Genomic DNA, 57,671 nt, shown 5'->3' with positions numbered 1-57,671 from the left:
TACATTGCTTGCGCAGCTTTTGCGAAAGGGTTTGTGCTTGAATCAACACCAAAATGGTTTTGGCAATCAGCGAACGTCAAACCTGCGTTAACAGCGACCTTGAGTAGGTCCAACGGCGATGGCGCTGCTGACTTCAGAAGGTCCAACCGTTCGTTTCCGATCAGGGTGGTTTGATTATTCATGTCGTGCTCCAAAAGGAACCGGGCATGTCCCCAGCGCGGGGTCATGTACCCGGCGGGGTTTGATTGAGAATTTAAGCCTCAAGGCCGAAGCCTCTCAGCGTAGTCATTGAATCAACCACCCGGGGCTTAGCCCCGAGTGGTGATCAGCCCTCACCGTATAGTGAGGGGCCGCGACCACCAACTGATGCGATGGTCGCTAGATGGAACAGGAAGGCTACCGGTCTCGCTTCGTTACATCGCCGGTTATTTTTTCCGTGGTGGTACTTAGCAAATCCCATAACGCTATAGCGGGTGCCCAAAAGCCTTGAAGGGTTTCTTGTACGCCGCGCTTGAAGCCACGAATGAAGGCATTCATAGCCATCTCCAATAGTTTTTCCTGTTTGCAAAAGGGGATGCTCCAGGCCGCCCCGTTAGTGACGGTTCAGGCCAGAAGAGCCTTGCTGGCGTGGTAGGTCGAATAGATCGTCCACCAGCCCAAGAACACGCAGTCGCTGTACAAGATCACATGTTCCAAGAGTTTCAGAACGGGGACCAGGTCCTTACCGGCCTCGAAGCCCCCCACCCAACTGGTAAGGGTCGAGATCAAAAGGCTCGCGAACACGAGCAGGGAAAAGAAAATGACTCCCATGACCAAGTGGCCAAGGAACTCACCAATGATGCCAAGATTTTTTTTCATAGGTTTAACTCCGGGTTGAGGCGGAGCTAACCCCCGACAGGGAGCTAAACCCCGCCGGTTTGGTTTTAATGCTGCAGTAGTGCAGCTGCTTTCAAATCGAACCAACATTGGTTCGAGTGAAACCGCTTGAGCAATGCTCTTGCCAAAGCGGTCTCTACACCGCCCCAGGACTTCCCAGGGCGGTGCGAGACGAATCAGGCAGCCAGCCGGTAGGTACCAGGCGAAACACGCTCAAAGAAGCGCGCGTCCTGGACTACCTGACGAACTTTTGCCTCCCAGTGCTGATTTGACCGTGAACCTGCGTACGGCGCGATCAGCTGGTTTATCTCTTTGAGATGGAGGACCTTGCCACCTTGAAGGATGCGACGTATCGCGGCCCGCCATGTGGTGCCAACCCATGACGCAGCACGCTTGTCGACCTGCGCAAGAAAGAACAGAGAGTCCTTGTTCTTCTTGAAAATCAACAGCTTCTCGTGGGCAATTTTGACGATATTGCCTCGATACTCCCGACGATCAGAAACGCAGTTGTGCTGGATCTTGATAATTTCATCAACAAGCCGACCCGGTGCCACCCGTTCGACGAGCGATGACAAATTAAAGTACTGACCTTGCCGACGGAGATTGCCCATGAGGATTCCGTAGTGCCCGTTTTTTTCGACGGCGTCATGAATGTTCATGATGGAAAGCTCGAGCGCCTCCGTGAACTCGGCCAGTGCCATTCGGCTCATGTCCCATTTGTTTGGCTCCCCCCAGACCTCCCCGCTGTAGACCAGCATTGAAGCATAGGGTGCATGCCACCAACAGGTGTGGGCCTCTTCTCCAAGGTAGGTCCGCATGTCGTCCAGCAACAGGTTTGTGCCTTGGTGCAGGTCGGTACCCTTGAACCGGATACCGAGCTCGTTTGCGACGTCGACAGAGGTTCCGCCACCGATACTGGGGTCAAACGCAAGACCATCCTTTCGGGTGTGATACGTCCCAAAGAAATCCCGTACGATCGCGCCTGTGCAGTTACCGCGGTAGCGGCTATCCCCCCAATGACCACGGTCCGGATAGCTAACAACTGAGGAATTAAATTTCATGGTACGTCTCCGATGAGGTGGCGCACCACAACCCTACCGGGATGTGATACGCCCGATGGGTAGAATTCAGATCTGACCGTTGTCGCACAGGCTGTAGCACTGCTTGCCAACGATAATGTGGTCTATGAGCGTCACCTCCACAAGCATCAAAGCCTGCTTCAGAGATGCCGTCATGGAGAGGTCCTCCGGCGATGGGCTGCAATCACCACTGGGGTGGTTATGCGCCAGAATCACCTTTGGCGCATTGTGCTGCAGTGCGCGCTTGGCAACCACGCCAGGATGGACACTTACATGCTGATGGCCGCCGGCGAATACCTCCTCAAACGCGATAAGCCGATGCTGGGCATCTAGGTAGGCCACGCCAAACACCTCCCGGTCTTTCTCGCCCAGCTTGAATTTGAAGAAGTGCCGAGCACGATCCGGACTATCAAAGCGAGCACCCTTTGCAAATCGCTTGTTGATGATTTCGTTCGCGGCCTCGATGATTTCATCGGCCGTGACGGTCTCACCGAGCAATTGAAAAACGTTTGAGTTATCGGATGTTTCGATAAACATGGTGGTGCCTCCAGAGATTGAGGAGGCTCTCACCCCAGCAGGGGCAAGAAGCCCCTTTAGGGATTGTGATTGCTGGTAAACCACCAACTGGGCATCTCACCACCTGACATCAGGGGGTGAAGAATCAATTGCTTTCGCAAACTTAGCTTGGGAAAGCAGTCGAGAATCGGGAGGGAGTCAAAAAGAGGTGCTGAAGGGTCAGCTGTATGACGGAGCATTCGGTGGAGATGCACGGTGAATATACGACAAATTATTCCAACCTGGTAGAGCGAGAACTTCGACCGCCCCAGTTTTGGGACGATCGAAGAATCGCTGTGTTAGGCCGCCATATAGCGGTCTGGGCTGAAAACTTTGGCGTGCCGTTCGTAGTACTGAAGCAGGTCGTTAAACCTTTCCGTCCTCTCCCTGACACTGACAAAGTGCGCAGTCGCCGTGGGTGCCTCATTGCGCAGAAGCTCAAGTGAATTTCCATCATCGAGCTCCCACAGAAAAATCGTACATTCAGAGGTCTTCGCAGTCCCCTTTCGCACGATTTTACGACTACCCATCATCCGCGCTGCCTGGCAAATTACATTCATCACATGGCACCTCCGATCGAGGCGAACACGTGCCCCTGACGGGGAACCTGCCCGCCAGGGTTGATAAATAATTACAGCGATATCCGTTCAAGCGAGACTTACGATCTCGCATCAGCGGTGACCACCAACACTGAAACGGCCAAGCATTGCCTTAGTGCCGTACGCCGTCCCCAAGAGGCATGTCGCCCCCTGGGGAAAGTTTTGGACACCTTGCCTACACCAACATCGCAAGCTCGGTCTGCTGACCACTGATGTACTTCGGTGGAAGGTGGGTTGAGGCATCGATTCCCATATGACATACCGGACCGATTCCACAGATTCCGCCCCCACAGACCTGCATGCAGTAGCTGTCGATCCCCTCCTCCTGGAGAGCTGTGTAAACAGGATTGATGACCTGATTAGTCAATGCCATACCCAGCGCCCAACCAACCGCCTGAAACACGGGATAAACGACCGACTGACCGAGGACTTCATGGGCAGTCGTTTCTGACAACCCTTCCACCATAGATGGCGGAATCCCTTTCAAACGTGCGTGCTCGGTAGCGGTGAACAACCTGCTGAGCTCTGACTTGGACGGGTCAGGATGCTGCAGAAATGGCTCTGTACTCCGTCCTTTGAAATAGCCACGCCCGACAGTCCCAACCGAGGTGCTGTCGGCTGTGACTAACTGACGCTTGAAACCCTTGCCAGCCGCAATATCTCGCTCCTCTTTTGCCGCGAGATACTCGTAGCTTTTCCACCGGGGTGAGTCATCAGGTATTTCCTCGAGGATATCGCCGACTTTTACTGGCTTAACGTCAGTGGGCGTCGGAAAGGTAAAGCCCTCCCCAAAGCCTTTTGTTATCGCAACAACCACCATCCGCTTCCGGTCTTCTAGCACTCCGAAATCAGCACCCCTGAACACCGTTTCATGCAACACATATCCCAACGAAGTCAGGACACTGCGAATGACGGTCATTGATACCGAGTCCAAGTATTCAGGCACGTTTTCGATGATGCAGATCGCAGGGTTAGAGGCCTTTACGAAGTCCAGAAAGTCGATGAACAAGGTACCTGCCGAGGAATGCTCCTCCGCGTTCTGTATCTTGTTCTTCGAGCGGCCTGAGCGGCTGGCCCCGGTGCAGGGGATCCCGGCGACCACGCAATCTAATTGCGGCACGTCGCCCGACAAGGTGAGGTCACGAATGTCAGTATTGATCGCGATAGATTCTTCGGTCCAAAGCTCTGGATTGTTACGTAGCGACGCATCCAGGTAATTTGAATCGACCTCAACGCCGACTTGTATGAAAGACGCAACACCCGCGACCAACAGGCCTGAGTGCAGCGCTTTATCAATGATGCCGCTCCCGTGATAAAGCGAGCCCTTCGCCAGCGCCACCTTCTCAGTGAGCTTGCGTTTAATACGCTCTACTCGCTCCTTGATCTTGAGGTCGATCTGCAGAGCAGTTACGACAATGCGACCACTTCGAATGGCAACACGAACCTTCTCGCAGCCTTCAAAGAACTTCTTTAGCAAATCGGTGCGCACCTCCAACAGAGGCGTGACGACACCGTTGCGTTCACGTTTAGAAACAGTGAAGGAACCCGCTTCCATCGTCTCGCCGGAGACCGGTACCAACTCGAGGCGCTTGGATGCTTCATTGCTTCGAAGCAGGTACTTAGCACCAACCTTTACGCCGGCATGAACGAGTTTCTGGCCTTCAAGCCAGAGGCGCGCTACACCGCCCTTTGCCTCGCCAATCGTTGTGTTGATTACTGTAGTCATGGTGGAACTCCAAGTGATTGGAAGCACCACCCCCACTGGGGATGAATGCCCCCAGGTGGGTTTTAAGTTTGAGTGCTGGTGACCACCAGCTGGGTATCTTGGCTACTCACATGAGAGGCCAAAGAATGCTTGTGACTGAGTCTTGAACAGTGTCACTCAAAAGCATTCTGAGGATGGCCGACCCATATGGGCCGGCACCTCACAATCAAACGATTGCCTTAATGTCCTCCAAGAAATCCTTGGGGTTCATCTCGACGTTAAGTCTCATGACCAGGTCGTCGACGTCGTCGTCACAGTACGACTCAAGCTCATCGTTGTTTGTACACAATGAATGCATTTCATCCGACCGTTTGAAGGGGTCACACATACCCATCTGCTGCCAGTACCGCAGAGCTGCAATGATGGTGTGCAAGTCTTCATCTTGTTGAATGAACAAAAGACCGTCGCTGGCAGACGGCGCCATGGCCGGTTCAGAAACAACAGTCTCCTGCTTAAGTATTTTCAATCGCCCGTTGGTATCTCTCACGATTTCAAGCGTGTGCTTTTCATCGTCGCCGACCCATTCGGTGTGTGAGTTGTATTGGGATCCGTTCTGGGTATCGATGACATAGTCACCGACGTTTACCGTTCCGAACCGCAAGGTCTCGATGTCACGCAAGTCTGTGGGGGTGAGATCGGCCGGAACCAAAACCACCTCTGAGTGACTTCCAATGAACATACAATCAAGGTTGACGAGAAGCTTGGATTTATTAGTCATGTCGTACTCCAGGATGAGGTACGGGGCACGCCCCATCGGGACATGGCCCCGAGTGGGTTAGATCAATTTGGCAAGCTGCGAAAAGCTGTTCAGGCGCTGCACCACTGGGGTGACATTCCGAACATTCTTTTTGACGTCGCCGTGTTCATAGACAAGATCACCGAGGTATTCGTCTCTGTAGCAATGAACGCTATCTGGGTGGATCACATCCAGGACGGAGATCACCGTTGACGGCGGCAGCCCGAAAAGTTGAACTCCAACCGGGTTTCCGTCGTTCATGAGCACCAAAACCTGAGGTCGCAGATGTTCAATCGGCGAGTAGTTGGTGACCACGGCGGCGATGTGTTCATCGCTGACCGTGCTTAGGACACAAGTAGCAGTCCCGAGGTAGGACTGCAGAGTGGACTCAAGGTCACTCAATGTCGCAAGTTGTCCATTTTTGTTGGCCAGCCAATAGAGCTCATCGGCCGTCACAAGGAACATACGGTGTTGACCAATGGCAACATCGTCATCGACCACCTCACCTAATTGCGTGACGTGGATGCTGTCCAGGTTCACAAACTCGCGTTGGCCTGCCTCGAACTTATCTAATGCCAGCCTGAAACCTTCGAACAGGTTTTTGGTGTTTGGCGCAACGGCAGTCAGCCAACGCTCATTGGAGTGAACCTTATTCGTTACGAAAACGTTATAGAGTTCATTTTCAACGGCTTGAACGTATGCAAAAACTTTCATCATGGAGCTCCGGTTAAATGCGAAGCCATGACCCCAATGCGGGGTCATGAAGCCCCGCTATGGGTTGAGTTGTGCTGGCGTGACCAGCTTGTTTTCTCGAAGACCTCAAGGCCTTCGAAGAATGGAAAGATTCTTTTCTAAAGGCCTGGGCCTTCGTAAAAAAACCAGTTATTAGGCGACAGTCACCATTTCCCGGGTTACGCCTTGAAGTCGAGGATTCCAGCAGCGCTCTACCGGCAGGCCGGCAAGCTTCACCAAATCATCGAACGCCTGCAGGGCGCACCAGCCAGTTGCAGCGTCGTACCTCCCGCCCACAAAGACAGGACAGAGGCTCGGAACATCAGTGCCGTAAACCTCAGGGCTGCCGATGATCTTGGCTACGTCTCGCTCCCACTCATCAAACAACCATCGGTTAAAGGTGGCCACGAGCTCATCGGTCAGCATTTCTGATGGGTAGGTGCTAACCATCCCAACTTTTCCGTTGACCTGTTTTACCCACTCCTCACGAGAAAGCGTGCAAGGCTGTTCGTACGAATCAGCTGCTACTCGGCATGAGAGCCGTAATGTCTGGCCAACAATTCCGTTCTCGATCAACTTGGCTTCATAGGAATGCGTCCCACGATAGCTGCTGACAAAGATGAAAATGTATTTCTGGGTGGTTTTACAATTCATGGTCATCTCCAGATTGAGCGGGACCATGCTCCCGCAGGGAACACACCCCCGCAGGTTGAGTTTTTGAATGGTCAGCTGCTGATGTTCAACCGCGACGAGGTGTTCTCGCCACGAACGCAAAAGTCAGCTGGCTGAAAATCATCGAGTTCGCACCATGGGTAACGAGCTTTTGACTCCTAGCGAACGAGTACCGCCGGAGTTGAGAGAAATGCTGGGATACCAGCTTCATTTTTACCTAGTTGCACAAGCAACTGGGTAACTGAACTGGATTTTGCCTGGGCAAAGCGCAGCATGCAACCGGGGCGTTTTAGCGCCCCGGTTCCATGATTTCACAGGTTGTTCCAACGCTCCCTATCGCAAGGAGGACCGGACCTCACGCGGCCATAAATTGACCGGCAAGTAGTACCTTGGATGTATCGATCGACATCAGTTGGCCGCAGTATTCACCGCTGCCAAAACGCACTGCGACACCGAACTCCTTAATCAGCCTTTCGTAGTGCTCAACTTGGACAGGAACAATTTCCCCATCCATGCATCGCTGCACGACGTCAGCCTGGCACGTGGACGGCAACTCAATTCGCTGGTCGTCACGTTCGTACTCAAGATCACGAAGGACCAGCGTCTCTTGATCCGGGGCACAGGCAATGATCTGCTTGCATGCGGAAGAAAGATCGGCGCTGCCTACACTCCTGCCATACCACTCGGTCAAATATTGCTTCGAGTGATAGACAACCGTGCGCCCTTGATCCCCGTAGTGGGCAATCTGACGGCAACCGCTTCCAGCCTGGCCGTTGAAAAGCCAATGAGCGTTTCGGCCCGTCTGGTCCAGGATCCCCAGAATTCTGAAGCTGTCTGTGACCTGGATGAAAGGCACAATGACTTTCTTGCCCATTCGGCCGCGGCCAACAACAGAAAAACTCCAGTAATCCGCCCCTACATGTGAAACCAATCGTAGCTTCAACCGAGACCCTGCATGGAAGAGCAGGCGTTGAACAACGATCAGAGCTTGGTTGGCATTCATGGTGTATCTCCAGGTTGGAGCCGGACCATGTCCCACAGCGGGGACATTGGCCCGGCGGAGGGTTTTAGTGAAGAACAGTTGGGTCGATTGCAATATGCTCCGGAATCCCGGCCAGAGCCCGAATGAACTCGAATTCATGCATCCGAACCCAGCCTTCTGTCTTGTCGTAGCATGCACCGACGTACACAGGGAAATGCTTGGGTGTGTAGTCAGCGTACTTCTCGGGTTGCCTCAGCATGATTTGCACCTGCTGTTGCCATTCCTCGAAGCGCAATCGATTGAACGTGGCCACGAACTCAGCCGTGAGTTTTGAAGGATCACTGTGGGTCACATAGCCGGATTGACCGTTTTCCCACCGCTCAAACTCGACCTCACTCATGTTGCAGAAAACCGGATAGCGCTCTCTGGCAACCCGGACTGATACGCGAAACTCACTGCCCAAGAATGAGCAGTCGTATTCATGCTTACCTTGATAAGACAGGCGCCAGGAGACACGTGCCCGGGAAGGCTGCGTACCGTGATTGCAAATTAAAGTCATGGGTCATCTCCGAGAGTACAGACCCATCCCCAAACGGGGACGGTGCCCGCACGGGTTATGAAAGGCCGAAGCCTATGCTGCGAATGCAGCTGGTTTTCCGCTCCAGCACATGCTGGATTGGGAAATCACATTCGACAGGTAGTCCTGTTGGATGTGATCTGGAAAAACCCATCCTTGGCATGACCAAGGATGGTTGATGCGGAAAGGTTGGCGCTAGGGTTTCGTAGCTCGGTGAAGAGAAATTGCCTCCAGCGCAACTGGATCTTCTGGAAGCAGAGCCACCCAAACCAGTCGGTTATATCGGTTGTACTCTGCACGATCGACGAGCAGTACATTGTCCGAATGAGGGCTCTCGAAGACTGAAAGCTGCCCCACAAACTTGATCGGGTGTGTCGAGTTGGTTCCAGATTTCATAGGCACTCCTATGCCTCGAGGTGCACCACATGCGTGATGCACTTGAAGGTTGTGAGATTGAATTAGGCTTGAGATCAGGCCGCAGACAGCGACACTGCGGTTGTTTTCACCCAACCCTGACCCGGCTCGTAACGAGCCGCGACCACATCCGGATATGGTTGTATGAAAGGATCATCCTCGCTGATCGTGCCGTAGCGCTCTGGCTGGCTACGTAGGCGCTCAACGCGTTCATCGTGCAGTTCCTTGCGCCATTGATTGAACGCAGTCACCAATGGCTCAGGAGGAGCTGAGCGATCCATCATGGTGACGGTGTTGATACGATCAACAACATCCCGCTCAAACTCAACATCGGACATCCCGCTGAAGAGCTCTCGCCGGCCCTTGAATGAATCGTCGCCAATTTCAATCTGGAAATACTGACCGTCGACCCAGACGTCGTGCACCCATACGCCGTTGAATCTAAGACGCTGGGCAAACTTAATATGAGAGCTATCGGTGATTTTCAATTTCATTTTCTGACTCCTGGAATTAGCAGGGCCAGCCCCAAGCGGGACTGCACCCCGCAAGGGTTTGTTAAAACGTCTATGGAGCTGCGTGTAACGCTGTGAACATGACCCTAGCGGTCAGCACACACCGTGCGGACCATGCGATCCACGACTTCACTCTGCTCCGCTGGGTGCAGCGATCGGAATCGCAGATCCCAATGCTCGGCGGCGTATTTCATTACATCGCTGATTTCCCCGACCAGAACCGCATTCCCCGGCAAACTAACCGTCAGACAGCCCCCTGGGAGTGTGTCGGGACCTAGCTCCTGTGTTTCCACGACCAGGTTCATTGGAACCATGCCCAGCTCACGAATCAAACGCTCCGCACCATCACGGGTAGCTTCCGGCGGAATGCCGAACTTGCCACCACCCGGGTAGGCAACGCACATGTGGTGTACAGGTGCACCGCGAAGCATGCTTCGATCCACCAATGCACGTTTACCGCTCGCGGCAGTAGCCCCGCCATAGACAGGCCCTGTCGCGATATCAATCGACTCAAGGTCGATCCTCACGTTGGCAGTGCTGCCGGATAGGGGCCAATCACCCTCATCTGGAATCACGTCGTAGACGACCAAGGCCGATTCAAGCTCATCCATTACAGAGCCCATGTTCTTGCCTGCACGGTGCAAAAGCACTGCCTGCGCGGCATGATCAACAACATCTGAAACGCCTGCAGCAGCCAGATTCACCACACGACTTGCATAGGGCTCACCATGGCGATCGAAGATCGAAAGGGAAACTTCAATCGACGGCTGATTGAGCTCGCATATTTGATCACGAAATGAATTCACCACCTTTGAAAGCGCTGCCACCTTCACAGCGTCAACAACCGTCAGCTCATCACAGCAACCTGTGTTGTCAGCTGAAGTGACGAGACCGTCAGCAACAGTGACGAATTCATTGAGGACGTCGTGCAAATTTTTCAATTCATTGGGAATCAGAACTCCCAAGGCAGCAGCCTGCGTAAAAACCGACTGCAGCATTTTAAAGTTGGGCATGGATATCTCCGATTGGAAGTGAAGCCATACCCCGGAGTGGGGTATGAAACCCCACTGGGTGTTGAGTGCTGAATATTCAGCTTCAGTGCGCCAGATCATTCCGGCACAAAGAATCTTCAAACGAGAGGGCACAATCCCTTTGGTTTGAAGACTCAGCCAGGGCCGCCATTACGGCGACCCTGATCGAGCTTAGTTACTATTTCGCTTGTGCAGGCCCACGAGCAATAACGCGTGCTACCCAGGTGTTACGTTGCACGATCCGTGTTTCGATCTTGTACGTTTCATCGGGTTGTTTGACACGCGCCTCCACCTCGACGGGTTGCTTACCGATGCATTTCAGCTGGACATGATCGCCCCTCCGAATGCTCTGTAGGTTCACCACACGCTCCAGGTCAATGCCCCAGACGTACTCATTTCGGCCAAGACGAACCAAGTACGACATGGACTCGTTCTTGTCGAACTTGTAGTGGTAGTGACCATATTGGGAAACGACCCCCTCCTTAGCGCCTGACCAATCAACCTGGTTGTCGTCGGCCAGTACATCCGCCGGCAAAACGTGGTCAGTAATAGCGCCCATAGGCGTATCACTGTAGTCACCAGGCGGAACCTCCTCAAAAGGTGGTTCCAAATGACCAGGCTCTAACAGGTGCTCAGGAATGCCCCCAGAGTGTTCGCCGTAGCCCGCGTAATCATCGATGGAGGGCAACGGCGCATCATCAACCACGTGATGGCTTGCATGCGTCACATACGCTCCAGGCGAGTGCACCAGAACGCGTGGCGCCGGCGGCATCTCGTAGTTGCAAAGTTGCTCAACCGGCGATGCTGGAAAAGATCGTATGGACTCCTCTCCTACCGCCTTGAACTGTTTCAGCCGTTCGAGAAACTCGCCCCGGCGCCCCTGCTCAAATTGCTGCAAGGTCGCCGCCAATTGTTGGTACTCATCTCGTGAACGGAGATGCCCCGACGCCCGGTAAGGGAACAGTTCCACCGATGGAAACTCAAGTTTAGGTTGTGTGTTATAGCGCATGGTGCCTCCAATATTTCAGGGGAAGCACCACCCGTTGGGGAGGTACCGCCCCTGCGGTTTAGTAGTCGTTGATCAACAGGTACCACAGGCCAAATGGCCTGAGAATTTTCCTTCCAAATGCCCTCCCCCATTCCTGGAGGAGGTGTTCGTTATGCTGCGATTTGCAGTTGATCAATCACCCCTTCCCGGCGGCAAAGATCAACCAGACTTTCACGGAACTTGTCGCAGTCGACACCAGCAGCGCTGATGCAGACCTTGAACGAGAATGGTGAAATCACATCGCTCATGATCCATGCCCAACGATCTTTCCGAGTGCCGAGTGCTGCGCGCTTGTCCAGAAAGATACTGCACGCCTCAAACAACAGTTTTTCCCTGAGCACATCGATATCGTCATCTGTCCATTCAACCGGTCCCAACTCCTCCTCTGGCAGCGCCAGAAGGTCAAAGATTGAGAACTGCTGAACGTCTGCCGCACTGGCCCCTTGCTGGCGACGTGCGCGACGAACTTTCTTCACGAGGCTGTCGGGGAGTTCGGACTGAGACTGCTCTCCGAACAACATGGCTAATTGCATTGGTATACCTCCGGTTAGGAGGAGGTACGCCACCCCAAAGGGGGTGAAATACCCCCTTTGGGTTGAATCCGCTTACGCGGCTTGTGTCAGAACCTGTTGAACCAGGCCATTTAACGCAGCTCGCAATTCGCCGAGATCACTCAGAAATTGCCACTTGTCTTTACCAAAGACGTCCTGGAGCTTCGCTGTGTTGGCAGTCCCAAAAGCGACCGCGAACACATCGATTCCTGAATCCCTGCAACGACCAACCATGGCTTTAGCCTGGTCAGCGTTGTCGGGGTCGCCATCGGTAATAACGAACATTACTTTCCGCTCGCCTTTGGCCCTCAGTAGATCTCCAGCAGCTGGCCATATCGCATTTGCCAAAGGTGTACTGCCGGTTGCTTTCAGGCCAAACCGTCCTTCTTGAATTGCACCAACAAGACGCTGATCGTGCCGTTTCAAGATGCCAACTGCTGTTCCATGCCCACCATTGCGTGGAAAAACCATCGCACCGGTCGTCACGCCAGCAATCCCCTCCAATGCAGTTAGGATTGCAACGGTGGCTTCCTCGGCAATCTGAAGCGGAGCTTTTGTTTTGCCCTTGTCATGAGAATCCATCGACGCAGATCCATCGAGCAGAATTTCGATTGCCGCATTCGTGCGCTGCACGGGCTCTTGTTGCCGGAATATCCGGTTTTCCCCAACCCGAACCCGCGCTAAGCGCGAGGAATCGATTTTGCTGCCCGTGCGACGCAGACTTACGCGTGCGTCGCGAGACCCCTGAATCAGTCCATTGAGAACCTGGCGCAGCCCCATGGAGGCAAGCTGGCCATTTTGAACGACGATTCCCCCTTGAATGCTAGAGCCCACTGCATCCTTCACTACCGAGGCAGGTGTAGGACTTGAATGGTCAACAGCTTGGCCTATCAGTTTTGCAGCCTCCCCGCCGATATCGGACTTAGCATCATCGAGGTCTGCATCCGTTGCAGAAAGAATCTTCTGCTTCAGTTTCCCAGCTGCACCTTGACCGGCAGAAGCGCCGGCTGTTTGTGCATCATCAGGTCCAGAAGGATCGCTGCCAGGATCGCCAGCACCTCCGGATGAACCATCAGCTTTTGCATTTGGATCATCGGTACCGCCTGATTCATCAGTGGCAGATCCATCGTCCGTCCCATCACCAGGTTGGCTCTGGGGTTGTCCGCTTTGATCCGGTGGGTTCGACCCCTGACCAGAATTCGGCGACGGTTGGTTCTGCTGCTGACTCTGGTCGTCTTCCGGCTCGTCCTCATCAAGAACATCCAAGATGCGGTGGGTCAGTTGATAAACAGCTTCAGTGTCCGGAAGGTCAGTGACCTGGTTGAGCAATCCAAAAATCTTGGTACTACGGCCAGGACCGAAAACCTCCCTCATCTTGAAGATAAGGTTATCCGCTTCACGCTGGAGCGGTTGGTTGAGCAATTTTGCGCGCCCAACGAGCAAGCAACCGTCGTGAAGCAGTACCGCCTCAGTCATGCCTGACAGATCACTTTCGCCCCCAAGCACCTCTTGAGCCGTCACAGCTAAGGGGTGAATGGTGGAGTAATGGTCAGTCATCATGCGTTTCTCGATTCGAATATCCTCGAGAAGGTTTAAAAATTTCCCAATGAACGGTGGTTCGAGTCCTGCTTTGTCGTACACCGTCGAATCCGTGTATTTGATGTGTGCCGACTCATGCGCCGTGTAGCCCAGGGCCACATTCAGCATGGTAGGCGACGCCTCAATCATTGGGAGGTAGATGACGTTGTTCCTGGTACAAGCTTGGCTTCCGCCCCAGACAACGGTCACTCCCAGATCATCGCAGTAGTAGCGAGCGATAATCGGGAGTGCTGTTTGAAGAGAATTATTCATGGTGTTGCCTCCAGGTAGTGGAGACACACCGCCCCCATAGGGGGCAGGTGTGCCCCCGAGGGGTTGGATTTACATGCAGAACTCGATAGCGCCACTTTGCAACTCGACCACAGGCGCCACAATGTGGGCCGCAGGTAAAGCGCTTGGTTCAACAACGGGTACCGATTGAAAAGCGCTGGCTTGGATTTGCTCAGCCAGTGCCGACAACTCGCCAATGCTCATATCACCCTCAAGAGTGGTACCAGTCATCAACTCATCGAGCGTGACGCTAGGTGCAGTGTGGCCACCATCAACCGCAACATCGCTTGCCAGTAGGCTTTCACCCGCCAAGTCAAACGCTGTCTCCACATCGTCAATCAGGTGTGGTTCCGTCGATCCGACTACGACCGGGGCGGCAATAGAGGTATCAATAACGAGCGGAGCCTGCACTTGAAGGGTCGACTGGACATCGGTGGAGGTTTTCGAGAAAACCTCAGCCATCTTGAGAATTTTGGTCTCGTCAGAAAGGTTCATGATCAGGCCTAACAGATCCTGAAATTGCGAACCCTCGTAGGGACCATTTTTTGGCAGCTTACCGATCACGGCCATCATGTAATCGGCTACGTCCTGTACCTTCGGATTCAAGAAAGCCAGCGAGCTGAGTTTCTTGTGCATCTTGAGCATGGCACTGACAGCCTTACGGCTGACGGAGCCCTTTCCAACAAAGCTGTTATCCAGAAGATCCTCAGCTGCATCGGCAATTTCCCGAAACAGCTGACCCGACAACCCCTGAACTTCTTGCTCCAAGCCTTTGGAGAGCGTGGGATCCGAAGCATCGGGCACCACGCGGCAAAGAGTGAAGCGAAAGCCCAGTCGTTGTTGTACGACAGCCTTAGGAGTGATGGCATTCTCAATAGCTTTACGCCACTGAGGTTTACCGTTCCATTTGTTCATCCAGTCAATACAGATTTGATCGTACTTACCGATGAAAATCTGAATCTGCTGGGTGAACAACCGCTGGATATCCTGCAGCTCAGCTGCAACCGCCGGCGCAACATCATTTGGAAGACCGTAGCCCCCCATGAAGCGAACACCGTTGGTTTCAAGCAGGCGAATTGCGCGCCGCTTCAGCCGATCGAATTCCTTGATCTCATCAGGATCGGTAATTCGCTTGCTACCCAATGAGGCCAGTTCCGATGGGGGCAGATTGAGATCTACACCCAGGTCCTCAGCGCGCAATTTCTTGCGGCCGGACCAGATACTGACGTTCAAATCCACCAGCAAAAGCTTGCTGAGAATTTGAGTTTCTTGAACGAGATTAGAATTTTGCATGACGCACCTCCGGGAAGTGGAGGCGGTCTGCCCCATATGGGGAAGGTCGCCCCCAATGGGTTTAAGTAAGAATGCTGCGGATTTGAGTGAGTAGCTGTCACTAACGCAGGTTGCTCGCATGAGCAACGCTGAGAACCTGTTTTGCTATAGCCGGACTATAGCAAAGCAGGCTCGAAGGCGGGAGCCAGAGGCCCCCGCTTTCTTACCAATCAAACATTGGTAAATCATCTATCTGCTCAGCATCAGCGTCGAAAGCCAGATAGAGGATTCCCTGAGAAGGTGCAAGGCACCATTCAAGCAAAGACTTGAACTCGGACGATGCACCTCGAGCAACAATAGCGTTGACCGTGAGCTCACCGATCGCAATCAAAAACCCATGACGGGTATCGAAGACGACTGGGACGAATTCAGCAGACTCACTGAAGCGCCCTCGATGTTCAGCCGCGATTGTTTCAAGAAGCTGTACATCCTCCTTGCGCAAGTGGCCGGTGCACAACTCGACGGCCTTACAGATCGCAGGTGACAAATTCATGGTTCTAACTCCGAATTACGATCGGAGCTCGCCCCTTGCGGGACGAGCCCCGCAAGGGCTATAGACAGAACACAGACTCGCCTTCAAAAGCATTGGCGAAGGAAGAAAGGTCCAAGGGTTTCGGCAGTACACCCAGGGCAATCAAGATCTGAACACCATGATTGTACTGATCAACGTTCAACAACCGCATCAGAAACGCATCGCATTCTTTAGCACTCGTCAACGCAATGGATTCACCGCCGGCGGTGGCCAAGCTGAGTAGCTGACCACCATTGTTTATCGGCCCAAGATTGACAGCGACTGCCGACAGCAGAAGTATCTTTTCCAGGTCTTCATCAGGTTTCAGCTCGCCAGAAGCGAGAGAGCCTTCAAGCAAACCACCGAGGGATTTCAGCGACGATGACAGCCCCAGGCTGGCAGCTACAGGATCAAGATCCTGTAGTGCCAGTCGGATAGGCTCCCGTTGTGCTGAATCGACTGCACACGAGAAGAAAATGCTCATGATTTATGCCGCCTGCAGAACAGGATCAGCACCCCAAGCGGCACCGAATCCGTCCTTGGCAAAGGTGTGAACAACCACACGCATCGCTTTGTCGGCACGGTTGGTAAGCGCTTCGCGAAGAGCCTGGCCCATTGGTGATGGGAAGACTGCTTTTGCAGATGCGTTAGCATTGTAGGTTGAAGCGATCCGAGCCCAACGCAGCAGCGAGCGCGTCGAAAACGTGATCGTCAGCCCAGGCTGGCCTGGCTTCAACTCCATTTCAGGGTTGCCAACGAATTGCTTACGCACATCGTTGGCGATATCGATCATCTTCTCGAGAATGGCGACATCCACTTTTGGCATTGTCGAAGAGAGGATCTGAAGCTCCTCCGCTTTGCTCATGTATGGTACTTCGATCATCCGGCAACGGTCCCAGGTCGCAAGGTTCTGCGCCATGGTGCCGCCGTGGAGACCAGTGTCATCGCCCTGACCACGAGTGTTGCTCGTGATGACCATACGGAAGTTTGGATGCGGGTAAATGATCTCACCACCGTTTTCTGCAAGAACCAACGCGCCACCTTCCAGCACCGCATTAAGACCTGCAAACACCGATGGATCGAGTACATCCGCCTCGTCCAAAACAAAAATTGCCCCCTCCTTCATTGCTAGGGCCAACGGACCGTAGCGGAAAGAGGTTCGTTGATCACCCGTTGCTTGTTCACATTCGAGTGAGGTCGAACCAACCAGCTCAGGCATTTCCATCCTTGAGTGAGCGTTTACTTTGCGGAAGGGCCAACGAAGACGCGCCGCAATTTGCTCGAGGATAGATGTTTTACCGGCGCCAGTCGGACCCACAAGGGACAGAAAGTCGCCACCATGGGAGTAGAGAAAGTTCATTACTGGCAACCGCAGGATGGTGCGGAAGAAGTAGTGAGGGTTGATCGATGGAACGAGCTCCATCAGTTCATGATCAGCTGGGAAGCCAGGAGCCATAACTTGCGCTTCATTGCCGACTACGCCGAACGAGCTCATTGGGATGATGTTTTGAAAATTCATGGTGCAACTCCAGAAAAGAGAGGCACCACTCCCCTGCTGGGGAATGGATGCCCCAGGGGGTTTGAGATTTGCTGTTAGAACGAACAGCTGCGTTATCGCTCCCATGCCACATGGCGAAGGAACAAATTCAGAAAACTCTGGTAAGGACGTGCTTACCACAGGTTTCTTGAGGGAGAAAATGAGGGCCAAAAGGCCCCCAATTCCTAATAGCAAAATGCCTGAACACCACCCTCCAGGTCAACAGTCTCGGCCTCGAAAAGATGCGCCAGCGCCGCGTCTGAAAGCGGGGTATCAGGATCAATCGTCAATCGGGATCGTTCCGTCACCGGCGCGCGATACGACTGCAATTTATCCTCTGGATAATCCGGGTGAAGGCTGGCAAACAACTCCTTCCACCGCACATTGCCGGCCTGTTGGTAACGGCATATCCGAACACCCTCGGCTTCAGCCAGCATATGGTGCCCCATAAGGGAAACCAATCCTTTCTGAACCCCTTCCTTCTGCGACTTCAACAGCTTCAGCTCTGCCTCGAGTTCACTGACACGACGGTCAATGCTCCTGGCCTCGGCCGCATGCTTAACCCACTCCGCCAGCTTCTCACCCTCAGGGATGAAGAAGTCGCGAAGAGGATCCTTTTCCGGCTCTGTATCGGTGACAACCAGCGCCCAGAATTCAAGCGCCGCTTTGATTATCAACTTTACAGCCAGATCGCTTCGAAGAATCTCGAAGACAATCGGGACATGCCGGGTGTGGTAGAACAGAAGAAAGCCCTTCTCTGCCCCCGACACAGCCATCTGGTGCTGAACTTGCCACCAGTAGAGTTTGTAGTGCGAGGAGAGCTCTCCCAGATTTTTCACCTCATCGAAGTTCGTGTCCGAAAGGACCTTCACTTCGACTGGGCGATTCTCCGGATCCACGCCGTCAAAACTCGCCCTGAGCACAGGGTGGGTTATTGACTGACCGCAGAGCGGAAGCAAGACCGTGTCAAACCGATCCTGGTACCAAGCGATCGCATGAGGCTCCAGCATGATTGCCAAGCGAACTTGGGGGATCATCGAAATGTCGATGGAGGCAACCCTCCCGGTCATTTCAGCCCACAACCGCCACCGTGTTTTCTCCGGATGATGTCCCAAGATCACAGCGGTAGAGGTTGCAGAGATCCCTTCGTTTCGCCAGGTGTGCCACTGCGGGCTCCTTTGGCGCAAATTAATAACGTTCATTGTGCCTCCATAAGTGGAGGAACCCAGCCCCAAAAGGGGCAAGGCCCCCTTTAGGGTTGAGTACTGACATCACGCAGGTACCTTCTGCTTTGCGAGGTACTCAGACTGTCCCTTACGGAACTTCTTGTTTGCTCGCTCAAGCAAATCGCCTTTCAGCTGGGCGCTAGCCCAGTCGAATGCGCTCTGCCAAGCACCGGTACGCATCGAGCGGTCATGCACTTGATCGATACGACGGATAAGCGTCTCGTTCACATCACGTGGCGCTGATCCGGCGCCAACCTCACCCTCAGTACGAATTGGCCCCTGGTTACGAGGCTGATCCATCTGGGCAAAATGCGAATCACCAACTGGTGAGGCATCTGCCTGAGGCTGGCCAACTGGATTGTGATCAATGTCGTAAACAACCCCATCGTGCAGGTTAACGACATTGGTCTGAGTTGCCGACGAAGGACCATGCATCTCCCTCGACGCAGTTTCGAGCGTGACTGCACCACCTACGAAGCCCTCACCACCTTCCTCGTTGAGGTAAGAGATAACGTTATCGAGGGCGGGACTGGTCATCGGCCAATATTTCCGGGCAATTTTGATACCCGTCTTGATAGCCATTGAGTCGAAGTGAGTATCCCAAGGCCCCTTCTTCTTTGTCGGGTCCGAGTTCGTCCAAGCAGAAGACAACTGCCGGGCGGCATAGACGTCTTCAGCACTGACTGGGTGAACGAGAAGCTTACCGATGGACAGATACGCTTTGACGTATACGCCGCGGAACTCCCCCCGATCATGCTTCGCCAGGAATGGATCGTAGACGTGGATCGGCTCGTCATTGGCACCGTTGAAGCTAAAGGTGTCACGACTGTAAACCGAGCAGGCCACCACAAGATCGACTGCACGGCTATCGGTAGCGATCTTCATCAGTCCCCGGTAGGAGATGTCGGCGATCACCTTGCCCTCGCGGGGCACCAGATATGCCAGCCCCATCGCCGGATTCAGCGTGAGCCCCGACGAAGCAATTTGCTGCATCGCCAAGGCAAAGCTTGCCTTGTTGTTCATTGCTACCGATGCCAGGTAAGAATTACCGAGCATTGCTTGGTAGGCGTAAAGCGCTTCCTGGGCAAAGTTCATACGACTATTCATCGCACTCACAATGTTCGAGAAATCCTGCTCCGTGCTTCTAACCAGATCATTGATCTGCTCAGGCTTCACGGGTGGTCGCTGTTGAGAAATTTGTTTGCCAGCCATGTGTTACCTCCAGGTTAAGAGGCGGAGGCAAACCCCGAACGGGATTTGCGCCCCGCGCGGGATGAATTGCTTGAGTTGGATCAGCAGTGTTTCACGAGAGGCAAGACCTCAAGCGAAATCATCAAAGTCCGATAATGGTCCAGGCTTCGACTGTTGTTGCGTTTTAAGACTAAGACCTCGCAGCCTGATGGCGAGAGGCAGAATTACTGCCACCAGAAGCCTGTGAGCCGTCCTGGTTTTGAGGGCGACCACCGAGCAACTGCATGGTGCCCTGAGTGTCAACGACGATCTCAGTTGAATACCGCTTGATACCGTCCTTTTCCCACTCGCGAGTCTGCAACTTGCCCTCGATGTACACCTGCGAACCCTTACGAAGGTATTCGCCGGCAATTTCAGCAATCTTGCCGAACATCGAGACACGGTGCCATTCAGTACGTTCTACTTTCTGGCCCGACTGCTTATCTGTCCACTGCTCGCTGGTAGCGAGACTCAGATTGGTGACCGCGTTGCCGTTAGGCAAATAGCGGACCTCGGGATCTTGGCCACAGGTGCCAACGAGGATTACTTTGTTTACGCCACGCGCCATGTTGTCACTCCACATAGAACCGGGGCGCACGCCCCTACGGGGTATGAGTGGCCCTTAGGGGATTGATGTTAATGCTGGGAAAAGCAGTCCAGCTTCTGCATCCGAAGGTCAACAATGACCAACAGGAATCCAGGTAGCAGGTACAGAAGAATCTTTTCAATGGGCTTGAGGCAAGGCCACAGAAAAGAAGCTTCAAGGGGGAGCGAACTCCCCCCCGCTATCGAAGGGATTTACATTGTGATCCCGATTTCCGCGGTCTCGGGAAGAATGTGGTTATACACGGCCCATCGCTTGACATAGCGAATGTCCATAACCTCAGGAGTCACCGTACTCGCGATGTTGTCCGGTACACGTACCGTTTCACCGCCAAGGAGCAACTCTTGTAGTTCCATCAGATAGAACGCTTGAACTGGGTATTGCATGGAGGGCTCCTCGCCAGGTGGTCCACCAAAGCACTCAAAGTGAGAACTTTGGAGGACCACCTGGGAAGGGTGGCCCTTGCAGCACTACTCACTCAAAGAGTGAGTAGTCCATCAGCTCAGAAGCTGAGCTGGATTTTGCGACGCTGGAAGGTCGGCTCGTCATAGGTCGAATAATCGATCGATTTCGGAAGCTGGTTAGTGCGAGTGGCGCCACGCAGAGCGAGGCAATCCTTGGCGCTAAGACCGAGCGAAGCATTTGCTGCTTTCGCATGAGCGGCCTGGTTAGGCGACACATGCAGATCATCAACCTTCTCGTTACCAAGCTTGGGATCCTGGCGAGGAACAACCTTCTTGGTACGAGTGAGGTAGAGGTACCCAACAACCACAGCGAGAATGAGCAACACGATAGGAAGGTTGTTCATTTGCTCAGCTCCTGATCGGCCATTACATGGCCGGCGTAAGAGTTGTAAGCATGTGCAGTGTCAGCAGACAGGACCATCACTAACCGCGCGAGAGCGGAAAGGACAGTAGAGAGGATTGCAGATTTCATGGAGGCCTCCAGCAAAAAATGAGGAGCCTCCACCCCAAAGGGACAGAAAGCCCCTCTGGGTAAAATCACGACCGCGAATCGTGATCGATTGAGTGCTAGGTATGGTGCCCAGCTTCACACAACCCCAACAGGTAAGACCTGTTGGGACAACACTCAAGCAACATGCTTGGGTGAAGATTAGGCCTGAGCATAACTGCCCTTCAGGAAGGTGTAAAGCGGCTAGGGTAGCTTCTGACCCTAACATCGGGTCAGATTCAACCTACCAAAAAGCATCATAAGAATATCGTTAAGGCTCCCCAACCCATAGGAGCCATGCAATGGCCAACGGACACGATTTCAAGCCGCAAGGCAGGTACTCCAGCGCAACCCTTGAGTCCACTTACACACTCCATACCGAGCAAGCGCAACGTGTACATCGTCGCTGCTTTGAAGGTGCGGCACGCGCCCTCTTCACCGTTGACGTGGTGGCACGCGCAATGGCGCAGTCGAACAAAGCGTTCGACTACAACGGGGTGATCACGGCCGTGGAAACGATGTTGATCAACCTGGAAACCGAGATAAACAAAGAACGCGATCGTTACTCTCACATGATCAAGGCGGCGGGCCAAGAGGGCATTACCGCCCGCTATGACAACGCCCAGTCCTATACCTTTACCGTCTCCACGCCGGCGATCATGCGGTTTGCGCAAATCATTCAAGCCTTCGACCAAATGCTGATTCAGGCTCAGACAGCATGGCTGCTCTGCCTGCTGCCGTCTGACAAGAACAGCCTGGTGGCAAACGAGCGCATGCGCCAGGTTATGAAAGTGATCCGTAAGCTGCAGAACATGGCCAGCGAAGCGCGCAACAAGGGCAAGAAAGAGCCCTATGCAGAATCGATCGCGCAATCCCTGGGGGAAGCGGCAGAAGAAACCGAAGTCGACAAAAGCACGAAAGAAGCCATCGAGGAAGAAGAACAAGCTGCGTAAGAACAGCAATGAAAAAGGGCGCCATTGGCGCCCTTTTTCATTGCTTATTAATTGAGATTTTTCCGTACCTTATCCTCGGCTTCCTTTCGGCTCCCCGAGAAATCCTTATCCTCCAACCGAGACTGATTGCGTATCAGAGTGTTCTCCCGGTCACCGCCGATGCTGAGTGCGGTACCTTTGCCAGTCAGCTTATCCAACGTCGACTTATCGATAGTGGGGTAGTTGTTGGTTACTTGGAGCAAACCAATCCACTCGGAGATATCTATCTTGCTCCAGTCCAGGCGGCTGAGGTCCTCAACGGCCAAACCCTCGCATGACGGATTTTCTGCCTCCCCCCATTTCATACCGAGTTGCGGCCGGGCTTGCTCTTGAATGATCCGCCCAAGAGGCGAGTTAAAGCAGCAATAGGCTTCCCGCTTCTCAATACAGCCAAGTGGTGACTTTGACGCGCAATAACTACCAACAAAATGGCAAACCTTGGTTTCCTTCTTAGCTCCGAGCTCGAACTCCTTTTCCTCACACTCCCAGATGATATTCACCAGAATGTTGGCGATCTGGTAAACCATGTACGCGATCATCACCACCGATACCACGGAGGCTAGCCCCGATGCCCAGGTCGCATTCGCTGCCGGCGTGACCGCTCCCGTTGCAGCATCAGTTGAAGCGTACGCGACATCGCTCGCGCCATTGGCAGCGAAGCCACTCGCGAAAATCATATTCGCTGCGGCCGGCCCGAATGTTTGGGCGGTCCAGTTTGCAACGTAGTTCATCATTTGCTGCTTAAAAGCACTGATCACCCCGAGCTGAGCAACTTCTGTTACCGCCGCGTTAGTAGCACCTGCAGCACTCCAGGCTGCATCCCAGCCACTGGAGATTAGTGTTTTGCTGAAAGCCCACGCACTTTCCAGGGTTGGGGCCGCATCAATAATTCCGACCTTCTCACTCAGCTGAATGGACGTATACACCAGCGTGACGTAGTCCATTAGCGAGACACCGTCAGGAGCCTCGCAACAATCGACCCATCCCCCTACAGCCTTTTTGCACTCCATGGCCTCCCCTTTCCAGACCTTGCAGGATTTATCCGAAGTCGTATCCGTCGGGTCTTTCCCACAATCGAGGTCATGCTCGGCAAACTGGGCGATCTGAAGAGCCACCGCGGCGTAGGCAAAATCCGTGGACTTTTCATCTACCGGGTTAAAGCATTCAGTTCCAAGGCATCGCACAGGCCCATCACATTGGTAGGAGCTGCTCGTCTCAGTAGATGGGACTTCGACGTCATAACCGCAATCCCACACCTCCTCTGTCACATAGCACTGGCCAGATGAACCGGTGGCGCCGGACACACATTTTTGCGAGATAAACCCGCAAGACTTGTCCTTTTCGAACTTCTGACAAGAGTTGAGATTTAGCCCCCCCTCCACGCACCCTTCTACCTTTACAGCCAGCGCAAGCTTATCGACACCCACAACCGGCGCGGGCAGCATCGCGTTATACATCTCATCACCTGGGCAAACCTGAGTTCCGTTAAGCGGCAGACAGCCTGAGGTCACGCCCTTGGTGACAGATACGGTGCCACCCTCCGAACACTGCCCTTTCTGAATTTTGTTAGCAGAGTCGATGCAAAACTGGGGACCGTAAGTCTCTGCGTTGATACGGACCACTTTGAGGCGAAATTCATGCGCATAGAACCAGCCCGGGTTACCACTCCCCGTGTCTTTGATATCAGCGATCATTTGCAAGCCGTTTTGGCAACTGGGCATTTGAACGATGTTTACCGAATCAACCGTTAGGGTATTAGGAGCGTACTTATGGCCTGTCCAAACCCCAATGGACGACACAGCTATTTTTTGCGGCAGCGGCTTACCATTAGGTCCAACCTTGCAAATATAATCGTAATTCACCTTGTCCAGAGAGCTATCGGACCGAGATGAACTCGATGTGTTGGTGAAGGTGCCGGCAAGAAAATCGACCTTTATACGATTGGTTTCATTTGCACCTGCTTTGTCCTCGACGGCTACCTTGGCCGCAAACGGAACCTCAATGACCTTGAGGTTATGGGTGACCGAGCATATTTTGTCAGAGTTGACAGGGCACTGTTGCTGCCCTTGAGCATCGGTGTAGCAGTCCATTGGACCTTTATAAAAATCGCACTGGGTATCGACCGAGACTTCTTCGCACAAGGGAGAAATACCCGGCACAGGGGAGGGCGCAAAGTTACTCTCACAAACCTTAACCCCGTTGATCACCGAGCAACCGTCCTCGGTCAGTGGAGGCATCTTAGTGCACACGTAATTGCCCTCACAGGCACCGTCATTCACGGCTGTAATCGCGTCCAGTGCCTCCTGCGGGTACCATTTGTCGTCGCTGATCACTTTGGTTGGATCAAAGTGAACACGCAACTTCGCGTATGCCTCGCCTGCACCTGCGACGGATGCTCGGATTTTAAATGGAACTATCCCCTTTGTTTTCAAGAGAGATGTCATATCGACATTTGGCGACGTTTCCCATGAAGTACCGAGCTCACACGCTCCTGGAGTTTCAGGGGGAAAATTCCCATTAGGTCCAGACCAAACTTTTGTCTGCCCGACCCAAACCTGCATATAGTCGTCCCATTTCGCATATACCAACTGAGCATTGGTAATTGCTTCCGGCTTAATTACTTCAAATTCCATTTTATTTTCGTAGACAGTACAGTATCCATTCCAATAGTTATCACCAACCTGCCCCAGCCAGATATCAACACAGCCTTCTCCGCAGGTCTGAATATTGGTTGGACCCGATGTGTATTTGATTACACCGGCAAGATAATCGTGTTTCAGCGCAAAAGAACCTGACTTATCGGCAACTCGCTCGCAGGTTTTCAAATCTGAAACATGTTTCGTCGTTGTCGTTTTTTTAGTGTCGGTTATTTGCTTGCAGTCGGAAAACTCTTTGTTAAATACATCCTGATTATCGATAATTTTATCGCTATTGGTCCACAGTGGATCATTATTCAGGTCTGGCCGGGTTGTGCCTGCAGTATTCTTCAACAAACGGTATGCATCGCCGCTCATGGAGTTTTCACTATTGAGTGTTGTATTCGCCTTCGAACCAGCGCTCAACGTACCCTTGTCATCCCCGTATAAATTAGAAAGGTCGGAGGCCCCGTCACTTTGCCCCGCCCCCGGGAACAATTCTGAAATATTGATACTCTGCTTATCACTACCCGACCCGTAGCTTATAGCGGTTCCTGAAACCGAAGGCGGTGTCCACGCCGACATGGCGTCTTGGGCTGCAGCATTACCCGCAGATGCCGACGCAGCAATATTATCCGCCCAAGCTGGCAAAAAACAGGAATAGGTATAAAACAACAGGGTTGCTGCTGCTGTGACTCTACCGGCAGTCGTCATTTGTGTCCTCACAATGTATTGCAGCAGTCATTCCAACGAAACAGCATATAAAGTGCATCCTCACCAACCTGCGGGATAACACGGCCCTCTCCTCCTTGCCATGTAAGCGGGTGAGACCCGATAAAGTGCGCGCGTTTTGATTCAGCTCTAGGAAAAAACATACTCATTTTGTATTGGGATTTTGGAATAGTCGGAAATATCGATCCCCTACAGATCGTTGCGTCACCAATTGTTAAGTGCGCGAGTCCACGCCGGTGCTGAGTTGCAATCGTGCGAGCAGCCAGGAGTGACGTTGTACGTCCAAAGTCGTTCGGTAGAGCCGTACCAGCCATAGGGTAAATTTCCCCCCAGGTACCTGCGCACCACCACAGCGACGTCAATGGCTCTTGGCCAACTACACCTAACGCCGCATCAGCTGTGCAGGCGGCTTGTGCCAAAGGATTCGCAACAGCTGCCGCTTCAGGGTTCACAAAAAACGCCAGCTCGTCATTGGTCCACGTAGGGTCAATTTCGGACAGCTGAATAATGTCAAAGTCCGCATAGCCATCCGGAGAACAGCGTTTTGGCATATACATTTCAAGAATCGAAAGCAATGGAAACGCGTAGTAATGAACGTTGTAAAAGGACGTGCGTTCTTTTGTGATGCCGTTCCCGGCTGTCGCGTCGGACAAAGTACCCCACAGACGCTTATCGCCTATCGGTAGAGTCACGCCGCCAAGAGCAAGAGAGCAACCAGGTTTTCTAACCACCTCAATTAGTCGCGCAGGCTCCCACATGGAGTTAACGATGCCGGGCATAAACAATCCCAGCTTGTCCTCGCACATACAGAGGCTTTTATTAGACGCTCCAAATGGGGCGTCACCTGGTGTGATGCTCACTCCGGCAATTCGTATGGGAAACAAACACGCCCAACAGACATCGGTAAAGAGCTTCCCACTGAACAGTTGCGCATTGGGGCATGAAAGAGAATCTGTAACTGTCTGATCAGAGGCAGCTGAACCAGAATACAGAACAGCCGAAAGTAGGAGGGCCAAAATGACTTTGATTTTCATCACAGTGATTGCTGCGCCTTTTGTTGTGTAGCCGAACAGTCAGCGAAAGAATTGATTTGAAGAATGAACGGTTTGGACAAAGCGAAGCCTTGCACCGAAGCAGAGTTTAAAGGCTTAAGCAATCCACCTAAAACCTTTAAACACTCGAGCTTTTCCAGTATCAGCCCAATGCCATTGGCACTGCAGTAATCCCTCACCTCGATTAGCCAATCGAGATTGTCACTATTCCACACTGCGGTTAAATCCACTTTACAGTAGTCCCATGGGTAGGAGCTCAAGCGACTAAAGTTCGACCACTCTATACCGAAGTCGTCAATTGCCAATAAGAGGCCCTGGTCTTTGATTACGCCCATTGCCTGATTGAAAGAACTGCCAATGGCGTCGAAGGCCTCGGAAACCTCTACACAAACCTCCACCCCCATTTGGGTCAGTTTGGCCAGCGACCGACATACAGCGTAAAGCTCGGCGGGATCGGCGAGAGTGTGGGCGCTCACATTCACGAAGGACACACCGCGGCCTCTGAGATCGGCCGCATGATTAATCAGCATCTGCGCAACAGCGCGGTCCATGCTTACCCATGCCTGAGGGTTTGAACCTGCCATAAACGCCCCAGGCCCCACCCAGGAGCCACCAACGGACTGGCGCACAAGGACCTCGTGTCCCAAAATGCCCCCGTTGGGCTGATGGATTGCCTGAAGCGCAATAGCTTTCATTTGAGCCCCCCTGCTGGGAATTCTTCGATATAAAAGTTGGATGAATCCGCCGTAACTACCGATGGAACAACGTCAATTGAGAAGCGGGTCCTGACATCATCTTTGAGAAGGTAAACAGCTCTGCCTACTTGGTCCTGGACGTTCGTAAATCCCTCCCAGCCAGAGGTTCGGTCGACCCTTGAAAGAATGACCACGACGTTCTGATCGTTGCCGTGTTTCGCGATTTCGGCTTTAGCTAGATCGATCTGCTTTGGGTCAACTGGATCAATGATCACTAGTCGTTGAGTAAATGGACGAATTGACAGGGGGTTTATCCGGTCACCCGCCTTATGTATCAATGAACCATCTGCAGCAGTCATGTCCTCAGGAACCGTGACGGTGGGGTCAAGCTTCCGCACGCGATGGGTTGTCGCTGTGGGGACGTCGACAAAGGTTTGCTTGTCCCAAAACCGTTTGGTCGCCTTTTCCTTTAATTCGGCAAAATCAACTTTCGCCAGGCGCTCCTTTAGCACTTCAATCAAGTCACGCTCGTCTATATCGAGCGTTGGCCCCACGGAACCCAGACCCAGCTTCTTCCTTGTGCCGTATTCCTTATCGGCCGCCTCGATAGAAGTGGTACCAGCAATAATGTATTGAGGTGCACCTTCCACAATTTTTCGTATTTGCGGAACAGTCGTCACAGCCGCATCAGTAAATACAACGGGGTTAATTAATACTGGGGTGTCCGACTTTGTCTCCAGCGCCAGTTTCTGAAGTTTAGCCAAGGCCTGTGGGAACGGCATTCCTTCTGGAATGCCACGAAAAACGAGCTCTACAGTCTTGTTGCCATTATATAGAACGAGGAGATCTTTGATTTCCTGCTCTCCAAGAGACCAAGACACAAATATCTGATATATGACTTTTCTATCATCAATAGCTGGCTGAGCGCTTGCCTCAGGCGCTTGCGGGGCAGGAGCTTTAGCAAACGCAAAGTCTTCATTTTTTAACGTGAAATCAACTTGACTGTCAGTCTGATGCTTAATTTGATCAAGTTCTGCTGAAAACTGTTCAATAGCAGCCTTTTCTTGGGCGGCAAAATTTAAATCAGCCAAGCTGGCGGTCACGGGGGCCATCAACAAAAACACCAAGGCAGCAGTCCGACCTACCATATCGGGTACGCCTTACCAATAACTTCGCTCTGACCGACATACCCCCAATACCTGGAATCAAAACTGTCTGAGGAAGTTCCCATAAACCAGAATTTGTCGAGCGGTACAATCTCGTCTCGCACATACCGGGTTGTTGGCATGCCCAATTTATCGGCCAACAAAAGCCCCTGCCCGCGAACCGCTCCATTGATAGAGATCTGGTCAGTATTCACCGTGACACGATCGCCCGTAACGCCACGGACGTACTTGATGATGACAGTACCGTTGCGAAAGTATGGCTCCATCTGTGTTGATTTGAACGCATAAATACCGTCGCGCTCGACAGACGTATTGTGCTTATCAATGATAAACACACGCCAATCTAGACAAGTATTTTTTTGCGGATCAATACCTACTCCATAGCGCGTGGTCACATACAGGCTTGCCGCAACCATTAATGCAGTAAGTGGCAAAGCACGAATCATAAAACGCGCGTGCTTATTCATCCTTCGCCCTCGAGGTTTTATCTTCTTCCTGAACAGGGGAAGGCACCTCTAGATCCGGCGGGTATGCGGTCAACGCACGCGAATCAATCACTACGAATCCCGCCGCCGCAAGCTTATTTGCCGAAGCCCGCAGCTGTTCATAACCAGCTTCCGCCTTCTCGGGCGAATCAAGAGTTGCGCGGCCGGCTACAACATCATAATTAACCACCGCAATTGGCGTACCGGAATCCTGAACTTTTATGAAGTCATGACCAAAAACCACTGCAACTGCCACAACCAAAGAAACAAATGCGTTTAAAAGAATATCTTTCATGCTGCCACCCCACGATCTCGCATCACGGCATTAATCGCCTCAGCTGTATTCAGCCCTTGGCCGATGTAAATATTGATGTCGCTGACATCTTTTGGTGTTGTCGAATAAAGCAACTTCGAAAAGTTATCTACGGTGAGACGCCCAACCCCGGTGCCTTGCTCGGTCTGAAAGAAGATCTCTGAATACTGGCCCCGAATGGTATGAACCGATTTGAGGATGCTGAAGCCACCCTCACTGAGCGCCAAACGCCCTTCCCGCTTGATCATGTTGATCGCGTCAGGCTTTTGCCCGAGCAGGAAACTATTCGCCGAGTTTTCTGCAATGGCACGGCCCGTAGGGCTGGCATACAGGTCATTTACGGACTGCGTGATGGTGATGGCTGCGCCGTTATACTTACGGAAACGTCGATAGCCGTGCTCAATAAACTTGGCCACGTCGCCCTCAGTGAGCAACGACCATGCTTCGTCGATTACAACGATTTTCTTTCTGTCCCGATCGCCCAGGAACATAGCCTGCTGGATTTGGTAGATCAGCTGCAGGAGGACAACTTGTTGAAGATGCTTCCGCCCCTTCAATTCCTCCAATTCAAGAACCGTAAATGGGTTCTTGAAATCGACGTTGTTTCGGCCGTTAAAGTACTTGCCGTACATACCCTTCGAGGTAAACGGGAACAGTTGCTTGCCGATATCCTGGATCCGGGAGTCCTTGTCCGCCAGAAGTGATTGCTCGACGTCATCGACAATCATTTGACGCCCTTTGGCGTCCCACACCATTGCGCAATGCTGACGAAGGCCGGCGATTTGCAAATCGATCAGCGGTTGTGTCGGCGCCGCCATTGCGCAGAGCAAGCCAATCAGAACGTCTTCTTCATCCTGGTAAACTTGCACCAACTCGAACGGGTTCAGGCAGATGTGCGATTCGGGCGTAAACTCGATAAAGTCCCCACCAAACGCCTTGGAAAGCTTTTCATACGACCTACCTACGTCAATAACCCAAACTTGGGCACCTGCTGATTGATAGGCGGTGATGAGATAGTTTGTTAGGAACGACTTACCACTCCCGGATTGGGCTGCGACCGTGGCGTTATAGTTTGTTTCTGAGTCAAAGAGGCAATAGGACATCAACTGCCCATTCCGAGAAACAAACTGCATGATCGGTGAACCAGTACCCTTCCAATCCCCATAGATTGGAAGCAACGGCAACGCATGGGTGATGGCCATCGTCTTATAGCGGTAACTTTCGTCGATGGCTTTGCGGTCGGCACCAAAGGGAAGAGCATTCAAGAACAACGGAAGAACGAAGTATTTGTCCTCCAGCAGGGTGAATTGTCGAATACCCAGATAGTTTCGAGCTTCCGACGTCGCACGCACCAGACGGTCCCGGTCACTGGAAAAAATGACCACCGTCATGTTGCACCGGACCACTGCCTCACCCTCTTCAATCTCTTTGAAGAGGTCATCCATGCCTTGTTTCTTTGCCCCAAGCTTTGGCACAAACTTCAGAAGCGGTCCGTATGCCTGGTTGTTTGCCCATTGACGCTTGGTACTGAGCTTGTCTTTCGCTGCTTGCTGTTCAGGAAAATACACCGTAAAGCTGATCAAGCAGTTTTCGCGGATGCCGTTAGCACCAGTCAGCAAATCGCCGAGGTACCACGCAGCAGCCCCCTGAAGCGTCTGCCGAGGAAATTTTTTGACGCTCAGCGTTTTTACTAGCGTGTCACCGATTTTCAGGTGATCGCTGAAAACCTCGACGGTTCGGTCGTAGTCGAGGATTTGGCATTTTAACGGTTTGTCATCTTCCGCTTCGGCATGCATGCGATCCCGCCAAGAAGCTTGTTGGCCTTGGTTCAGGATCGAGGACATGATCTCCAGGTAGAGGTGATTGGTCAGTGCTTGCGGAGCAAAACCGATGCTTTTAAAGGTGGAGTCAAACTGTGCCCGCAACTCCGACAGGGTCTGAATTTCCTTTTCGGATGGCAGCACGTCTTCTATCGGCATGACTACGGTGATCAGTACGTGAATTTCACGAACCTTGATCCCGGAGTAATCATCGATAGGTTTTAACGTGCCATTTACCAAGTAGCTTGCCCGGCTTTTAATTGCCTGGTGTGCGATGTTGTCCTCACACCCCAGCCGCATCCTGAGCATGCTATTTACTTGGGAGTTGATATTTTGTGACGGAAACAAATTGAAGTTGATTGTCGTGCCCGCAGGCCAGGCCTGCTTCATCACAGACTTGAGCTGATCACCTTCCTTCCCGTCACTGCCAGGCAAAGGCCGGCACAAGAACGAAAATCCAACCGAGTTATCATCCATGACGAAATATTTTTTGTCGTCGTCATAGGCGATCACACTCAGAAGGTCGGCTAATGGGTAGTTTGCCTTGGCATAAGCAGTCACTTAATTTGCTCCCATCAGCCAGTTTGAGAGGGTTCCTTTCTCGTAACCATGCTTGATCAGTCCATCATTCCTGATCATGAATGGAACGCCTTTCACACCGAACATCTGAGCCGAAATAATCCGCTTGCCGATTGGCGAGGTGTCACAGTCGTTTCCGCGCTGATCGATTACCTTTGGCTTTTCCTTGCCTGTTGCAATATCGAATGCGGCGTTTTTGTCTTTTGCGCAGAGCAGACTTCGAACGATCTTTGCGCTTTCGTCACCTAGTGCCGGTACTTCAACAATCTTGAAACTGTAACCATCGACTTTTTTCAGATCGGAAATAAGGTTGGCGCAAGAAGGGCAAAGTGGGTCTGTAAAGACGACGACAGTTTTGGAGCCGGATCCGACAGTAAAGGGAACCAGATCTTCAATATTGAATTTGATTTTCTGGAGGTCAATGTACTTGGAGGCTTGTTCGGCCTCTTCGAGGGTCGTTATTTCCTTCTGCGCCCACGTGTCATACATGGATCCGCGGAACACGAATCGCCCGTTATCGCTAACGAAGGCCATTTTCCCGTTCTTTACCGCCGCGATCATTCCGTTGATTGGCATCGGTGCGGTTTGATTGTGCTGGCCGTCAACCGGCTCGGCAGCCAAAGCGCATGCAGACGTGGCCAGCAGGAGGGGGAAAAAGATTCTTCTGAGCATGAGGACACCTCGATTTCGATGTCATCAGGCTAGAGAACTTGCCTCCCCGTTAGGTTCGAATCTGACCCTGTAGCAGGGTCAAAAATGAAGGGCGCCCAATGGCGCCCTCCTTTTTTCATCACCAGGTAACTGGCGCTGAGTCCTCCCCTGAATCGTCAGTAGCGAACAGGACGATTTTCGGTGCGTCTGGGTAGGTTCGCTTCGAGATCGTGATTGCAGACCCTCCCAGTCCTTGCACCTTGTCGTTCACGTACCAGTTATGCCTCGCGATTCGCCCATCTGGATCCGTGCATTTGGCAAGTGCTGACCACGCGGATCCGCCCTCCTTCACCTGCAGTTCACAAGTGGGTGGCTGGTTCTTCTTCACATCGATTTCAACTTTCCCATCTGAGCCCTTGTTCATCTGGGTTTCAATTTCGAGGTCTACCTGATACTGCCCCTCAGCCGGCAAGGTGGCTCTAGCATAGCGAGAGCCTCCCGTATCGATCTCTTCGCCGTTCAACTTGTACTTCAGGCTGGTGATCCGATCCTTAGGGTGGCCACCAGAAATCTGAGGTCGAATCATGATACCCAAAGGCGCCCGGGAAGCATTGTTGTCACCATTCCACAGCAGATTGATGGTCCAAGGGGGTGGTTCCTTGAAGGTCATCTGGCGCTCAACCAAGCTGTAGTTGCCTCGTGCATCGTAGACATGGACCTTGAAGGGGTACACGGCGGGCTCGAGGATATTGAGCATCCTGAGAACCATGGTGTCGTCTTTCACGACTTCGTACCCAGGCATCGCCGGCATTTCCCAGTCGTAGTACACGCCCTCAACCGCTTTGAACTCGCCAATGTTCCGTACACGCAGTGAGAGCTCCGCCGGCGCGTATTCTGCGCTGAAGGTTGGCTGGATAGCCCATTCAGGCCAGTCATAGATCCAGAAAGTGATGCGCTGCTGCGTGATGCCCTCTCCCCCACGATCGCGATAGCCGTCAATCCAAGCCCTGTAGCTGAGGTAGGTCTTTGCATCAGTAATGTCGGCATCCACCGGCGTGTATTTGGCCTCTTGGCCAGGCACGATCGTTGTACCGTCAGGCATGATGAATTCCCCGCCCATGGTCAGGTCCATGTTTGGGTATGGCATCAGCATATTTGCTACCCAGGTAGCCTCCTTCCCGACCTCTGGCCGGCGCGGACCAATCAGTTGCACCCGTGGTGGTCTAATTTTCCGGAAAGCGACACCAGATCGGAGGACCTTCCATACGTGAACATCGTCAGCTGGTGCGTCCTTGTAACGCATGCGCGCATAGACGCTCACTCGCTGCTCTGTACTGCGTGTTTGGATGTTCGTATCGGTCCCAAGCGCCCACGTCTTACCGCGATCCAAGCTCCATTCAACCTCGATATTTGAGAGGTCAATTGGTTGGGCATTCAACTGCAGAACTCTGAACCGGGCAGATGCATCCAGGAAGGTATTCCCTGGCCCCTTCAACACTCCTTTCGGGACGTTGTACACAATGATTTCGATCTCATCGGTCATCGACTTAGCCCCAGAGTTTTTATTCGTGAGCTCTGCGCGGACCTTGTAATTGCCCTTCAGCAAGGTCATGGCGATCCTTTGTGGCGTCCGACTCTTGTTTGGCAGTTCGACCCACGGGCCGCCCTCAGTCGACAGCTCCCATCGAACCGCTCCAAGGTCCTTGGTCCACGCTCGATTGGTCACATCAGCAAACAGCGTCACGCGCAGCGGGGCTTCACCCGTCAAACGAAGTGACCTGATCGACCCATCGAGTGCTGCACCATTCAGGATTGCGAGGCTTAGAGGTCGAGGCGATGTGCGAGTGACCTTGTACTCTGGCACAGGAGATATGACTCGTGCTTCGGCGTAAATGCGCAGATTTTTACCGGCCAACTCTTCAACAGGTATCGCAAAAGCAGTATGGCCGGCACCGTCAGTCTTTTGCCATGGCGCCAGCTCCGTCACCGTGTTCCACGATGGCTTAAGAATGAGGCGAATCTCCCATTCTCCCATCCTGTCCGCCGAGTAGGTTTTTTTAGTGTCGAACGCATCCCCTATGGTCACCCCTACTTCAAGGCTTTCCGTTGAAAGAATCTTTCCGTTCTGGTTGTCGATGATTGGCACAACACTCTCGTCAGGAACGGCCAGGACATCGGCTTCTGTGTGAGTCGCGATATCCGGCAGAACCTTGTAGGCGGCGTCTACGTGGAGCTTCCTCATTTGCCACAACGCATCAAAAGGCGCCGTGTAAATCCGCCGATAGATTTTGCTCGTCGCGCCATAGGCTGGAGCTGCATCTTCGGTTTGTTCCACGCCCAGGTTTAGGTTGTGCTTGAGCATCAACCTTGCACTTACCGACTGGATCACGGCGTCACCGATGTATGCGCCCTCAAGCGGCGAGGTCAGGAGTGTGTCGCTGACTTTCGTACTGGACTCATAGGTAACCGTCGCCTGGCTCGGTTCAATCGCGGTAAAGGTAAAAGTGTCGGGACCCAGGTCGATTTTTTTACCGGATGGCGTGAACACGGACAACCTCCAGCTCGACGTGTTGAGGCCGAGCATAGTTGCCGTTCCCTGGAGGTATGGCCGCTCCCAGTTTGGACGAACTACCATCCCCACAGGGATTTCAGTCCATTCAAGCAGGCACAGGGGTTTTGTAGAAAACGACGCAGCTGCTGAAATCGCCCGGCGCTCGATAATCGTTAGATCGCATGGAGGCCCTACCTGCTGGACGAACTCAACATCCAAATCCTCGACTTTGTAATACGCCGTCGTGAAAGGGTACTTGGGTCCGACTTTCACAGCGCCAACTGGGGAAACAAATTCGGCAGACTTGGTGTAAGTCGCCAACAGACTTTTTTCGCCATCGGCGCCGACGATGTAGGAAGTCACCTCGATCGGGTACGTACCAACATCAGTAGCGGTCCCAATCATCGCCAAAGTCGAGTCACTGGACAAATCCTTGAACTCTGGGAGTTTCTGTGTGAACTCCAAAAGGCAAACAGGATTGTCATAAGGGTTACCGTTCACCGCAGAAGCCTGGCGAACTGTGTTCAAGCACACGGTGTTAGACGGTTCGAACTGCGCGCGTAATGCTTGTAGACCCAAAGGAGCTGAATCGGCGGTTGTCTTCACCGCACCTTCAAGCTTCCACACCTCAAAGGGTATTGCGTACGCAGTGCCCGTCAGGTCCCCTCTTACAAGCAGTACCCGGCCATGACCACTGGCACTCGGTTGGATACCTGCCAATGCAGATCCGAGCGCGTCCGCAGTGAAATACTCCACTGACAACCGGGTGCCTTGACTCGGCGCCAAAGGCCTCCTACCGATACGCAAGCCAACAGTTGAGGACTTCTCAACCACCGCGACAATGTCGCTGCCCAGCGCCGCTATAGCGTCCTTATCGGTCAGCAGCAAGCCTGGTCGGCCATCCACGCGCAGAAACTCTTTGGTGATGGCTGGCGTGGCCACTTTGCTACTCGTGAGCTCTTGAACCGGTAATTGATCGATTACGCTGTCGATACTCTTGGGCACCAACCGCACAGGCACGATCACCGACAGACCGTCTTGATCCGTCACTTTGACAGTCATGGTTGTTTCAGTTCGCCCATCGGTCTTGAAATTCAACATATCGTTATTGAACCAGGCGAAACCGTGCCCTGGTTGTGACTGCACTTCGATGGTATGCGATCCCCAGAGGTTATCGTCGATGGCAGCCAGACGTTGCTTGCCCCCGATGCCCTCGAAGAAATACACGGTGTCCGGTGTCACACCAGTTGGCGGAGTGTTTTTCCGCAGAACGGCTACCTTGGCCACGCTCTCGACGTATCTTCCGCCCACGTCAACGACTCGGAAGGCAAACTTGTCATTGCTAGTGTATTTTGCTTGCGGGGTGTACACGTACCCATTCGCCCCGGCCACCACGGAACCGTGCTCCGGCTGAGCTATCACTTCGTAAGTAAATTGATCCCACGCATTTGGGTCGACCACCGTCGGGCTTACTTCAGCTGACGGCGTGTTCTCGTACGTCTGGATATTGAGCGCTGCTGTCTCAGGCTGAAGATTGTTCTTGGTGACACGAAGAGCCACCACCCCTTGTACGGAGAGCCCGCCCAGGTCGGTTGCCTCGACCGTAACGATGTCATCACCGATGAAGTCTTTATTCGGTGTGTAGATCAGTCGGTTATTTTCAGTCGAAACCGCGCCATTTGAAGGTTGCGCTTTGACCACCAACTGATGCTTACCCATGTCATACAGGTTTTTATCAGTGATGACTGGGTAGTACGGTGCACTCGTGGTGTTCTCTCGAACCGTTATGCTGCCGGTCAGCGACTCGGGCGCGACGTTAGTCCGACGTACAGTCACGTAAGCCAGCCCACTCACTCTGGCGCCAGCGGCGTCGTACGCTGAAATGGCGAAGCGATCAGAGCCAACCCAATTGTGAGCCGGCGTATAGACAACCTTGCCACTTACTACCGCAGCAGTACCAGCAATAGGACTCGAGTCGACCGTGTAGGTGAACGTGTCAGTTGGATTTGGATCGACGACGACGGGAACGCCACTTACCGGCGTGGACTCTAGGGTATCAAGAGTCAAATCGACCGAGGTTGGTGGGAAATTCTTGGGCATCACATTCACAGTCGCCAGCCCAACGACTTCAGCGCCGGCTACATCTCGAGCGATGAACTTGAAGGTTTTAACACCGCTGGCGCCATACGGGGCATGGTAGATGATGCGGTTGTTCACCACCTCCGCGACCCCAGTCATGCTCTGGATAGGGATGGTAAAAGTATGCATCCCAGCGTCGTACAGGTTCTCATCAACTACTGTCGGCAGCGCGGGGCTCGACGCCTCACCCTCGTTAACGCTGATGGCCACGCTCGCAGACGTAGGGGCGTAATTGGTTTTGACTACATCGATTGTGCCTTGCTTGATATCCGACTCAAGACCCGCCAAGTCCCGCACCTTGTAGGTGAACGTAGCCGTTCCAAGATAACCCTGCACAGGTGCAAAGGTTAACGACAAGCCATTGACTGTTAGCACGCCGGCCGCCGGATCAGGCTGCTGAACAATGATGATCGTATGGCTGTCAGGGCTATCGGGGTCGAAGGCAAAGCTCTGGTCAGCCTGGACAATAAAAGATATTGCTTGAGGCGCCGACACCAAGCCACCTGGGTCAGTAGCAACAACGTAAGCGGTCGCGGTACCGACGAATCCCGCCGCAGGCGTGAAGGTCAATCGATTACCACTTATGCTCAACGTCCCAGATGGGACCGGGACAGTCTGAGAAATGGCAAAGGCAAGTGGCGTGTCATGGTTTGGATCGGTGGCCATGAGATCTAACACCACAGGTGTACCAGTAGCGGTATAGGCCTGAGCGGGAGCGACGACAGGCTTCTTGGCAACTGGCAGCACCTTGATCGTCAGTTCACCAGGTGCAGACACCAACCCGAACGAGTCTTTTGCCGTGTACGAAATGGATCTTGTCCCAACGAATTCTGGGTTAAGAGCAACCGACAAGGTTGTCCCAGAAAAACTAAACGATCCAAAAACCGCATCTTGAATTGACGAACTACTGAGCGAGTAACTGTCGCCGGCATCGGGGTCAGTCACCACAAGGCTGAAGGTCGAAGAGTCGCCCTGATTCAAGGTCAGAGTCCTGGTTTCCACCACTGGCTTGTCTGGTACCGCCACTACAGTGATTGACACCGTGGCTGGAAGCGAAGCGCCACTGTCAGCATCGACAACCACTACAGAACACTCCGTTGTCCCGTTCCAGTTCTTCGCCGGTGTGAAGACAACTTCATCCCCGTCAATACCACAACCGCCAGCACTCAGCGGCGGTTGTTTATCAATTAGAAATCGATATGGGGCCTTTCCGTCAGGATCCGCATAAACGATTTTGGCCCTACCCTCGCTGTCCTCGTTGGCCACGATGGATATCGGAGTGAGAACAGGCGCGTCATTTTCAGGCTGGATGATGACGCTAATGGTCATCACCTCACTCTTAGCGTTTGCGCTGTCTACCGCACTGATTTTGATGGTGTCGGAACCGTTCCAGTCTTTTCCGGGAACAATCCTGAGAGAGTGAAGGTCCGGCTCAACCAAAGCGGTAACGTGAGTTCCCTGTGCCTCCACCACCAACCGATAAATGTCGACCGAGTCTGGATCTTGAACAACAGGCACGTATACAAGGGGCTTGTCCTCGACCCCGATTGCAGGGTGGGGAATGATCACCGGCGCATCATTTACCAGGCTGGTAACTACGCGAACCGTCGCCGCATTAGAAAAGTTACCGGTGGTGTCCTTGCCTCGATAGGTGAATGAAGTAACGCCAGACCATTGCGGAAATGGCTTGAAGGTGACCTCGGCCCCGTTTAGCAGGAACTGTCCGATGTCCTTCGAAGGCATATCCAGGAGCTCGAAAGACTCGGCCTGGACTCCCGCACCTGTAAGGGTGAGAGGGATGACCAGTGTTTCGTCCTCGTTATTGAGCACCTCCATGTCATCGGCATGCGGTTGGGTTTTCTTCTCTTCAACAATCGTTTCCGCGAGTGCTTTACCCACGCTGATAACCAAAGGACCGGTGAATCCTTGCGGCAATGCGGCCGCCCCTGTACAGCTGAACGACTCCTTAGTTCTTAGCCCTTCGCACTTGCCAATGTTCGCGCCCTTTGGCGAGCCAACATTGATCGGAAGACTGTAGGAACCTGTAGACGTACACCCGACGCGGTTCAGGGTATAGGTCACATTGAGTGTATCGCCCACGACCGCTACAACTGGATTCAATGACAGCGCCTCTCCACTCTCAACGCATTGCGTTGCAGCTAGGAGCTGAGTCGAAAAGACCGCCGACATCAACGTCACCGCAAGAAGGCCTGTCGATTTAATCCAGTTCACAATTATCTTCCCGATCCTGGTTTGAAAACCCAAAAGCCGGCAACGGCCGGCTTTGTTAGTACTCGTTGCTTAGGTGAGAGAGTGCGCAACCGGGAGGGTGGCGGTCATGATCGACTCGATGATGGTCGGCGTGTTGTACAGGCCAACGCCGCCGCCAACGCCGGTAGCAAACGACATGATCGACTGACGTACGATGCCGGATACGATCCCGACCAGGACCATTGAGCCTGCCACGACCCGCCCCAGGGTTCCCTGCATCCAGTCCGTCAGGGTTACCCAGATTGAGTCGAAACTGTCACCACCGGTGCCGGCGAGTGCGTTGCTTGCTGCGACGGTGAGCATCAGTGCCACACCGAACTTCATTACGTCCTTCGTGCGCCGGATTTGGCTTGGGGTCATGCTCATTTGCATGGTGTATCTCCTAGGTCATGCTGGTTGGGGAATGTTTAAGTTGCAGGTGAAGAAGTGTTCTTCCTCGACTCCAGTGGCCGAATGGAAGGTGTCGGTTTAGGCGCCGGCGTACCAATTTCCCAACGGCGCGGTTCAATTTCCGTGTAGATGAATCCAGGCACGTTCAGGTCGCCCGAATCGGACTCCCACGGAGCCACCCAGACGCGCATGACAGTGGCCTGCGAACGAATCGGAATCGGGTTACGGGCTGGCTTCGGAACGACATAGCGCTCGCCAGCTGCGATATGGGGCTGCACCGCGGGGAGAACCTCCTCAATCGACTTGCCCTCTTTTATCGCCTGGTCCTTGGCCGACTGGTTCTGCTCCACTACTTGGCGAAAATTCTCGTTTTCAGTCAGCTGATAAACATCGCGAGCGGACATACAGGTCACACCGTCTGGCATGCCCTTACAGGAGTACTCAGACTCACCAACTTGCAAAAACGAGCAGCCGGTCATGGCCGCGGCCACTGTTGCCAAGGCCAAAAATCGGAAAGCATTCACCGCTGAAATCAAATTCATGATTGAAGTATCCAAATATGTTGTTAGGTGCAGGAGCGAATCCGCCCCTGTTTTGGGTCAGCGACGTGGCGCCTTCGACATGAGTTTCAGCTGGACACCCTTCTTGACGATGAAGTCGACTTCACGGGCAGCATCTACCTCGATAACCGGATAAAGGTTTTCAGCCATTTCCAGGTAGAAGTCAGCAATGCGCTCCAACGCCGAGCCCACACCACCGATGGCAGCGCCCTGCAGGGCCTGCGAGTTGAATGCCTGTTGGTACACCGGATCAACAACGCCTTTATTGCTGCCACTGCTCCCTGTACCCGTCACGTTAATACTCGGCACTTGGCGAACACTGAACGCCTCACTGACGCCTTGCATGAATCCAGCTGCAAGGGAGCGGGCGAGGATCGCGCCCTGCTTCGAGATCAGGCGGCCACGAACACCTGCCTTACCGTCTTCTCCCGCCGCATAGGCATCCATACCGGTCTCGACAACACCGCCATCATCACGAACACATGAGATGGTTTCAGCACGCATATAAGCTCGCTCTGAGGACATGTCGCCGAAGGCGCTTGCAATCAAGAAGCACTCACGAACGTCAGCTCGGAATCGGTTAGGAAGGACGGCCTCTTTCTTGATCCGCAGAAGAACCGGGAAAGGATCCTGGCGTGCCTTAGTACCGGTCGGCGCATCAAGGCCTGTAATCAAGGCACCCGACATAATGGAGCCGGCCGGCAAGAAGACCTCTTGCTCTTTTTCGTCCTTGCCGTCCGCCTCATCAGGCTGTTCATTGCCAATAGATCTGATCGTCAGCTTTTCGTCCTTCTTAGGGGCCTGACCTGGCTTGACTGGGTCCTGGGCCGGGGCCGGCGCATTTGCAAAGAAGGCCGATTGGTTTTTATTTGGATCGTTTCCTACGGCGTTGAAACGGTCTTGGGAAGCCTTTTCACGCTGGATTCGTTCCTCCTTTTCCTTGAGCTCGACTTCCCTTTCAGGAGGTGGGGCCTTCGCCTGATTGGTGCGCACTTCCTCCGCGAGCTTAAGATTTTCAGCCGCAACCTTGTCGGCCTGCTCCTTAGCGAGAGAGACCTGCCCCTTAAGATCATCAACACTTTGCTGGACGGTTTTCAGGCTGTCCGTAATTACCTTTTGGTTGTTGCTCTGTTCCAACAGGGTTTTGAGGTTGCGCTGAACTTCAGTGATGGTTTTCTCTTGGTCGCGCTGTTTAGAGTTGATGGAATCGATGCCCACGGAACGAGGATCACCGTCATACAGAACACGGCCAATTGTTTGCTTGCCACCCTGCTTACGCTGGTCATTCCCCCCAATCGAACTCATCGCGAAGACGGCCAGAAGAACCACCCCGACGGCACCAATAATCGCCACAACTTTCTTTTTACTCGGGCTCAGACCCGACCACATTGACTTGATCATAACCCCCCCTTTAGTTCAGCAGGCTCGGCCTGGAAGACTCTTCTGCAGGCGCGTCACCAACTCGAGTCACGATGTAGATTTCCGTCGCCTGACCTGGCTCGAGCATATTCCGAGGCCATGCGGCAGCCGCGGCCAATGACGGATGCGTACAGGAGGTTTCGTCGAACATAACCGGGACAGCCGAAGTGTTACGGGCTACTCCCACGAGGGCTTTGAAGTTATGACCCAGAACAATTTGGGAGCGCGAAAAATCGAATGCGATGCCCTCCTGGTAACAGGCGGGGAGCGTATCGGTGCGACTCAATTTACCCATGGAGAATCCCTTTGGAATGCCGCCCAAAGCCAGTGATCGCATGATCCCTTTGATCGATTCCATATAGGGTTGCCCCTCCTCCCACTTTTTGGCCTGGCCCGAGTAACGGAAGGCGCCCATGCCACCAGGAGTAGCGCGACCACCAGACCCTGGCGCCTGTCCAAGGATCAAGTTGGCCTGAATAGGCGGCACCTTCCGCGGCGCCAGCGTCAGACTGATCGCTACCGACTCGTCGTCCTTCGGCGTGATGTACATGGCGATCGGCGCTTGATCCTGCGTCGAAACGTAAACGACATTGCCCTTGACTTCGACAGAGCTCGTTGAGACGGTTTGGACGATCGGCTTTTCGAATGGCGTAACGATTCGGTTTAGGTGACCAATAGCTACAGGAACGATGGTGTTCACGCCGGGCTGGACAACGACATCTTCCAGGGACGACACCATCGCAACCGACTCCTCACCACCTGCGGTGGTTTTGGCCACGGACGCAGGTACCGCCTGAAGGTCACCCTGCCGACCGCCACCAGACACCTTCATCATGTCAGTGTCGTTCTTCACTGCCGGGGTAGGCGCACTTTTAGCGACCGCTGGTGCAGCTGGCTTCGCGGCTGGCTCAGAAGCCTTTTTCGCGGCCTCTTGTTCCAGAGCAGCGTGTGCATCCGCCTCGCCCGCTTCAAGCCCGTAATCGGAGGGGTTAACCGATTTCGGCGTCCCATCGACCACCAGAGTCTCTGTCGAGGCGGTGGGCATTTTTGGAATATTCAACTCTCGCGCATGAACCGCTTGAACAGCCGCAAACGCAGTGAGAATCAACGCTAGTTTCACCTGTTTACTTTTCATTATTAATTTGGTCCATACGCTTACGAGCTTGGGTGGTTTTCTCTTGGCGGCGAATAACATCTTCAGTTCGTGGTGGACCTTCATATGTATCGACAAAGGTCAGTACTGGCTTGTAGTTTTTGATTCGCAAGTCAAGTTCATAGGTGACGTTTTTTGGCTCAGGCTTTCCATTGGGCCCCGTCATGTAGGATCGGCCGGTTACATAAAACTTTCTTGTATTCGACCGATCACGCAAAACGTCTTTTGCGTTAAATTTAAGGGTCACCCTGTCCTGGCGAATCTGAAGTACCTGCGCCTCGATTTTATTCACTACATCCTGATATATATCAGTATCGAGCAACGGTTCAATCGACTTGCGTATCACTTTTGACGACGAAGGTGTCACGTTGCCGAGACGGTCAGCGATATAAAGCGCCCAACCTTCCACAAACTCATCAGATGCAGATGATTCGTCGACCCAAGCACGCTCGGTCAGGGTCGGGGGCTGCATATCGATTACAGTGCTTTTATTAAGCCAGCCAATGATCGCAAACAAGTCAATTGCGATCAGCGCGATCACCATACCTCGAAGAAATTTGTTCTCCGAAACCGTTCCCCGGTACGACTGCCTGAAGTTTTTGAATAACATATTTGCCTCAATGGAATTCACGGATAAATGGATTCGGAATCGTTCTGGACTTTGCCCCAGTCAACCCGGTAAACCAATAAATCATATGCACCATAAATCCATCAGGATGATCATCACGGTATTTTCTGTACCATCGAGTCAGCAAGAAACCGCCGATAGTACAAATGGCCGCGTAGCCAGTGAACATACCAAAAACAAGACCAATGCCAATTGGCGCAACTTCGTCAGCCTGCCAAAAGAGGAGATGGGGTGGATCATCAACATATTGAGGAATGCGAACAGGCTGCATTAGTTCATTGCTCCAGGACTTTGAACGATCTTAGACAAACTTTTCATGATGGCTTCAGGTGTAACTGCGCCGTCCAACCTGACCTGCTGACCTGTAACGTTGTGGCGCACGATCGTAGTCGGGGTTTGGTTAATCCCAAGATCAATCGCCTCCTGAAAATCCGATTTGATTTTGGCGTAGAAGTCTTCGTTATCCATGCACTTTGAAAGCTCAACACCATCAAGGCCAATACTTTCTGCGATAACACTGAGTGGCTTATCAGTACCGGTTCCATTACCAGGCGTTGAACTAAATATGGCCCCGGCCATCCGGTAGAATGCGTCGTTACCACCCTGCGCAGCTGCGCACTCTGCTGCATACGCTTCTCGCCGTGACGCATCGCCATGGATTGGAACGTGTTTGAAAATGACGGATATATTCCCTCTGGATCCGTCGGCGAGCGCTTTGGGCACCGCAAAAAACTGCTTGCAGAAAGTGCACTCAAAATCCGAGTACTCAATAAGCGTAAATTGAGCCTTTGGATCGCCGTAGCGTCGATCGATCTGAGCCGGTTGTGGCTCACGCACACGAGGCTTATTTGGCGCAGAAGAATCTTTTCCTCGAATCGCCGCCGTGATCCTGTTCTCGTCAATCACTGAATCAAGGGCGTCCCGCTTGAATGCCCAAGGCTTAACCTTGGAAAACTGCTCATTGACTTGATTTGTCAGGTTCACTGCCTGATTAACCTTATGGTCAATCAGGAAATATGAGCCCACGGCTACCAAAAGGGACAGAGTCGAAATCGCGAGAGGAACAACAAATTCTTTTTTCATGAGACACCTCAACCATTGAGCACATGGTGAGGTCTAGGTCGAGTGTTTTGGAGCGAATCCGCCCCGCTGAAAGGGTCAAAAGAGGAAGCTCCAAAAAAAGAGCCTTCCTCCTGAAGACGCATCAAAGACGCTTTGGTAGGTTTCCGATCAGCAAGCTGCAGGCGATGGGCAACAGCGTGATGATCACCACCGGAATGATCATCGGCGGGATTGGAACCGGCGCGATGAAGCTAACGCAGAGGCTCGCAATGATGAAGGCGATGATTTTTGAGCTGTACGTATTAAGGAAAGGCGAGGAATGGCGAAAAGTGTATCTTTTGATGTTCCAGCTCATATAGCCGCCCAGCACTGACGGCACTAAAATTACGGCCATATAGGGGAGCCACATTAACAGTAGTAAAAAACGGTAGTAAATGTGATACATGACTTTGGTCAATGCTTCGCCGCGATTTCCTATGAATGAAAACCACACCCTGCCGAGGCCTTCCCATGCCTTAGACTTTTCACGCTCCTCCGCTGTTGGGACAAAGAAGCCTTGCACCGTTTGATTGAGACCTGTTTCCAAATTAATTTTGCTATAAAGCTGATTCGTTTTATTAATGAGGCCATCATGCTGATTTTTTCCCATCAGCACCTCACCCCAATCTTGCTCCTTGAGAATCGCCATATCGATAAATTCATTGGGAACAATGCACACGATCAGAAGTATTTCGATACAGATAAACACCAAAGTCGCCCATAGTCCCTGGGGCATCTTTTCTTCGACGTCGGCCATTTCAGTTTTCCTTGATATCCCGCCAGACGCGACCGATAGAAGAACCTTCTGGCATTAGGATCTCTTCGATTTTGTTACGTGCCCCCGCACTGCCATGATTTTTTATCACACCATCTAACAAGCCCTGGATCTCTAGCACCGAATCTTCTGGCGTGGGGTCTTGAAGTAACAGTGCCGTAACGCCAGTAAGAAACGGATCAAGAAATGAGACTAGCCTCGCGCGATCGCTCCTCCCCAAATAGGATTGATATGATGACAAACAATTTTTCAGTAGTTCCACGCACTGAGGAGTAGTCGACTCAAGCCCAACCAACTCAAGAGCAGCAGGAACAATCTCTACTGCGGTCGGCCAATCAGCTTCAAGGATGTTCAGAATCATTCTGGCCTTGTCATCTTTTGGCAACATACGCGTAACAGCTTCAAAACGGGATCGCACGATTATGCAGCCTCTTTAACTAGCAGTTTTGCACGCTCAACTGCTTTTTCATAATTTTTAGGACGAGTCAGAACTGGAATTTTGCCTTTCTCAACTCTACCGCCAGCCAAAATCGCCAGGAACTCCAAATTAGGCAACTGCCCTAACAATTGAGCAGGGAATAGTTCTCCCTCTTCATCCATAAGACGCTCACCCACATTAAGCGAATGCATATGCGGATCATCCTTGGTGGAATTCCCTTGGGTTCGCATGACGTACTTGTAGTAAGTCGGAGGGATCATCTCCGCAATATACTTCTGGGTTTCCTGATCGGTGATACGCAGAGCAATAACATGGTTAGTGTTACCCAAGACTTGTCGAGCCTTCGCTGGAGACCCCATCCGCGCCTCAAAGTCGGCAATAGTTTGTGTAGCCACATACAAGCGCATGCCAGCACCACGACCTTTGTTTAGCAGTTGAACAAGTTGGTCATTTACAGTTTCAGCAGCTTCATCAACAAAAATGTTTACCGGCCGGCGCTTAAGCTCCTCCGGATCTTCGAAGTTATATCGCTGGCCCGCCACAGCCGCCAGATCGGCCAGGAAGATTGAGCCTATAGACGATCCAACCATGCTATCGGAGAGTGAATCCAGCCCCATGTATAGAACTTCGGCCCCCTGGATAACTTTGCCGGAGTCGGTGATTTCACGCTCATCATCTGGATCATCCATATTCGGCGATAGGATTGGCCCCATGTGCCCAGCTGTAAGCATGTTCAGAACTGGTAGCAGCGATGCAATCATTTTGCCGAAGTGAGCCTTGTCATGCTCGAACATCGAGAGCAGGCCTTCCAGATCCGAGCTTGGCGCCAGCGGTACGATTTCTGTTCTATAGAGGCCCAGAAGGGCCTTCGCTTTCATTTCATCTGTTTGGGCTTTGCTCAAGGCCGCACGTGCTAGCGCTTCAAAGTGCGGATGAACTTTTTCTCCGTATGCTTTGATCGAACGGATTACCAAAGGCGCCAAGCCTCCCTCGAGCGTTCGCCGCAACTCGACGAGGGTCGGCAACATGCCACACAACAGCAACGCCTGAATTACGTTGTTCAAAGCCATCTGTGCGAAGGCCTGGAACGGATCGCCGCCCTCGGATTTCATCAGCGCCGCGATGCGCGAGGCCACTTCAGTTGCACGACCAAAATTTTTGGTTGGCGAAATTCGGACGCTCTTTTCAGGGAAGGCCGGATGGAAATATTTGAACCGTTCAGGGCGCCCAGAAAGCTCACAAGCACGCTTGGCATTTTCGGCAAGCTCCTTATCGCCCTTGGGGTCGATTATGATTACAGCCTCTCCGCGGAGGACGGCCTGGCTGATCAAAATGTCAAATTCCCGGGTCTTACCCGAGCCCGTCGTGCCCACGATCAGGGTATGGAGCGAGGTCAGGTCCTCCTTCATCTCGATTGGCCGATCGGGCTGCATTGAGATGCCATGAATCCACGGAGAACCCATGAATCCATCGGGGATCTTCGGCATCAGCTTGGTGATGTCGCGCTTTAGCAGCTCGAATACCTGCTGCCCCTCGCTCTGCGTCCATTTGAATCCTGTACCCAGGAACAAATTCCCCCTGTTCTTGAGCATCTGCTCAATCAGTTCGTCCTGCCCCATCAGCACTGCCGGCTTTGCCTTCAAGCCCTGCTTCACCCGATAGAGATGCACGGCAGCGGGGATGCGACGCAGCGCGAAGCCCCCCATCACAATCAATGACAAATAGAATGGTTGCGGGGGCAAGTCGGTGAGTAAGTGCACAGCACTTGTAGCCGCCATGCCAAGCACCCAACCACTAGCCTCGAAGGCCTCAAAGTTGGGCCTCCATGGCATCTCATACGCCCACTCACTCATCGCTATTAGTCCACAATTTCTATGACGTGATTGTTCCTGACTAAGAGGTATTGATGAGTAGCAATTAGCGCCCTCTTCAGGGTCGGTTCGTCAACTTGAAGGGCGTTGGAAATATCACTCAGCTTTCTGGGCTGAATGCTCACAACTCGTTTTCCGTTCAGCTCCGATTCCTTGCAGAGCGCCAGTGCAGCCGTAGCGATACGCCGAAAGTTTTCCGCTTCAACTTGATCCTTTGCAACTGCTAACGAGTGGCGGTACTTCCCCTTAGTAAGGTATTCAAAAATGGCTCCCAGGTAACAGTTCAGCATGACGCTCTTGGGCGCTTTGCGCGTCATGGTTCCGGTGAAATCATCCCAAAGCCACATCGCTTTCTGCAGCTTCGGCAAATCGTCGATAACAAACCCACCGCCGGCGAACTCGAAATTTGGCTTATAGCTCACCATGGAGACAGTTTTGTCGATGTTGGATGCGTACCACCTCAAGGACTTCGATAGGTCCGGGGTCAGCGCAAGAAACTCTTCATACTCGGCTGCCTCCTTCGGCGAACACACATACCCGTTGAAACTCTCAGTGATCGCAGAAGATTCTTCCGGAAGAGGGAGGTATTCGACGGGGGTACTTGGCAATGGCTCTCGCGGCTTTCTTGGCTGCCCTACCTTAATTTCCGGATATGGCTCACCAGCAGTTTTTGAAACACTGATGCCCGGTGCAACACCCTGGGGAACCGTCCTTTCAGTTCTGGCCTTCGGTGTTCCTTGCCTGACTGGTTCTGGTGCAGGTGCAGGTGCTGGCGCTGGCGCAGGAGAATCGAGCCCCACCTGAGCCTCGGGGTGTAAATCCTGAAAAGACTCCTCGATCCAAGCAGGCATTGTCTGCGCCGGCGGGAAGAAGTCGGCGTCCGGTACAAGGTCGAGTTCTAAGTCCACACTCGGCAGCATCACACTCGAACTCATTACCGGGAGGTCAAAGTCGGCCAGCAAATCCCGGTCTTCGAGATGAGGCAACGGAGTCTCCGATGCCATCGAATGCAATACTTGCTCATCAGGCACCGGATCCGGTTCCGCTATATCGAAATTTGGAGAATGAAGAACGCGCTCCATGCCTTTTGGCAGGCTCACTGAAATCGGGGAACCTGCAGGTAAATCACCAAGGAACTCCAGGGATATTTCGGTTGGCAAATCACCGAATCCAAACTCGTCCATCCCCGCAAGCTCTGGTGGAATGACCATTTTGATCCCCCCATGCCCACCCGGCTTAATTTGGGGCGTGGCCACGGTCGGTCGCCGGCTTACTCGAGCGCGATACTGTTCAGCTGGGCCATCGAAGTCACTGTCCACAGAACCGAGTTGCTCAGCCGGCTTTGGACTTTTGTCCTGCTCGGCATCTGCAGCCCGCAAAGACCGATCAGGGATCGCCATGCCTGCGAGCTCGAGCACATCATCATCAATATCCGCATAGTTATAGGCGTACTCAGCATCACGTCGCGTTAAATCATCAGACTGCCCACCGTTTCCAATTTGATTCCCCCCTGCCACGGGTACAGCTGGCGAGATGCTCGCTGGCACTTTTGGCGAAGGAAATTCATCTGCAGCAGGCCCAGGGAACAGTCGCGCATCATCAGCAAGCTCCGGTAGTGAAAATTCTGGCTCGCCAGCTTTGGGTAGCCGGCCGTCTTTCGCGCCACCTGCGAGAGTACTTCCTCCCTTGCTCTGCTTTCCAGCAGCTGCCGTCTTAGCAAAGGGAGCATCCCTACCACCAATTTTGATCCCTTCAACAACTGCCTGCTGCTGTCCACTTACGACAATACCTTGCTCTGTTGTCGCTGCTTGAGACGGGGCCCCAACAATCTTGATTTGAGGGGCGGACGCCGAACCCGGGGCCACCCTCTCCAGAGTGGCCTTTGCCCCTTTTGTCCGTTGTGATGACTGCGGTGTAGATGGAGCGTTAGACGTGCTCGGCGGTGGGCTGGCCAATTGCGGTGCAACTGCCGTGGCAATACTCGGTACGGCCTGCTTCGGAGCAGGATTGCCAAAGGGGTCCGCCCCACCAGGTGCAGCGGAGAAGTCGGGCACGCTCAGAGTCGGCGTGCTGAAAATTTCCGCCGCAGGTTTTGGAGCAAAGGCATCAACAGTAGCGCCCCCTAGGGAAAACATCGGCTCCATGGACGCCGGATTGTTTGCACCAGGAGCAGGGAAAGCCGCCAGTGGATCATTGGTTTGCGACGCAACGCCCCCTCCTGGCAACGCCACAGCTCCGGTGTTGGAGTTGGCCTCAAATCTGGTTTCGTGCTCGCCTTCACCCACCACACCCGCAATGGATTGCGGTACTGGCTCGAAGGGAAAGAGCAGGTTGGACGCCGCCAACCTGACGCACTTCAACTTAATCGGCTTGGGACGTCCATCACTGAGCAGATCTGGAAAAACAGACCAGTAGATCGATCCATCTGGGGACCTTTCAAGGATATGGTGATCTAGCAGCACCTCTCCCAGTGCATCCGCACTACGCGGTACCGCCTTGACGCCCTTCTCATTCAACTCCTCTGTGATGTCCTTAACGCCCTGCACCCAGGCAACGTAGACCCCGTCACCGATAACCCAAACTCGGTGCCCAACTTCATTAACCTTCCAGACACCGATGCTTTTCAGATGCCGCATCGTATCGACCACGAGCGAGGAAACGGGCACGCCGATTCCCAGCGCTGATTTACCAGATGCGTCGCCGCCCCACTTCCTGAGATCCGCCTCTACAGAGGTCGAATCTGCCTTGATGACCAGCGCCGTTAGAATGCTCTTCTCGTCATCACAGGCGATCGCATTGACCATCGCAAAATAGAGGTCCTGCCCCGCCTCCATGAGCCACAACCGCAACTCTTTTGACAGAAGGCGATCTATCATCGTGGTCGACAGATGCTTATGGACATCGTGCCGATTTGGGTTCCAGTGGAAGAAGTAGCGCTCGACGCCATTCTCTTGCGCCCATTCTGGAATCGAGTTGGCGACCGGCTGCCAGATCTTTTCAGCTGACGCATCGGTCACCCTCAGATCGTATAGCGGCTTGCCTACGTCATGCATAAGTGCAGCAAGCACCGCGGCTGCGTTCCATCGATCTCGTCTTTTGATTCGCTCGGCCGGATACCGATCGTGGTCAAAACTCGTCACCTGGCACGCATTCAGCGCGTGCACCGCCACTTCAAGGGAGTGCGCCAGCAGCCCGCCGGCACCCCGGTGATGGTGTGCCTGTGATGCCGGTAGCATGTGCGCAAAGCTGGCGAAGGAGTCGAGAACCGGCAGAATCAAACGATTGAACTCCCTGGGAGGGAGTCCAATACCGCTGGCTATAGAGCGCACTTTTGCCGCGTGGGCATTCAGAAGAAACTTGCCCGGAACCCTTGCAGGCAGGCCGACCAGAAAAGGTGGGTACTTGAGCGAGGCCTCGTCGCCCCGCATCAAATACTTCTGGAGCTCGGGGTCTTCAAGCTCCAGCTCTTGAATCTGGTTAATAGTAAGACTGCGCTTGCCTTCACGCCCAGCATCTATTGAGGGACGCGTAACGAGCCCCTTTAATAATTTTAGTAATTGCATGCAGTCCTCCTGATGCACGCATTCTGTCTCGATGTCGGAAAAGCGGTGCCTGAATCCATACCACTTCGCGGGTCGGACTCACCACACCGGGAGTTTGCACATCCATATGATCCCCCTCACACACTATGGGAGGGCAATATGGTCCGGACAAAGGCATTCACTATCGCGGCGGCTGTACTTCTTACGGCCTGCACTAGCACCCACAAACATCCCTATGATCAGATCACTGAGGACGCCACGGCGTACGTGCCGGTAAGAGTTGCGCACGAGTTTTACAGCAGCTGGGGTCATGATGGCCGCGGCGGTGCGGCGCTTCGAAAACCAGCGTACGAACACGTGATGGGCAGCGAGGATGAGGTAATGACCACTCAGGGTAATTACGCGCAGTTACGCTCCGGACAGGGCACTGGCAATAGCGTTGTGGTGACCGCACTCAATCACGGAATGAACAAGGCCATCGACCAGGCCCTTACCTTCACACCACCCGATCAAAAACCCGCCCCCCGCTCCTATGCACTCAATGCCAGTAAAGAGGAATACGAAAGAGCGTATCGAAAACTGTGCCGAGGCGCAGGAATGGAAATGACAGAGCGCGAGTGGGAAATTGTTGCCTTGGGAGGTCCACAGGGCGTCCCCGCGACACTCCGCGGGAAGTGTCTTTCCTACAAATAGGAAGCGGGACAGAAATCAGGAGCATAAGCCCGGTCTCACCGGGCTGTTTCTAGCCTAGAAGCAGATGAATTATCCACCAATACACGGGGGTGTCGTAGGTGGCCATCCCCAATGTCACACCGATCATCGAGCCAAACACCAACTCAACGATGAGAAGGTACTTGAGCCGTACTCCCCATAAGGTCCCGTGCGATGACTCCTTCAAACCTTCGGGAAGGGCATGCAAACGGTTCATTCTCAGCTGCAGGTCCAATCCAATATTATTCATGCTGCTTGCAGTTTCTGCCTTGCTCATTTCTTCCGCCTGCCCGTGATTTTCTTTGCTACCAAAGACTTCCTCATGAGCAGCGAGCAACGATCTCAGGGAGATCCGTTTACGAAGTCGTTTTGCAAATTGCGCCGCCGGCTCTGCACTGCCCATGAATAGTCCCCTCACCAGTTGAGATTCAGGGACCGTACCAAAAATCAAGTCCGGCACAGGCCCTATTCGCCACCATTGGTGGGTCGGATGCCCCCCTTGGTTAGCTGCAGTCAGCGGTAAGGTGGTCAGCGAGAACCGAAGTAGCACTTCGATGATTACCCGCCGCAATTGAACGCATGACCGGGACTCGTTGAACATCGCTCTCGTGTTCGGGCCGGAGGCATTTTCTTAGCGCCATGCCGCCGTTTCACACCTGCACAAGCGAATTACGACGATGACGGAACATAATCAGTACGACGAAAACCAAGAAGGCACTGCCCACCACCAGGCCCCAGCCAATGACCTGAGCACGTTCTGCGAGATTGCTGTCGCGTCAGGTAATACCGGAAATGTCGGGGAGACCAATCTAACTTGGTTGGCCCTTGACCTAATCGAGGAACAGGTGGGTTTCAATCTTCGTGACTATGAGCGACCAGACACCGTAAAGCACATCGAACGGTTGGCGCTCGCCTGGGAGCGAAGTGAGCAGTTTCAGCCGATCGAAGTCCAAGTTGTCGATGGGCATTGCTATGTACGTGACGGACATTGCCGGCTCCGTGCGGCGCGATTGGCCGCTTCTCGTGGCGCCCCCATCAAGCGTTTGCCTGTCATTGAGCTCAAGGGAAACGACCAGCTCGCCTGCGTTCGAATTCTGACCTCAAATGAGCAGCTCAAGCTCAGCATTATTCAGCGAGCGCATGGCTATCAACGCCTACGCGACTTCAATTGGCCGGATGAGCAAATCGCGTCCCATATTGGCATGACCGATACGCACGTGCGCGAAACGCTGCGCCTGCTACTTCTGCCGGAGTCCATCCAGGCTCTGCTTGAAAAGGGCATCATCAAGCCCTTCCTCGCCCTGGATCTATGGCGGAAATACGGTGGTGCGAGCGAACAGATCATTCTCGATGCCTATGAGGTGCGCAAGCGGGAGCAGGCTGAGCTGTTGGCCAAGGCAGCCAATGCCGGGGATGAGCCACTGGCCACACCGGTCCAAAAGGTTGATCAAGCGCAGCCCGCCCCGATCCCTGAGCCAGAGATACGCCTTACCAGTCGGCACATTTCAGCGCCGACAAAACGGATCGGTAAAAAGCTGATTACCAACATGACGTCGACCATGACCGGGATCTCGAAGCTCATGCGCGAGTCCGCGATTATTGATGCAAACAATGGAACCATTTCCGTCCAGATCCCGATCGAGGAATACGAGCGATTCATGTCGATCTCAAGCGAAGTTTCAAAGCATCGCCATGACGAGCCAGCTGGCAAACCTGACAGCGAAAATGACCAGCAGGTACTCGGGTTGGCTAGTTGATAGGAATCATCTTTGCCAGCCAATCGAACACAACATTTAAACCCCCAAAGGGAAAATGACGATGAGTAACATTTTCACGATTTCGCATACCCCGATGAGCTCGGGTAAAGGCAAGACCCCAATAGCTGACGCTTATGAACAGACTCGGGCTGCACTCGGCGTGTATCAAGGTCTACTGGTAACTCAATTGGGTGACGACGCAGAAAGCTACGAGCTGGCCTGTGCTTCCGTCGTCATGGGCCGGGAAAACGTCGGCATTGCTTTCAGCGTGAAAGACCATCGCGCCTATGTTGTGACTTTGGACGATGGACGACCTGATATGCACTACCTACCGATTTGGTTGCTGGACATGGCCAAGTATCTGACGGAAGCCTTGCGAACCTTCGTGGTGCCTGACCAAGGTAGTGAACTCACCTACTGGGGCGACAGCGAGCGTCGGCGATTCATCGCATACAAATTTAAAATGGCTGAATCCCCGACGAACATAGTTCCTATCGGCACGGCGCCATAGTAATCAGGATAAACCATGCAAAAAGATAACCTATACGCAAAACGTCGCCAGCTAAGCGCGATCAAGAACGCGGTAGTTAGCCTCAACTATGGGCGTATGTCACCATGTGCCGGGGCGGCCATCATTGCCGGCATGGCTGCTGCCGTTGTGGCCGGTCCGGCTTTGCAACTTGGCCTGACAGTCGCCTTCGGAACCGGTGTCGCTACAACAGTCCTCTCCTATGTATTTTTTTAAATTTCCGAAGTCATGGGCCGAGGTTGTAGACAAGCGATTGGCAGATTATGAGCCAGTAGATCATGCGGCTTACGCCCTGTTGCACGAAAGAACAAAAGCGTATGGCGGGCTCGAATTGCGGGCTATGTTTGAGTGGCTGGACAGTGAGAACACAGCCGTCAAGTCTTCGACGCCGGTTCGACCGGTCGGCACCGGCAAGCGTTTTATAAGCAAGGATGTTTCAGGTATCCGAGAGCCTAAGGAATAGAAGGATAATTACGCCCAGGTATGTCAAAACCCAGCCATCGAGCTGGGCAGCGGCAGAGAAAGATGCGCGATTTCGCGTCTGCCAGAAGATACTTCTGCCTTCCCCTTTTTTACCCTTCATCACCGAATGCGCTGCCCCACCGGGCAGTTCGATCTCTTCGGGCAGGATACACAAACCCGTTCATGCGGGTGCCTTGGCGCAGCGCGCAACCCCTCCCCCCGCAACATCCAATACCTGTTCCAGAGCGAAATCACTTGAGCACTGGAAAGCAGCGTCACAGGCTTGTATACGGTTCGCGCTGAATTCGAGATTCGAATGAACCCTGTCCCTGACACTGGCAGGTTACGCCCAAACAGCGATTGCGACTGACGGGCCAGGATGAAGGCGTAGACGCTCAACTGAATCACGTCCTTCATGTAGACCGATTCACTTTTTCTGCGCTTGGTGTCTACGGGCACCAGCCATCCATTCGCCAAAAATACCTGATCACCCCGGCCATGTAGGGGGACAGGAATCTCAGTTGCCAAGTCGCGCTCAGAAAGGACTACGCGCCCTCCTCTCAGTGCATCCGGGAGATTTTCACTCCAGGCTCCAATTGCACGATTCATCTACTCACCTTTTCTTTTTTCACACCACTACAGTACCCCTGTCTAGGAAAGTGCAACCCCTTTGCTTTAGCTTTAACCAGCCACCAAAAAGTTGCAGTTCAGGAGAACGTGAGAGCCTATGGGTGTGATTACGAGAACCAAGAGGTGAACCTATGAGCGGTAAACGCAACGGCCGCCATCCAAGGTCAATATCGGCAACCGAGTTGTCGAAGCTCGGCCAGTGTGAACTGATGGTTGCACTAAACCTCCCCGAAGCAGCATCGCAAGAGATGAAAGCAATGGCACGTCAGGGCGAGGCTGAGCATGAGCGGTTTCATCTGCGGGCTGTCCTCAATGCCGGCACAGCCGATGAGGTCGCACGGCTGCGCAAGTAACACCAACAGGGGGGCAGATGAACTGGCCTAATAATTCCGGACACCTCTTAAGGGCGATATGATTTCGCCAACTTGGAGGCTCCATGAACGAAAGAAAGGTCTATACCCGCGAGTTCAAGCTGCATGCTGCCAGCATGGTGCTTGATGATAACTGCCCGGTTCCAGACGTTTGTGCATCGCTGGATATCGGGCCCACCGCTTTACGGCGCTGGGTCGATCAGGTTCGCAAGGAGCGTGAGGGTCAGCCAGTTAAAGGCACCAAGGCAATCACCGAAGATCAACGGCAGATCCAGGAACTAAAAGCCAAGATCAAGCGCATGGAGATGGAGGCCGAGATCTTAAAAAAGGCTACCGCTCTCTTGATGTCGGATCCCGATCGTTTTCGATGCGGATTCCACGCCATCCGGACACTCAGCCCACCAACATCCGGACACTCGTTCCACGCTCATCCGGACAGGCAGTCGGAGCGCAGCGACGCAGGTTTGCATTGTTAGTCTGAAGCCCCTACCGCCGTCAATTTCGTTGCGCGCCTGCGCATCGATTCGCCCTTCAGTTCGATCCGATAAGCGTTGTGCACCAGACGGTCGAGGATCGCGTCGCCCAAGGTCGGATCGCCGATCAGCGCATGCCATTTGTCCACCGGCATCTGGCTGGTGACCAGTGTCGAGCGGTTGCCGTAGCGGTCGTCCAGCAGTTCGAGCATGTCGCGTCGTTGCGCGGCGGTAAACGGTGCCAGACCCCAGTCGTCCAAGATCAGCAGGTCAGTCTTGGCGTAGCCGGCCATCAGTTTGGCGAAGCGGCCGTCGCCGTGGGCCAGGCCTAGTTCCTCCATCAAGCGCGGCAGGCGCAGATAACGGACGCTGTAGCCGTCGCGGCAGGCCTTGTGGGCCAGCGCGCAGGCGAGCCAGGTTTTGCCTACGCCAGTTGGCCCGCCGATGATCAGGTTCAGGCCATCACGCAGCCACTGGCCACTGCCCAGTTGCAGGATCATGGCCTTGTCCAGGCCACGTGGGCTGCGGTAGTCGATGTCTTCCAGGCAGGCGTTGTGGCGCAACCGCGCGGCTTTGAGGCGGGTGGTCAGGCGGGCGTCTTCGCGCTCGGTCAGCTCGCGATCGACCATCAGACCGAAGCGTTCGTCGAAGCTTAGATCGTTGATGTCGGGCGTTGCGTGTTGCTCGCTCAGCGCCTTGATCATGCCGTGCAGGCGCAGGGTTTGTAGCTTGTCGAGCGTTGGATTCGGTAGCATTTCGAAGCTCCTTTTTCAGGTCAGTGGTAGTATCCCGGGCCACGCAGGTTGATGTGCTCGTCGGGCAGCAGCGGCAGGTTTTGCTGGGCCAGCGGCAGGCGCTCCAGCCCTTGGCGCAGGATCGATTCGAGGCTTTTGTAACTGCATGCGCCCAGTGCCAGCGCACGCTGGCACGCGGCTTCCAGCCGCGCCTCACCGTGCTGTTTGCTCAGGCGCAGGATGCCCAGGCAGGCGCGGAAGCCGTGCTGTGGGTGGATTCGGCGTTCGAGGATGTAGGCGATGACGCCAGCGGTGTTAGGCCCGGTCTGCTCTGCCCACCGGATCAACCGTTGTGGAGTCCATTCGGCGTGCTCACGGTGGCTCTTGGGCATGTGCTCGGTTTGGGTGGTGTGGCGGCCTTTGTGCAGCGAGCGCAAGTGGCTGGCCACGCGCTGATTGGCGTGGAAGCACTCGACGGTCTGGGCGGTGAGTCGTACTTCGAGTTGGTGCTTTACCAGCTGGTACGGCACTGAGTAGAAGTGACCATCGACCTCGATGTGATAGTCGATATGGACGCGTACCTTTTTCCATTCGGCATAAACGTACGGGTGTTCCGGCAGCCCTTGCAAGGCCGGTTGGTCGAGGGCCTCGAAGG

54 protein-coding genes and 1 pseudogene (2 of these 55 cut by a window edge) are annotated in these 57,671 nt (G+C 53.4%); 7 read left to right on the top strand and 48 right to left on the bottom strand.

Annotated elements, in window-relative coordinates; translation table 11 throughout:
• The 24 genes and pseudogenes from AC3I0A_RS27790 to AC3I0A_RS27675 all read right to left on the bottom strand — a co-directional run.
• Positions 1–182, bottom strand: partial view of a hypothetical protein gene (locus AC3I0A_RS27790; protein ID WP_489378760.1) — the beginning only. It extends 475 nt beyond the left edge of the window; the window shows 182 of its 657 coding nt (coding positions 1–182); it begins with the start codon at positions 180–182; its stop codon lies off the left edge, out of view.
• 421 nt (positions 183–603) lie between these two features.
• Entirely contained in the window at positions 604–858 is a 255-nt protein-coding gene (locus AC3I0A_RS27785) for a hypothetical protein (protein ID WP_050682302.1), read from the bottom strand.
• Positions 859–1,052: 194 nt separating this feature from the next.
• Entirely contained in the window at positions 1,053–1,937 is an 885-nt protein-coding gene (locus AC3I0A_RS27780; protein WP_050682303.1) for a DNA adenine modification methylase, read from the bottom strand.
• Positions 1,938–2,003: 66 nt separating this feature from the next.
• The gene (locus AC3I0A_RS27775; protein ID WP_050682304.1) at positions 2,004–2,492 is read right to left on the bottom strand and encodes a JAB domain-containing protein; all 489 of its coding nucleotides are present in this window, start codon (positions 2,490–2,492) and stop codon (positions 2,004–2,006) included.
• 792 nt (positions 2,493–3,284) lie between these two features.
• Positions 3,285–4,835, bottom strand: a complete 1,551-nt coding sequence (locus AC3I0A_RS27770) for a DNA cytosine methyltransferase (RefSeq protein WP_489378758.1) — start codon at positions 4,833–4,835, stop codon at positions 3,285–3,287.
• 205 nt (positions 4,836–5,040) lie between these two features.
• On the bottom strand, positions 5,041–5,592 hold the full coding sequence (locus tag AC3I0A_RS27765; RefSeq protein WP_273878231.1) for a hypothetical protein: 552 nt from the start codon (positions 5,590–5,592) through the stop codon (positions 5,041–5,043).
• Between the two features lie 57 nt (positions 5,593–5,649).
• Positions 5,650–6,324 (bottom strand): hypothetical protein, encoded by a 675-nt coding sequence (locus AC3I0A_RS27760; RefSeq protein WP_050682308.1) that lies wholly within the window; start codon positions 6,322–6,324, stop codon positions 5,650–5,652.
• A gap of 171 nt (positions 6,325–6,495) precedes the next feature.
• Complete coding sequence (locus AC3I0A_RS27755) at positions 6,496–6,996, bottom strand: hypothetical protein (RefSeq protein WP_273878230.1); 501 nt, start codon at positions 6,994–6,996, stop codon at positions 6,496–6,498.
• Between the two features lie 373 nt (positions 6,997–7,369).
• A complete protein-coding gene (locus AC3I0A_RS27750) occupies positions 7,370–8,017 on the bottom strand; it encodes a hypothetical protein (protein WP_273878229.1) in 648 nt (215 codons plus the stop codon).
• A 64-nt stretch (positions 8,018–8,081) separates the two neighbouring features.
• On the bottom strand, positions 8,082–8,555 hold the full coding sequence (locus AC3I0A_RS27745) for a hypothetical protein (protein ID WP_273878228.1): 474 nt from the start codon (positions 8,553–8,555) through the stop codon (positions 8,082–8,084).
• Positions 8,556–9,043: 488 nt separating this feature from the next.
• Positions 9,044–9,481: a hypothetical protein gene (locus tag AC3I0A_RS27740; RefSeq protein ID WP_273878227.1), complete on the bottom strand. Its 438-nt coding sequence runs from the start codon at positions 9,479–9,481 to the stop codon at positions 9,044–9,046.
• Positions 9,482–9,585: 104 nt separating this feature from the next.
• Positions 9,586–10,512, bottom strand: a complete 927-nt coding sequence (locus AC3I0A_RS27735) for a hypothetical protein (protein ID WP_273878226.1) — start codon at positions 10,510–10,512, stop codon at positions 9,586–9,588.
• Positions 10,513–10,708: 196 nt separating this feature from the next.
• Positions 10,709–11,539, bottom strand: a complete 831-nt coding sequence (locus AC3I0A_RS27730) for a hypothetical protein (RefSeq protein WP_273878225.1) — start codon at positions 11,537–11,539, stop codon at positions 10,709–10,711.
• Positions 11,540–11,688: 149 nt separating this feature from the next.
• Complete coding sequence (locus AC3I0A_RS27725; RefSeq protein WP_050682315.1) at positions 11,689–12,111, bottom strand: hypothetical protein; 423 nt, start codon at positions 12,109–12,111, stop codon at positions 11,689–11,691.
• Between the two features lie 72 nt (positions 12,112–12,183).
• Positions 12,184–13,980, bottom strand: a complete 1,797-nt coding sequence (locus AC3I0A_RS27720) for a VWA domain-containing protein (RefSeq protein WP_273878224.1) — start codon at positions 13,978–13,980, stop codon at positions 12,184–12,186.
• A gap of 69 nt (positions 13,981–14,049) precedes the next feature.
• Positions 14,050–15,291: a DUF3150 domain-containing protein gene (locus AC3I0A_RS27715; RefSeq protein WP_489378756.1), complete on the bottom strand. Its 1,242-nt coding sequence runs from the start codon at positions 15,289–15,291 to the stop codon at positions 14,050–14,052.
• 202 nt (positions 15,292–15,493) lie between these two features.
• The gene (locus AC3I0A_RS27710) at positions 15,494–15,823 is read right to left on the bottom strand and encodes a DUF5983 family protein (protein WP_050682318.1); all 330 of its coding nucleotides are present in this window, start codon (positions 15,821–15,823) and stop codon (positions 15,494–15,496) included.
• Between the two features lie 58 nt (positions 15,824–15,881).
• A complete protein-coding gene (locus AC3I0A_RS27705; RefSeq protein WP_050682319.1) occupies positions 15,882–16,325 on the bottom strand; it encodes a hypothetical protein in 444 nt (147 codons plus the stop codon).
• Between the two features lie 3 nt (positions 16,326–16,328).
• Positions 16,329–17,360: an AAA family ATPase gene (locus AC3I0A_RS27700; protein ID WP_050682320.1), complete on the bottom strand. Its 1,032-nt coding sequence runs from the start codon at positions 17,358–17,360 to the stop codon at positions 16,329–16,331.
• Positions 17,361–17,563: 203 nt separating this feature from the next.
• Complete coding sequence (locus AC3I0A_RS27695; RefSeq protein WP_050682321.1) at positions 17,564–18,580, bottom strand: lambda-exonuclease family protein; 1,017 nt, start codon at positions 18,578–18,580, stop codon at positions 17,564–17,566.
• A gap of 69 nt (positions 18,581–18,649) precedes the next feature.
• Positions 18,650–19,816 (bottom strand): RecT family recombinase, encoded by a 1,167-nt coding sequence (locus AC3I0A_RS27690; protein ID WP_050682322.1) that lies wholly within the window; start codon positions 19,814–19,816, stop codon positions 18,650–18,652.
• A gap of 108 nt (positions 19,817–19,924) precedes the next feature.
• Positions 19,925–20,402 (bottom strand): annotated as a pseudogene (locus AC3I0A_RS27685) (single-stranded DNA-binding protein).
• 230 nt (positions 20,403–20,632) lie between these two features.
• Positions 20,633–20,824 (bottom strand): hypothetical protein, encoded by a 192-nt coding sequence (locus tag AC3I0A_RS27680; protein ID WP_050682323.1) that lies wholly within the window; start codon positions 20,822–20,824, stop codon positions 20,633–20,635.
• Positions 20,825–20,940: 116 nt separating this feature from the next.
• Positions 20,941–21,246, bottom strand: coding sequence for a hypothetical protein (locus AC3I0A_RS27675; RefSeq protein WP_050682324.1), 306 nt, complete (start codon positions 21,244–21,246; stop codon positions 20,941–20,943).
• A gap of 445 nt (positions 21,247–21,691) precedes the next feature.
• Here AC3I0A_RS27675 and AC3I0A_RS27670 point away from each other — a divergent pair, with 445 nt between their 5' ends.
• Complete coding sequence (locus tag AC3I0A_RS27670) at positions 21,692–22,342, top strand: hypothetical protein (RefSeq protein ID WP_050682325.1); 651 nt, start codon at positions 21,692–21,694, stop codon at positions 22,340–22,342.
• A 47-nt stretch (positions 22,343–22,389) separates the two neighbouring features.
• On the opposite strand, the gene traN is transcribed toward AC3I0A_RS27670, so the two are convergent.
• The 20 genes from traN to mobH all read right to left on the bottom strand — a co-directional run bounded on the left by traN (position 22,390) and on the right by mobH (position 51,370).
• Entirely contained in the window at positions 22,390–25,731 is a 3,342-nt protein-coding gene (traN, locus tag AC3I0A_RS27665) for a conjugal transfer protein TraN (RefSeq protein WP_082239597.1), read from the bottom strand.
• A gap of 8 nt (positions 25,732–25,739) precedes the next feature.
• A complete protein-coding gene (locus tag AC3I0A_RS27660) occupies positions 25,740–26,786 on the bottom strand; it encodes a TraU family protein (RefSeq protein WP_178083116.1) in 1,047 nt (348 codons plus the stop codon).
• Entirely contained in the window at positions 26,783–27,496 is a 714-nt protein-coding gene (locus AC3I0A_RS27655; protein WP_050682329.1) for an EAL domain-containing protein, read from the bottom strand. The genes AC3I0A_RS27660 and AC3I0A_RS27655 overlap by 4 nt, the downstream gene beginning before the upstream one ends.
• Positions 27,493–28,608 carry a TrbC family F-type conjugative pilus assembly protein gene (locus AC3I0A_RS27650; protein ID WP_231669718.1) on the bottom strand — a complete coding sequence of 372 codons (1,116 nt, stop codon included), beginning with the start codon at positions 28,606–28,608 and terminating at the stop codon, positions 27,493–27,495. The genes AC3I0A_RS27655 and AC3I0A_RS27650 overlap by 4 nt, the downstream gene beginning before the upstream one ends.
• A 29-nt stretch (positions 28,609–28,637) precedes the next feature.
• Positions 28,638–29,129: a signal peptidase I gene (gene lepB / locus AC3I0A_RS27645; protein ID WP_050682331.1), complete on the bottom strand. Its 492-nt coding sequence runs from the start codon at positions 29,127–29,129 to the stop codon at positions 28,638–28,640.
• The gene (locus AC3I0A_RS27640; RefSeq protein WP_489378753.1) at positions 29,122–29,442 is read right to left on the bottom strand and encodes a hypothetical protein; all 321 of its coding nucleotides are present in this window, start codon (positions 29,440–29,442) and stop codon (positions 29,122–29,124) included. Before AC3I0A_RS27640 ends, lepB begins: the two co-directional genes overlap by 8 nt.
• On the bottom strand, positions 29,439–31,841 hold the full coding sequence (gene traC, locus AC3I0A_RS27635) for a type IV secretion system protein TraC (protein WP_489378752.1): 2,403 nt from the start codon (positions 31,839–31,841) through the stop codon (positions 29,439–29,441). Before traC ends, AC3I0A_RS27640 begins: the two co-directional genes overlap by 4 nt.
• Positions 31,842–32,531 (bottom strand): DsbC family protein, encoded by a 690-nt coding sequence (locus AC3I0A_RS27630; RefSeq protein WP_197282313.1) that lies wholly within the window; start codon positions 32,529–32,531, stop codon positions 31,842–31,844.
• Between the two features lie 118 nt (positions 32,532–32,649).
• Positions 32,650–39,432, bottom strand: coding sequence for an Ig-like domain-containing protein (locus AC3I0A_RS27625; RefSeq protein WP_489378751.1), 6,783 nt, complete (start codon positions 39,430–39,432; stop codon positions 32,650–32,652).
• A gap of 69 nt (positions 39,433–39,501) precedes the next feature.
• Complete coding sequence (gene traA / locus AC3I0A_RS27620; RefSeq protein WP_050682419.1) at positions 39,502–39,795, bottom strand: TraA family conjugative transfer protein; 294 nt, start codon at positions 39,793–39,795, stop codon at positions 39,502–39,504.
• An 83-nt stretch (positions 39,796–39,878) separates the two neighbouring features.
• Complete coding sequence (gene traV, locus AC3I0A_RS27615; RefSeq protein WP_103403689.1) at positions 39,879–40,403, bottom strand: type IV conjugative transfer system lipoprotein TraV; 525 nt, start codon at positions 40,401–40,403, stop codon at positions 39,879–39,881.
• Positions 40,404–40,460: 57 nt separating this feature from the next.
• Positions 40,461–41,822: a TraB/VirB10 family protein gene (locus AC3I0A_RS27610; RefSeq protein WP_489378749.1), complete on the bottom strand. Its 1,362-nt coding sequence runs from the start codon at positions 41,820–41,822 to the stop codon at positions 40,461–40,463.
• A 10-nt stretch (positions 41,823–41,832) separates the two neighbouring features.
• Positions 41,833–42,975: a TraK domain-containing protein gene (locus AC3I0A_RS27605; protein WP_050682335.1), complete on the bottom strand. Its 1,143-nt coding sequence runs from the start codon at positions 42,973–42,975 to the stop codon at positions 41,833–41,835.
• Entirely contained in the window at positions 42,965–43,603 is a 639-nt protein-coding gene (locus tag AC3I0A_RS27600; protein WP_050682336.1) for a TraE/TraK family type IV conjugative transfer system protein, read from the bottom strand. Before AC3I0A_RS27600 ends, AC3I0A_RS27605 begins: the two co-directional genes overlap by 11 nt.
• A 7-nt stretch (positions 43,604–43,610) precedes the next feature.
• Positions 43,611–43,892, bottom strand: a complete 282-nt coding sequence (gene traL, locus AC3I0A_RS27595) for a type IV conjugative transfer system protein TraL (protein ID WP_050682337.1) — start codon at positions 43,890–43,892, stop codon at positions 43,611–43,613.
• Entirely contained in the window at positions 43,892–44,704 is an 813-nt protein-coding gene (locus AC3I0A_RS27590; RefSeq protein WP_489378748.1) for a DsbA family protein, read from the bottom strand. Before AC3I0A_RS27590 ends, traL begins: the two co-directional genes overlap by 1 nt.
• 121 nt (positions 44,705–44,825) lie before the next feature.
• Positions 44,826–45,479: an IncC plasmid conjugative DNA transfer DtrJ family protein gene (locus AC3I0A_RS27585; RefSeq protein ID WP_273875643.1), complete on the bottom strand. Its 654-nt coding sequence runs from the start codon at positions 45,477–45,479 to the stop codon at positions 44,826–44,828.
• 1 nt (position 45,480) lies between these two features.
• Positions 45,481–45,885, bottom strand: a complete 405-nt coding sequence (locus AC3I0A_RS27580) for a hypothetical protein (RefSeq protein ID WP_050682340.1) — start codon at positions 45,883–45,885, stop codon at positions 45,481–45,483.
• Between the two features lie 32 nt (positions 45,886–45,917).
• The gene (gene traD / locus AC3I0A_RS27575; RefSeq protein WP_103403691.1) at positions 45,918–47,789 is read right to left on the bottom strand and encodes a conjugative transfer system coupling protein TraD; all 1,872 of its coding nucleotides are present in this window, start codon (positions 47,787–47,789) and stop codon (positions 45,918–45,920) included.
• A gap of 5 nt (positions 47,790–47,794) precedes the next feature.
• Positions 47,795–51,370, bottom strand: a complete 3,576-nt coding sequence (mobH, locus tag AC3I0A_RS27570) for a MobH family relaxase (protein ID WP_489378747.1) — start codon at positions 51,368–51,370, stop codon at positions 47,795–47,797.
• A gap of 360 nt (positions 51,371–51,730) precedes the next feature.
• On the opposite strand from mobH, the gene AC3I0A_RS27565 reads away from it, so the two are divergent.
• Entirely contained in the window at positions 51,731–52,042 is a 312-nt protein-coding gene (locus AC3I0A_RS27565; RefSeq protein WP_489378745.1) for a hypothetical protein, read from the top strand.
• A 49-nt stretch (positions 52,043–52,091) separates the two neighbouring features.
• On the opposite strand, the gene AC3I0A_RS27560 is transcribed toward AC3I0A_RS27565, so the two are convergent.
• A complete protein-coding gene (locus AC3I0A_RS27560; protein WP_273875640.1) occupies positions 52,092–52,661 on the bottom strand; it encodes a hypothetical protein in 570 nt (189 codons plus the stop codon).
• Positions 52,662–52,737: 76 nt separating this feature from the next.
• Here AC3I0A_RS27560 and AC3I0A_RS27555 point away from each other — a divergent pair, with 76 nt between their 5' ends.
• From AC3I0A_RS27555 to AC3I0A_RS27545, 3 genes are all read left to right on the top strand, one after another.
• The gene (locus AC3I0A_RS27555) at positions 52,738–53,817 is read left to right on the top strand and encodes a ParB/RepB/Spo0J family partition protein (protein WP_273875638.1); all 1,080 of its coding nucleotides are present in this window, start codon (positions 52,738–52,740) and stop codon (positions 53,815–53,817) included.
• A gap of 61 nt (positions 53,818–53,878) precedes the next feature.
• A complete protein-coding gene (locus tag AC3I0A_RS27550) occupies positions 53,879–54,328 on the top strand; it encodes a hypothetical protein (RefSeq protein ID WP_273875636.1) in 450 nt (149 codons plus the stop codon).
• 15 nt (positions 54,329–54,343) lie between these two features.
• Positions 54,344–54,562, top strand: coding sequence for a hypothetical protein (locus tag AC3I0A_RS27545; RefSeq protein WP_489378744.1), 219 nt, complete (start codon positions 54,344–54,346; stop codon positions 54,560–54,562).
• 366 nt (positions 54,563–54,928) lie between these two features.
• Here AC3I0A_RS27545 and AC3I0A_RS27540 read toward each other — a convergent pair whose 3' ends face one another.
• On the bottom strand, positions 54,929–55,417 hold the full coding sequence (locus AC3I0A_RS27540; RefSeq protein ID WP_156320494.1) for a PD-(D/E)XK nuclease family protein: 489 nt from the start codon (positions 55,415–55,417) through the stop codon (positions 54,929–54,931).
• 152 nt (positions 55,418–55,569) lie between these two features.
• On the opposite strand from AC3I0A_RS27540, the gene AC3I0A_RS27535 reads away from it, so the two are divergent.
• Positions 55,570–55,791: a hypothetical protein gene (locus AC3I0A_RS27535; protein WP_273875633.1), complete on the top strand. Its 222-nt coding sequence runs from the start codon at positions 55,570–55,572 to the stop codon at positions 55,789–55,791.
• 83 nt (positions 55,792–55,874) lie between these two features.
• Complete coding sequence (locus tag AC3I0A_RS27530) at positions 55,875–56,285, top strand: transposase (protein WP_489378743.1); 411 nt, start codon at positions 55,875–55,877, stop codon at positions 56,283–56,285.
• On the opposite strand, the gene istB is transcribed toward AC3I0A_RS27530, so the two are convergent.
• Together istB and istA are read right to left on the bottom strand one after the other, a co-directional pair.
• Positions 56,282–57,037: an IS21-like element ISPsy14 family helper ATPase IstB gene (gene istB / locus AC3I0A_RS27525; protein WP_019437298.1), complete on the bottom strand. Its 756-nt coding sequence runs from the start codon at positions 57,035–57,037 to the stop codon at positions 56,282–56,284. The two genes, AC3I0A_RS27530 and istB, sit on opposite strands and share 4 nt — an antisense overlap.
• A gap of 20 nt (positions 57,038–57,057) precedes the next feature.
• Positions 57,058–57,671, bottom strand: the end of a protein-coding gene (gene istA, locus AC3I0A_RS27520) for an IS21-like element ISPsy14 family transposase (protein WP_019437297.1). 901 nt of this gene lie beyond the right edge of the window; only the last 614 of its 1,515 coding nucleotides appear in the window; its start codon lies off the right edge, out of view; its stop codon occupies positions 57,058–57,060.

It is taken from the genome of Pseudomonas sp. KH_024_B2, assembly GCF_057839965.1.
Note: the sequence above shows the minus strand (reverse complement) of the source record. Positions and strands in the feature narration are given on the sequence as shown.

What these genes read in the sequence shown, in the direction of transcription:
- AC3I0A_RS27785 (WP_050682302.1), bottom strand. Translation starts at nt 858, where the DNA reads ATGAAAAAAAATCTTGGCATCATTGGTGAGTTCCTTGGCCACTTGGTC.
- AC3I0A_RS27780 (WP_050682303.1), bottom strand. Translation starts at nt 1,937, where the DNA reads ATGAAATTTAATTCCTCAGTTGTTAGCTATCCGGACCGTGGTCATTGG.
- AC3I0A_RS27775 (WP_050682304.1), bottom strand. Translation starts at nt 2,492, where the DNA reads ATGTTTATCGAAACATCCGATAACTCAAACGTTTTTCAATTGCTCGGT.
- AC3I0A_RS27770 (WP_489378758.1), bottom strand. Translation starts at nt 4,835, where the DNA reads ATGACTACAGTAATCAACACAACGATTGGCGAGGCAAAGGGCGGTGTA.
- AC3I0A_RS27765 (WP_273878231.1), bottom strand. Translation starts at nt 5,592, where the DNA reads ATGACTAATAAATCCAAGCTTCTCGTCAACCTTGATTGTATGTTCATT.
- AC3I0A_RS27760 (WP_050682308.1), bottom strand. Translation starts at nt 6,324, where the DNA reads ATGAAAGTTTTTGCATACGTTCAAGCCGTTGAAAATGAACTCTATAAC.
- AC3I0A_RS27755 (WP_273878230.1), bottom strand. Translation starts at nt 6,996, where the DNA reads ATGAATTGTAAAACCACCCAGAAATACATTTTCATCTTTGTCAGCAGC.
- AC3I0A_RS27750 (WP_273878229.1), bottom strand. Translation starts at nt 8,017, where the DNA reads ATGAATGCCAACCAAGCTCTGATCGTTGTTCAACGCCTGCTCTTCCAT.
- AC3I0A_RS27745 (WP_273878228.1), bottom strand. Translation starts at nt 8,555, where the DNA reads ATGACTTTAATTTGCAATCACGGTACGCAGCCTTCCCGGGCACGTGTC.
- AC3I0A_RS27740 (WP_273878227.1), bottom strand. Translation starts at nt 9,481, where the DNA reads ATGAAATTGAAAATCACCGATAGCTCTCATATTAAGTTTGCCCAGCGT.
- AC3I0A_RS27735 (WP_273878226.1), bottom strand. Translation starts at nt 10,512, where the DNA reads ATGCCCAACTTTAAAATGCTGCAGTCGGTTTTTACGCAGGCTGCTGCC.
- AC3I0A_RS27730 (WP_273878225.1), bottom strand. Translation starts at nt 11,539, where the DNA reads ATGCGCTATAACACACAACCTAAACTTGAGTTTCCATCGGTGGAACTG.
- AC3I0A_RS27725 (WP_050682315.1), bottom strand. Translation starts at nt 12,111, where the DNA reads ATGCAATTAGCCATGTTGTTCGGAGAGCAGTCTCAGTCCGAACTCCCC.
- AC3I0A_RS27720 (WP_273878224.1), bottom strand. Translation starts at nt 13,980, where the DNA reads ATGAATAATTCTCTTCAAACAGCACTCCCGATTATCGCTCGCTACTAC.
- AC3I0A_RS27715 (WP_489378756.1), bottom strand. Translation starts at nt 15,291, where the DNA reads ATGCAAAATTCTAATCTCGTTCAAGAAACTCAAATTCTCAGCAAGCTT.
- AC3I0A_RS27710 (WP_050682318.1), bottom strand. Translation starts at nt 15,823, where the DNA reads ATGAATTTGTCACCTGCGATCTGTAAGGCCGTCGAGTTGTGCACCGGC.
- AC3I0A_RS27705 (WP_050682319.1), bottom strand. Translation starts at nt 16,325, where the DNA reads ATGAGCATTTTCTTCTCGTGTGCAGTCGATTCAGCACAACGGGAGCCT.
- AC3I0A_RS27700 (WP_050682320.1), bottom strand. Translation starts at nt 17,360, where the DNA reads ATGAATTTTCAAAACATCATCCCAATGAGCTCGTTCGGCGTAGTCGGC.
- AC3I0A_RS27695 (WP_050682321.1), bottom strand. Translation starts at nt 18,580, where the DNA reads ATGAACGTTATTAATTTGCGCCAAAGGAGCCCGCAGTGGCACACCTGG.
- AC3I0A_RS27690 (WP_050682322.1), bottom strand. Translation starts at nt 19,816, where the DNA reads ATGGCTGGCAAACAAATTTCTCAACAGCGACCACCCGTGAAGCCTGAG.
- AC3I0A_RS27680 (WP_050682323.1), bottom strand. Translation starts at nt 20,824, where the DNA reads ATGCAATACCCAGTTCAAGCGTTCTATCTGATGGAACTACAAGAGTTG.
- AC3I0A_RS27675 (WP_050682324.1), bottom strand. Translation starts at nt 21,246, where the DNA reads ATGAACAACCTTCCTATCGTGTTGCTCATTCTCGCTGTGGTTGTTGGG.
- AC3I0A_RS27670 (WP_050682325.1), top strand. Translation starts at nt 21,692, where the DNA reads ATGGCCAACGGACACGATTTCAAGCCGCAAGGCAGGTACTCCAGCGCA.
- traN (WP_082239597.1), bottom strand. Translation starts at nt 25,731, where the DNA reads ATGACGACTGCCGGTAGAGTCACAGCAGCAGCAACCCTGTTGTTTTAT.
- AC3I0A_RS27655 (WP_050682329.1), bottom strand. Translation starts at nt 27,496, where the DNA reads ATGAAAGCTATTGCGCTTCAGGCAATCCATCAGCCCAACGGGGGCATT.
- AC3I0A_RS27650 (WP_231669718.1), bottom strand. Translation starts at nt 28,608, where the DNA reads ATGGCCCCCGTGACCGCCAGCTTGGCTGATTTAAATTTTGCCGCCCAA.
- lepB (WP_050682331.1), bottom strand. Translation starts at nt 29,129, where the DNA reads ATGAATAAGCACGCGCGTTTTATGATTCGTGCTTTGCCACTTACTGCA.
- AC3I0A_RS27640 (WP_489378753.1), bottom strand. Translation starts at nt 29,442, where the DNA reads ATGAAAGATATTCTTTTAAACGCATTTGTTTCTTTGGTTGTGGCAGTT.
- AC3I0A_RS27630 (WP_197282313.1), bottom strand. Translation starts at nt 32,531, where the DNA reads ATGCTCAGAAGAATCTTTTTCCCCCTCCTGCTGGCCACGTCTGCATGC.
- traA (WP_050682419.1), bottom strand. Translation starts at nt 39,795, where the DNA reads ATGAAGTTCGGTGTGGCACTGATGCTCACCGTCGCAGCAAGCAACGCA.
- traV (WP_103403689.1), bottom strand. Translation starts at nt 40,403, where the DNA reads ATGAATTTGATTTCAGCGGTGAATGCTTTCCGATTTTTGGCCTTGGCA.
- AC3I0A_RS27610 (WP_489378749.1), bottom strand. Translation starts at nt 41,822, where the DNA reads ATGATCAAGTCAATGTGGTCGGGTCTGAGCCCGAGTAAAAAGAAAGTT.
- AC3I0A_RS27605 (WP_050682335.1), bottom strand. Translation starts at nt 42,975, where the DNA reads ATGAAAAGTAAACAGGTGAAACTAGCGTTGATTCTCACTGCGTTTGCG.
- AC3I0A_RS27600 (WP_050682336.1), bottom strand. Translation starts at nt 43,603, where the DNA reads ATGTTATTCAAAAACTTCAGGCAGTCGTACCGGGGAACGGTTTCGGAG.
- traL (WP_050682337.1), bottom strand. Translation starts at nt 43,892, where the DNA reads ATGCAGCCTGTTCGCATTCCTCAATATGTTGATGATCCACCCCATCTC.
- AC3I0A_RS27590 (WP_489378748.1), bottom strand. Translation starts at nt 44,704, where the DNA reads ATGAAAAAAGAATTTGTTGTTCCTCTCGCGATTTCGACTCTGTCCCTT.
- AC3I0A_RS27585 (WP_273875643.1), bottom strand. Translation starts at nt 45,479, where the DNA reads ATGGCCGACGTCGAAGAAAAGATGCCCCAGGGACTATGGGCGACTTTG.
- AC3I0A_RS27580 (WP_050682340.1), bottom strand. Translation starts at nt 45,885, where the DNA reads ATGTTGCCAAAAGATGACAAGGCCAGAATGATTCTGAACATCCTTGAA.
- traD (WP_103403691.1), bottom strand. Translation starts at nt 47,789, where the DNA reads ATGAGTGAGTGGGCGTATGAGATGCCATGGAGGCCCAACTTTGAGGCC.
- mobH (WP_489378747.1), bottom strand. Translation starts at nt 51,370, where the DNA reads ATGCAATTACTAAAATTATTAAAGGGGCTCGTTACGCGTCCCTCAATA.
- AC3I0A_RS27565 (WP_489378745.1), top strand. Translation starts at nt 51,731, where the DNA reads ATGACCACTCAGGGTAATTACGCGCAGTTACGCTCCGGACAGGGCACT.
- AC3I0A_RS27560 (WP_273875640.1), bottom strand. Translation starts at nt 52,661, where the DNA reads ATGTTCAACGAGTCCCGGTCATGCGTTCAATTGCGGCGGGTAATCATC.
- AC3I0A_RS27555 (WP_273875638.1), top strand. Translation starts at nt 52,738, where the DNA reads ATGACGGAACATAATCAGTACGACGAAAACCAAGAAGGCACTGCCCAC.
- AC3I0A_RS27550 (WP_273875636.1), top strand. Translation starts at nt 53,879, where the DNA reads ATGAGTAACATTTTCACGATTTCGCATACCCCGATGAGCTCGGGTAAA.
- AC3I0A_RS27545 (WP_489378744.1), top strand. Translation starts at nt 54,344, where the DNA reads ATGCAAAAAGATAACCTATACGCAAAACGTCGCCAGCTAAGCGCGATC.
- AC3I0A_RS27540 (WP_156320494.1), bottom strand. Translation starts at nt 55,417, where the DNA reads ATGAATCGTGCAATTGGAGCCTGGAGTGAAAATCTCCCGGATGCACTG.
- AC3I0A_RS27535 (WP_273875633.1), top strand. Translation starts at nt 55,570, where the DNA reads ATGAGCGGTAAACGCAACGGCCGCCATCCAAGGTCAATATCGGCAACC.
- AC3I0A_RS27530 (WP_489378743.1), top strand. Translation starts at nt 55,875, where the DNA reads ATGAACGAAAGAAAGGTCTATACCCGCGAGTTCAAGCTGCATGCTGCC.
- istB (WP_019437298.1), bottom strand. Translation starts at nt 57,037, where the DNA reads ATGCTACCGAATCCAACGCTCGACAAGCTACAAACCCTGCGCCTGCAC.